Source organism: Bacillus sp. FJAT-27225, from assembly GCF_001685025.1.
GTDB lineage: Bacteria > Bacillota > Bacilli > Bacillales > Cytobacillaceae > Bacillus_D.
Genome location: NZ_MAYU01000022.1, coordinates 115344 through 173014 on the forward strand (window position 1 = coordinate 115344; position 57671 = coordinate 173014).

Sequence of the window (57671 nt, forward strand, 5' to 3'; positions counted from 1 at the left end):
GAAAGTCCCTCTTACAGCAGAGCGATTTGATTGACTTTATGTATGTATCGAAGAATGCCCAGACCATTTTTGTGGTTCTGGGCATTTTTTATAATACGTCGAATGATTTCCAGTATTTGTGGGAAATTGGCTCACACTTGTAATACGAAATAAGTTGCCATTTTCAGAAAGGTACTTTAAAGATGGGCCTGCAATGTACGCACGGCTTTTCTCCCTTTTTAACTTCCTCAATAAACACCACGCCTTAACATTTCTAAATTTCCGTTAATTATTTGACTATATCGAAATAAATATAGTATCACTAAATAAAAGGAATATTGTTCCGCCTATTCATACTAGCTCAAAAAAATATGCTGCACTTGGGGGAAGGTACATGCCACAGATTCCATCGCTGCTGAAATCGTTAAGGATTCCGGTGATTGGTTCACCACTTTTTATTATTAGTAATCCAAAGCTTGTGATTGAACAGTGCAAGGCCGGGATTGTGGGAGCAATGCCTGCCTTAAATGCAAGGCCAGCCTCACAGCTTGATGAATGGCTTGCTGAAATAACAGAAACGCTCTCCGATTATAATGCAAAAAATCCTGATCGTCCGGCAGCACCCTTTGCTATTAACCAAATCGTACACAGGTCAAATGACCGGCTTGAGCATGATATGGAGCTGTGCGTAAAGTACAAGGTACCTATTATTATCACTTCTCTGGGGGCTCGTGAAGAGGTGAATCAAGCGGCCCATAGCTATGGGGGAATCGTGTTCCATGACATCATCAATAACAAGTTTGCCCGTAAGGCGGTTGCAAAGGGAGCCGATGGTCTGATTGCCGTAGCTGCCGGTGCGGGAGGGCATGCGGGCAGCAAAAGTCCATTCGCGCTGGTTCAGGAAATCCGTCAATGGTTTGATGGCCCGTTAGTTCTGGCAGGTTCGATTGCAAATGGAAAATCAATACTGGCTGCCCAGGCGATGGGCGCGGATTTCGCTTATATCGGTTCGCCATTTATTGCTACCCATGAAGCACGGGCCGCCGAGGCATACAAGCAGGCCATTGTTGAATGCACGTCGGATGATATTATCTATAGCAATTTATTTACCGGGGTTCATGGAAACTACCTTGCTCCATCAATTCGTGCAGCAGGTCTAGATCCTGAAAATCTTCCTGAAAGTGACCCTTCCAAAATGAATTTTGGCGGTGATAAGGCAAAGGCGTGGAAAGATATTTGGGGCAGCGGCCAGGGAATCGGTGTCATTAACGATGTAACGAGCGCTGGCGAATACATTGATAAGCTCCATCAGGAATACATTGAAGCAAGAGACGGCTTAATGGCAAGCATGAAGTTTATTTAATACAAGAAAAATAGTGGTAACTCCTGGTCTTTTTCTGGCCAGGAGTTACCACTATTTATTTAAGGTCTTCTGAAGAAATACCAATCTGTATCATTTATTCTCCATAAAGTTCTGCTTCTCCAGATAGTTCAGTACAGTCTGCGAAAACTCGATGTGGGATTCTTTCGTGTATTTGGCAATCGTGTAGATTTGCGCAAGATTTTTCAACCCTAAACGTTCAGTCATTTCCTTCAGTCTCGGGTTGGCCATGTAGCGGTTCCAGCCATTTTCATTTCGATCTTTATAGATTTCGAGAATGTCTTCATCGGAATAGTCCTTATATTGTTCATAATGGACAAGTCCTTGCCTTGGCAATCGATCCCTTGGTGCAGGGTTTTCGGCGGGATACCCCAACGAATACCCGACTACCGGGACGACGTTTGGCGGAAGGTTTAGCAGTTCGCCAATTTGGTCACAATTCGCAAGAGTCGAGCCCATATAGCATATTCCGAGCCCGGCGTTCTCTGCAGCCAGCGCACAGTTTTGGGCTGCCAATGTCGCATCAATCGCACCAATCATGAAGCTCATGAAATTATCAAAATGAACAGGTGCCTCATTTAGCTCAAGCCATTTCCTCATTCGATTGAAGTCAGCGCAAAACGTTAATAAAACGGGGGCATCAACAACCATGGATTGCTCCATATGTGCGGTGTACAATTTCTTCCTTAATTCTTTGTCTCTAGTCACGATAATTGAATATGTCTGCATATTTCCGCTTGAAGATGCACGGATGCCTGCATCGAGTATTTGTTCCAGCAGCTCCTGGCTCACGTCCCTGTCCTCATATTCCCGTATCGACCTGTGTCCGTGGATAACATTGTTGAATTCCAAATCCATCACTCCTTAAAAGAACTATACCATTTTAATAGAATGTTCTGAAGAATTTTGTTATTTAACAATAACAAAAAAGCCTAATTATCTAAGCGATTAGGCTTCCTTTCAATGGCATAACTTCGATTGGTTTTTGGTCAGGGAGGAACAAAAGTAGCAGGGAATTAGTAACCGGCCTGTTAAATTAACATACATTTTGTCACTCAATTATTATTCATATAAGTCGATTTGAGCGAAAATCTGCATAAATGGCGGTTGTACCTCCGCAATTTATCTAAGATTCCTAACAGAGGGATTTTCTAAAACATATAATTTATGGACTAATGCCGTGACAAGCTTTTGGTCATTCACATATTAATAGAAGAAAGTTTAATAAAAGGAATGGTGCTTTTGAAGATATTATTTCTAGAAAGTCACCCAATGTGGATTTATGGTTTACCTAATGGTTTCAAAGAAGAAGGGCATACGGTGATGATTTCCGGGCCATTAAGTAAAAATAATATCTCAGAAATGATAGATTTGTTTAAGCCGGATTTAATCATATCTGTCGGATGGACAGCCGAACACTCTAAAGAAAAGTGGCGATGGATCCGAAAGGCTGTCAAGAATACAAAGATACCGCTCGTTTATTGGGCTACTGAAGACCCTTTACACACGGAGAATTTTACAATACCTCTTATTAATGCAATTAAACCAGATTTTGTCTTTACAGTTACACCTGCATTATGTAAAAAATATGAGGAGCTAGGTTTCAAATCGGAACATTTAGAATTTGGGTACCATCCTAATATACATTTTCCGGTACAACCTTTAAATGACTATCGTTATGACATAGCGGTAGTAGCGAATGCTTATCCTGAATATCTTAAAGAAAATCCGAATGCATTCCGTTTGGAGGCCTTAAATACACTAATAAAGCCACTTATCATGGAAGGAATTCGTGTTGATTTTTGGGGAAAGAAATGGGACAAAATGGGGGAGTATTTAGGGAGAGACATTCCAAAGGATTGGATTCATGGCTATTTAGACTACAGGGATGCATATAAAGTCTATAGTTCTGCCAAAATCGTAATTGGATTGCAAAATTCCCGATCGCAACTTACTATGCGCACTTTTGAAATTCTTGGTTCCGGTGGGGTTTTATTAACAACGGATACACCTGCAGTTCGTGAAAAATTCACACCAGGCCAAGATTTAATTGTTTCATCCAACTCTTTCGAAACAGTATTTAATATTCAATATTATTTAAATAATGATGTAGAGAGACAACAAATACGTGAAAATGGTAAAATAGCTGTCCAAGAACATTCCTATCGAAATCGGGCTAAGCAAATACTTGAAGTATTAGTAAATAGAGGGATTATAAGAGAAAACGGAGAAATTATACAGTATTTAGAGTATCTAAAAGAATTCTATGAAATTTATGAGGTTTCTCAGGAAGATACTCTTTCAAAAATTGCAAATCAATATAATGTCCCTTTGGAACAATTGATCGAACTTAATAATCTTAGTTCAGATAAAATATATGCAGGTCAAATAATTAAAATTAAGAAGAAGGATATTTAAGGCAGGTTGTTTTTCGGCTGAATTTTTACCTAAATCCAAGTGAAAAAGGCTTAGAGTTGAAAATAACTCTAAGCCTTTAAACTGTGATAAGGTGACGTCAAAATCTGTGTGATCAGGTATGGGACTTAACTTGTAGCATCTCAAAAGTAAACCCGTTAGAGATTTAGTCCCCTATTTTATTTCATTCCATGCAAGCTTACTGCCAGTTTGGTGCCAACTACCGCATTGTTTTTTACTAGTGCAATATTTGCTTCCAAACTTTTGCCTTCAGTTAATTCCTTAACCTTGCCAAGCATGAATGGTGTTACATCTTTGCCCTTGATGTTCTTTTCTTCGGCTTCTTTTAACGCTGAGTTAATAATACCGTTCATGAATTCTTCATCCATAGCATGTTCTTCCGGGATTGGATTAGCGATTACGGCACCGCCCTTTAAACCTAAATCCCATTTTACTTTTAGAGTAGAAGCAATTGTTTCTACATCGTCGGCACGCAGGTTTAACTGAAATTCACTCGTGCGTGTAAAGAAAGCAGGCAGTACATCGGTTTGGTAACCAATTACCGGTACGCCTTTTGTTTCGAGGTATTCCATTGTCAGTCCAAGATCCAGGATTGATTTGGCTCCTGCGCAAATGACTGCCACGTTTGTTTGCCCCAATTCATCAAGGTCCGCAGAGATATCCATCGTCGTTTCGGCGCCGCGGTGAACCCCGCCAATTCCGCCGGTAACAAAGATTTCAATGCCAGCCAGTTCGGCGCAAATCATGGTAGCTGCGACTGTTGTCGCACCTAATTTTTTGGTTGCAAGCAAATAAGCCAAGTCGCGGCGGGAAGCTTTTGCAACATCCGGGCTTTTTCCAAACATCTCAAGTTCTTCATCCGATAATCCCACTTTAATTTTTCCATCGATAATCGCAATTGTAGCTGGAACTGCTCCGTTATCACGGACAATTTGCTCTACTTCACGAGCGGTTTGGACGTTTTGCGGATAAGGCATGCCATGCGAAATAATCGTCGATTCCAGTGCTACGATTGGTTTACCTTGTTCCTTCGCCTGACGCACTTCTTCTGATAATGTAATATATTCTTTCATTTTCGTTCCTCCATATCTTTTTGTAGTTGCTCAGCCGATAAATCCTGGCGGACAGTGTATGCTGATTGCAGTGTTTTCGATGCATTGATGCTTCCGGCCCGGCCAATTTCGATTAAGGATTTCCCTTCAAGCCATGAGTAAATGACCGCTGAAGAGAACGCATCCCCTGCGCCGGTTACATCGACGATTTCATTTGTTTCTACAGACGGGACGTGAAAAATCCCTTCTTCTTTATTGCCAATCATTGAGCCTTTTTTTCCATTGGTCACAATCACGTTGGCAACTCCAATTGACAGCCAGCTTTCAACGGCATGTTTCCACTCATCATCACTGTTGATTTTAGTTTGAAAGTAAGTCTCCGATTCATCCCGGTTCGTAATCATCCATGTGACACCTGTTAAATCATCAGGCAGCCGCCTCATCTTTGGTGATGAAACAGGGATAATCACAAGAGGAATTTCATGGCTTTTAGCAAAACTGGACAAAAATTGAATCGTTTCCTTCGGAATGTTTAAATCAGATATGATGCATTTGCAACGGCTTAACAAGCCTTCATGTTTTAGCAGAACATCCGGTGTAATCGCATCATAAATGTCCATATCGGCAAAGGCTATCACAAGTTCCCCAGTTTCGTCCAAAGCTGCCGTATACGAGCCAGTTGATTTTTCAGGAAAACGGGTCACGGTTTCAAGGTTTATATAGGGAGTTGACGCCTCTTCGATTATCGACCAGTCCTTATCGTTCCCGCTTGCCGAGATAAGAGAAACTTCCAAACCAAGACGTCCAAGATTTTCGGCAATATTCCGGGCAACCCCGCCTGCACTTTGTGTCATATTAATTGGATTTGACGTACCGAACTGAACTTTGTCCTTGATGTGGAATTTACGGTCAATATTGGCACCGCCGATACAAATAACTTGCTCTGATTCATTTAGAATATAAGCCCTGCCTAAAATTCTTCCCTTTCGCATTAACCCCGATATCATATTGGCAATAGCAGGACGGGACAAGCCCAAGGTCTCGGCAAGCTCTTGTTGTGTAACATAAGGGTTCTTCCGGATCAAATCGAGAATCAATTGCTCTTTCTCATTCACCCTTTCAGGCAACAACCTCACCTCTTCGTCTTTACAATGGTCAACCTTATTATTTTGGACTAAATGCTGTAATTCATTACGGGTTTCCGCCCGCGGAAAATTGTAAACATTTGTTTATAAAACAAACTTATGTTTAAAGTATAGAGAGAATAGTTCTGTGGGTCAATGGTTTTGTATTGCGTGTCGACTTTTTAAGGCACAAAAAAAACTTCCCGCCATTCCAGCCAGGAAGTACCCATTCATAGTAGTAGCCAGCTTATATATGTTAGGCAACGTCATGTTCAAAACCATTTTCGTCTATTAAAGATTTGAGTAGTGGACACCTCAACATATAAAGAAACTTGATGAGTTGCTTTTGTTACTTACAGAAAGAAAAGTGCTCCTCTAATAGCTAGAAACCAAACGGATATCCATCCATTCAGTTAAACAATTGCTTCTCCTTTCGATGGGGAAGTTTATTTATTTGTTATTATTCAAAAAAAGGCGTTGCCTTGAATCCAAAGCAACGTTGACATATGGTAAATAGGTACCAATCCGGTTTATTGGCTGGCTGTCAGCTTGCCGATACCTTACCAATCGTTAAACTATTTTAATTGTGTGACCGGATCTAGCTTAAACAACCCTCTCTTTGGCTTTTCCTGTTATATAATTCTCTGTAAGCCATGCTTCCAGTTTTGACAGAGCATCCGGGTGAAGCGGGCGTTTTAAGATTTCCTTGAATCTCTTACCTGCTTTTAAAATGCTGAGTTCTTCGGTCTGAATCCGCAACCCATGTTCCATGTCTTTTATAATGGCAATTTCCGCATTCTCCTTTATGAGGGATGGCAGTTCTGATAGGACTTCCTTGTCTGCGAGGTGGTCTTTGTCGCCAATCAGTGCAAGGGCAGGGCAATTCATTGATTTCAATGCTTCACGCGTATTGAAATCGTCATGCTCCCTATACCATTTTGCCTGTGTTTTAAAGAAAAATTGAATTTTTATTATATCTTCCTTGGATTTCTGGAAATTCTCCATTGTCTTAGCTGCCTGCTTTTCACTTTTTTCTTTTACGTTTACTAACTTGAAGAGTTTCCCAAGGACAGGCTTTGCCAGCAGTTCTTTATATCCAAGTTCCCTCTGCTTCTTTAATGCCTCAGACATGTTGTCAACTCCGCCTGAAAGGAAGATTGCCCCAGCCAGCTCCATGGATGCACCCAGCGCAGTCGCAATAATCGTACCCTCACTATGCCCGGCAACAATGACCTTTTCCCTATCTACATTCGGATGGGCTTGGAGGTATTCAACTCCAGTACGGGCATCCTCCACCAAATCCCATAGCCCAGCTGCCAGCCAGTCCCCGTCCCGCTTGCCTGTTCCCCGCTTATCATAGCGAAGCGTAACAAATCCGAGCCCTGTTAAAAATTCAGCCAGATCCTTATAGAGATTTGTTGTGAGCTTGCCTTTTGAAACATTGCCATCCCGGTCCAGCGGCCCTGAACCGGCAATCAGAAGAATGGCTGGGTATACCCCTTCACCCGGCACTGATAATGTTCCATAAATCCTATTTTTCTCCCCATACACAACTTCTTTTTCCAACCAAATCCCCTCCAATTTAATTATTGATTTTCCGGAACGATGATCGTCGCAAGATTCCTCGGTTTCCGTTCATTTGACGGCTGATTCTTCATACCTTCATTAATCAACTTTCCCATTTTCCCGCCTAATTCCATGAACTCCTTGTCAGTCAGGTGCATTCTCGCTACGCGGTAGGATACACCGTCTCTTTGCAAATTGTAACCACTTGATAGATAGTCCTCGTACATTCCCATTAGATGAGCCAAAAATGTAAAAAATAACTCTAAATGCTGGTCTTTGCTTGCATTGTCTACATCTGTGATGCCTGTTTGTTTCAGGGCGTATACTTTTTCTACTGTGCCCCTGATTTGGTTCTCCTGTACCACCTCAATGAATCCGGCTTCCAGTAGTTTGTTCAGATGGCGATACAGAGTTGCCTGGGGCACATCCTTGATAAAGTCAAGGAGTTCATAAGCTGTTCGATGCCCTCCATTCACCAGTGATTGAATTATTTTCATACGGACTGGATGCATGATAAGTTTGGTACGATTAGCATTCACACTGAATGACACCTCTGATGCATTTATTATCAAAAATGAGAACATTAAACTAAAAAAATAATTACATTATCAATTTTGATAATAATAAAATCCCCCTTCTTTGTCAACCTGTTTTTACCATCCTAACCGTAATTATTTTTAGACTAATTTTTTAGTAAATCAAATGAAGAAAGGGAGGATCACCTTTTTCGGCTGTTCCCCCCTTCATAGATGAAATAAAGGACGGGAAGACCACTTTTTTCTGCCTGTTCCCGCCTTCAAGTTAAACAGTATTTGCTTTCGAGATGCTATTACCAACTCGTTTATAAAAAATGATGAAGACTGGTCCTCTGTCCAAGCAGCCTTATCCTTTTGAACATACACTACTTGTACCTTGGTATAAGGAGGGGTTGAAATGAAAAAAGATAATCGGACTTATGGCAGCAGCTATCCTCAAATGGGAGGCTATCCATATATGGGAGGTTACCAACATGGTGGGGGGTATCCTTATATGGGCGGCTCTCATTACGGCGGCGGATATCCGCATATGGGCGGATCTCACTACGGCGGCGGGTATCCTCACATGGGCGGATCTCACTACGGTGGCGGGTATCCTCACATGGGCGGATCTCACTACGGCGGCGGGTATCCTCACATGGGCGGATCTCATTACGGTGGCGGGTACCCACAAATGGGCGGCTCTCACCACGGTGGCGGGTCTTCGCATATGGGCGGTTCTCACCACGGCGGCGGGTCTTCGCATATGGGCGGTTCTCACCACGGCGGCGGGTCTTCGCATATGGGTGGCTCTCACCATGGTGGCGGGTACCCTTATTCAGGTTCACAATCTGGTCAGCGCAACAAAAAATAATACCAGAACGATGAAACTCACTACTTCTCCGAATCGAGAGGTAGTGTTTTTTTGCCCAGTGGCTCCCTCCCCAACTATGTTAAAATTAAACTATTAAATTTGGACGAACTGATGAGGCGAAATCATATGGACGAGGACAATAAACCATTTAAAGAAGAATCCTTTGGTACGAAGATAATCATCATCACGGCGATAGCAGCAATGGTTATTGGAGCAGTTGGCTTCGTTTTTAAAATTTATTATTTTGGTATTTTAGGTGCTTTTAAGTTACTTGGAGTTCACTATGAGACTTTGTTTTCATTATTCTTATTTGTTGTATTCTATTTTCTTTTGGGAATTCCTGGTGAAATAGTCTATAAAGTATTTGATGTCCTTCTGTCCAAAATTTCCGCCAAAAACTTTGTTGCGGTTTTTCTAATTAATACATTAATTACCTGGTCCATTTTGGGGTTGGTCGACACTTTTATGGATTCTATTACTATCAAACCTTTGACGCTACTAATTGTGGCATCCATTATTGCGGTCATAGAAACCGTTTTGGATCAAGATTCCAATTTTTTTACACAAAAAAATGCTTGAGGCCCCAAGCAATTAAAACCCGCTCAATTAAAATATATGTTTATAAATAAAAAATTCGTACTATTTTTAACATCGCAAGTCCCGGTTATTCAAACAGGATTTTCCTGCATTACACCAGGCATCTAATTCTTATAGCCAAAGGTTAAGCAATCCTTCATTGAACCCTAAATTATACATGTAGAATATACCAAAAGCTGTACTTATCACACCTGTTATTAATCCGAATGTCCTGCTAACTGTCCTGCGTTTTTCGCTTAATACAAAAGGTATACCGATGATGGTAGTGAAAAAAAACATGCCAATAACAGTTCCTGCACCAAATATGGAAATATAGATTGCTGCTTCACCGGCACTTTTTACAGTGCTCATCGTCAAAAGAATCATAGCACCGCTTCCTGCTAGTCCATGGACCAAACCGATAAACACGGATCCCAAATATGTAGTGTTATGATGCTTGTGTTTATGATCATGTTCCCCACTGCTTTGGTGGGAATGGATATGTGGGTGATCTTCGCCATCATACCCATGTTTATGGATATGGATATGGATATTTTTGAAAGATAGAATTGTTCGAACTCCAAGATAGACCAGCATGATTCCTACTAAAAATTCCAAAGACATAGCCAACTTCTCCGGTATTTCATTCTTCATAAGGATGACAACAAGGCCAACTATAACTAGTGTTACAGTGTGTCCAATTCCCCAAAACACTCCCGCCAATGAAGCATGCCAAAGCTTTTTACTTTGGCTAGCGATTGTAGAAACTGCAATGACATGATCCGGTTCAATCGCATGCCGTATGCCTAAGATGAAACCAACAGCCAACACCGACAAAAAAGTGATTTCCATTCAATTCCCCTCCATTGCTTGTTAAAACCCAGCAATTTTATTAATTGCTGGGTTATCACATTAATATTTTCTTAGAAAACTCGGTGTTTTGTTAAACAATTCTTGACTAATTATATGGTGGAAATCAGAAAATATTCTTTCAATCATTTGGGTAGTATTGGCTAGCACCCGAATCGTAAATCCTGTAACCTGCAAAGAAGACATTCCCACTTTGTAATCCTTTGAATTGGTATCAATTGACTGATATAAACGGTCAAGGAGATTCTTGTCGGCTTTTTCGTCAATTACAATCATTGATCCCAAATGTGAATAGCCTTCCATGAGGCCCAACTCCTCCATATTCTGTAAAACCGGATTAAGTTTAATATGATCATAAACGACTAATTCGTTTTCCATATATATCTCATTGAATAGCTGGAGCATATCATAACTAAACCGTTCCCCATCTGGAGACCAACCCGGGGTAATAATATCTGAATAGAGAAGTTTGGCTCCTTTCTCCATATAGATTACATTCTTTTGTTTATATCGCGCATTCCGATAACCAATTAGCGGATCGGGGATATATTCAAGGTAGCTGCCCTCTTTAAGGTTGATTTCTGTTTCCTGGTAGGCATGGGTGTTTGGCGTCTTGTATATTTTTGTTGCCGACTGCGTTGTTAAAGTGAGCCTCGCTTGTTTGTCTAACGAGATCTTGATTTGATAGCGGTCCCCATCCAAATAGCCGCCGCCTGGATTTAAAATATAGTAACAGGCTTGTCCGGATTCATCATGATAGATGGGACGCATGACTTTATACGCCCCCTGAAAATATACTTTTTTTGCGACTGTCTTACCCTTTCTATCTTCCGCATCCAAATGCAAAACCCCTGTCCAGTTCTGCATGTTTTAAGCCAATCCTTTTAAAAGGGCATTCTTTTTAATCCAGTCGATGACATCGTTAAGGCCATCATTTGTTTTTAAATTTGTAAAATAAAACGGTTTGTCGCCGCGGAACACTTTTGTATCCGATGCCATAATATCCAGGTTGGCGCCGACTAAAGGAGCCAGGTCTGTTTTATTGATAATAAACAGGTCAGACTTAATCATTCCTTGTCCGCCCTTACGCGGAATTTTTTCTCCTTGGGCCACATCGATAATATAAACGGAAAAATCGACAAGTTCCGGGCTGAATGTAGCAGCAAGATTGTCCCCGCCGCTTTCGACGAAAATCAGTTCAACATCGGGATGTCTCTTAATCAATTCTTCAATCGCCGCCGAATTCATGGATGTATCCTCCCGAATAGCAGTATGTGGACATCCGCCTGTCTCAACACCAATAATACGGTCCTCCGGCAGGACACCGTGCTTCATCAGAAATTTGGCATCTTCTTTTGTATAGATGTCATTTGTGATAGCAGCCATGCTGATTTCATCCTGCAAATGGCGGGTTAATTTTTCAACCAAGGCGGTCTTTCCTGCTCCTACAGGTCCTCCAACACCGATTTTTATAGGTTCCATATGTAAACACTTCCTTTCATCTATTAATCATTAATCAAGACATGAAAATCCGGATATTCACACGTTCATGCTGCATTTGCGAGAGTTCCAGGCCGGGGGAGACAATGCCAAAGTCGTCTTCATCCATTGCCTCGACCTTGTCCGTGGCTTCTGTTAATACTCTTTGAAACTCCTGAATCGTTTTCTGGCCTGCTGTTTGGCCTAACGGTATGGCCCGGACTGCATTTTGCACAAGGCTTGAAACAGTCGAATATAAATAATACAAAATAGTCGTCGATGATGGCACACCGAGATGGTGGCCCACAATCGTAAATACAATCGCTGGATGACCAAAAGATACGTTATGTTTGATTCGCTCTGCATAATCAGTTAAAACTGGAATGTCATAAAGAGATTTTACGAGAAGTACCATTCGGTCTCCCACCCTTTGGGTGCCATCTCTCGTTTCCCGCGGCAAATTTTGCACAGTCAGCATCCGGTCCAGTTTCCATATTTTTTGGGGATCATTCTTTTCCAGTGCTTCGTAAACTAAGCGGCAGGCTAGTCCATCAGAATAAACGAGCTGTTCATTTACATAGGCACGAAGCCAGCGGGTAAATGATTGCTGATCATGCACTTTGTCGGATTGAATATAAGTCTCCAGTCCATATGAATGACTAAATGCCCCTGTCGGAAAGTTAGAGTCGCAAAGCTGGAATAAGCAGAGCAGACTTTTATCCATGGCTGTGCCCAATATGGCGGAAGGCCTTTTTCACCTTCCGCTTTTCACGTTCATAAGGAATCTGAAGGTCTTGCAGTAATTCCTCTACAAGATAATCATACTGAACAAGCATTTCATTCTCTTCAAATTGGGCGGGGAGATGGCGATTCCCTAACTGGTGGGCAATCGTCCCCATCTCCTTCAAGCTGCGCGGTTTAATGACGATTAAATCATCAGACAAAACATCGATCATGATTAAATTCTTCTCGTCCATATATAGAACATCACCGGCGATAAAGTCACGTGGTTCCTTTAAGCGAATACCGATTTCCTTGCCATGGTCGGTCGTTACCCTCTGGATCCGTTTCATTAAATGGGCACTTTCAAGGTATACCTTTTCAATATGACGTTTTTCAATTTCTTCTTTATCCATCTTGTCAACATTCGTTACAATTTTTTCTACTATCACTGTCTTCACCTCAGAATAGGAAATATCGTTGCCCCATCGGTACCACGTCAACCGGATCACATGTTATTAATTCTCCGTTAACTCTTACTTCATAGGTTTGCGGATCAACCGTGATTTCAGGAGTTTCAGAATTCAGCTTCATATCTTTCTTCGTTAGTTTCCGAATTCCGCGTACCGGGAGGATCAGTTTTTGCAATCCAAGCTTCTCATGGACTTTCTCATCGAAGGCAGCTTGGGAAATAAACGTGATCGACGATTTGGATAAAGCTTTTCCGTATTGCGCATACATCGGACGATAAATAACGGGCTGCGGTGTTGGGATAGACGCATTCGCATCCCCCATCAAGCCTTCGACAACAAATCCATTTTTGAGAATCATCTCAGGTTTCACACCAAAGAAGGCCGGATTCCAAATTACAAGATCGGCGATTTTACCGACTTCAACCGAACCAACATACTCGGAAATACCATGAGTGATGGCAGGGTTAATCGTATATTTAGCAACATAACGCTTCGCGCGGTTATTATCAGAAAGCTCGCTGTCGCCTTCCATTGTTCCTCGCTGTTTTTTCATTTTGTCAGCCACTTGCCATGTGCGTAAAATCACTTCGGCAATCCGGCCCATCGCCTGTGCATCCGAGCTGGTCATACTGAATACACCCATATCCTGGAGAATATCCTCGGCAGCAATGGTTTCCCGTCTAATACGTGAATCGGCAAATGCAAGGTCCTCCGGTATAGATGGATTTAAGTGGTGGCATACCATCAGCATGTCCAAATGCTCATCCACTGTGTTCACGGTATAAGGCAGGGTTGGATTTGTTGATGATGGGAGAATATTCATATAACTGGCTGATTTAATTAAATCTGGCGCATGTCCGCCTCCCGCACCTTCTGTATGATACATATGAAGAACACGGTCTTTAATCGCAGCCATCGTATTTTCCATAAAACCACTTTCATTCAACGTGTCCGCATGAAGGGCAACCTGGATATCATATTTATCAGCCACCCTTAGTGCATGATCGAGGGCAGAAGGCGTTGCTCCCCAGTCTTCATGAACTTTCAAACCGATAGCACCGGCACGGACTTGCTCTGCCAGCGGCTCTTCGGAAGCCGCATGTCCCTTCGAAGTAAATCCAACATTTATCGGCAATCCTTCCGCTGCTTCAAGCATACGGTGCAAATGCCATTCACCTGGAGTGACGGTTGTCGCTTTTGATCCCGCTGCCGGACCTGTCCCTCCCCCAATCAATGTTGTAAGGCCCGCAGCTAATGCCGTCCTTATCTGTGTCGGATTAATAAAATGAACGTGAGTATCTATTCCGCCGGCAGTAACAATCATTCCTTCACCGGCAATGATTTCTGTTCCAGCCCCGATCACGATATCAACCTTATCCATGATCAACGGGTTGCCGGCTTTTCCGATGGCAGCGATTTTCCCGTCCCGGATGCCGATATCCGCTTTATAAATACCGGTATAGTCCAATATGACAGTATTGGTAATGACCAAATCCGCAATTCCGTCACCCCGTGTTACGAGAGGGTGTTGTCCCATTCCGTCACGGATTACCTTCCCGCCGCCGAAAACCACTTCATCGCCATAAGTCGTATGGTCATTTTCAATTTGAATGATAATATTTGTATCCGCCAGCCGAATAGAATCTCCTGTTGTCGGTCCGTACATTTGGGCATATTGCTTTCTCGACATCTTGAAGCTCATTTGTTAGACCCCTTTTCTATTGGACCGTCCACTTTATTATTGAAACCATAGACACGGTCTTCTCCGGCATAATCAACCAGCTCGATTTCTTTTTCATCCCCTGGTTCAAAACGTACAGCTGCCCCCGCTGGAATGTTCAGGCGCATTCCCAGTGCTTTATCTCTATCAAATCGAAGAGCTTCATTGATTTCATAAAAGTGGAAATGTGACCCCACCTGAACAGGGCGGTCCCCAGTATTTGTCACAGTCAGTTTGGATGTTGCCCTTCCGGCATTACAAACAATGTCTTCTTCTTTTAAAAATAATTGGCCCGGCTGCATTTCAATTGCCTCCTGTCACTATTATTTAATTGGACTATGTACCGTTACTAGTTTTGTACCATCTGGAAACGTCGCTTCTACTTGAATGTCATCAAGCATTTCTGGGATGCCATCCATTACATCATCACTTGTCAAAATTGTGGCTCCATATTCCATCAATTCGGCAACTGTTTTTCCATCCCGGGCACCCTCTAATACTTCGAAGGTGAGAAGTGCAACCGCTTCGGGATAATTTAATTTCAATCCTCTTTCTCTCCGTCGCCTAGCCAGGTCGGCGGCAACTACAATCAGGAGCTTGTCAATCTCCCGCGGTGATAATTGCATGCTATACCCTCCACTTTCAACTTTATTTTGCTACAAAGAAATGGAAAAACCTTTAGCATGTTCCCCTGCTTTTCCATAATTTATACAAGCCTCTTTTTTTCAAAAGATTCTTATTTTCAACAAATTTTTACTTGAAGTTTGTAAGGTCGAAGGATTAGTCCCCATTAAAAACAGTATGTATTTTTGTTTTAACTTCTTGACAATATGGAAGGCTAACAACTAACGAAAAAAAGAGAAGCTTTACGATGAAAAAGCTCCTCGGGCAAATCAATATGCAATATGGATTCGAAAGGGTGATTATCATGCAAACAGCCAATCAAAAATCATCGAAAGAAAGAAGTTTATTTTCTTTTCTGACTGCATCTCTTAAAGGTATTTCTCAAGTTATGCTCATTGAAAATGCCCTTTCTGGACTTATCATGCTCCTGGCCATCACAACCTTCTCTTATTCTTTAGGAATCATTGCTTTCATTTCAGGCTTAATTGGAACCCTTATCGGCAAGATTGGAGGAGTGGATGAACAAACAATCAATCAAGGTCTGTTTGGTTACAATTCCGTATTGACGGGGATGGCGCTCGCCATATTCCTGACAGGGCCAAATCGCTGGATCATTGCTCTTGTTGGTGCTGGGATTGCAGCGGTTTTGACAGCCGCATTGATGCGGGTAATGAAGGACATGGGAATTCCTGTGCTTACATTTCCTTTTATCATTTTGACATGGTTCACTTTGCTAAGTTCTTACCGTTTAAACGTTTTTCACTTAACGATAGATATGGTTCCCCAGGATATTTCCCGGTGGGAATTGGATATATCCGGAACAATCGATTGGCCGGAAGCGATATTTAACGGAATTGGACAGATTTTTTTCGTTCATAGCACTTTATCAGGAATACTGCTTTTTGTTGCAGTTTTTTTAGCCGGATGGAAACTCGGCCTTTATGCTGTATTAGGAAACGCGTTCGCTTTGTTGACATCGTTTTTTCTTGGAGGAGAGTACAATCCAATTTATATGGGCCTATATGGTTATAATGCTATATTGGCAATTTTAGCTGTGTCTGTCATATATAAGACGGATGAAAATCGCTTTTCATCTATCACCGGTATTGTCGCAGCTTGTTTAACCGTTCCGTCCATCGCCAGTTTAACTACTTGGCTTCAGCCATTCGGACTTCCTGCTTTGACAATGCCTTTCGTCCTTAGTACATGGCTCTTCCTGGGGGCCAGAAAATTCATGCCGAACCTATAAACACAAATACACTACATTCTTTAGATTAAAGGTTATATGAACTTTTTAAGCGAAATCCTGATTTACTGCTCATGAACGAGTTTGTAAAGACGTAAAGAAGAACCTTCATGTAATAATTGGAACTAGACAGGTGAATCAAATATAGGTAAGGTAATGCTTTACTAAGCATACAATTTGAAAACGCCATCTCGGTTAGGGAAAATTCAAAAAAGCTACTCAGGAGGAAATCTTTATGTTTAAAAACTTCAAAATAAGGCCAATGTTTAAGGATCAAGTTCATGAGCGTAATCAGTTTAAATTGAATGTTGAGGGAAAAGACTATCAAGGACTTTTCCACAATGGAGAAATTCATTGGTTTAATCCACATCCCAACCGTACTTTCGAAGAAAGCCATGTTGAGGCTATTGAATCCCAAGTCCACGGTTTGATGGCAGACCACTTGAAATAATAGTTTGATAATATAGCAATTTATTAATTTACCAACAGTGAGTATTAAATTGTAAATGTAACATTTGGTTTTACATGGTGTGGGGAAAGCGGAATTTGAGTGCACCATCTTTTTTAGGTGAGACATCTTTATAGCTGCTAAACTCATTTGGGAACTAGATAGATAATTAACCTTTTTTTACCGGCCTTTGCAGCCTTTAGATGGTCCTTTTTCCGCAAATCCTTCCCTCACACCAGGGTGATGCTTTCAGTGAACAGCGTACAGATTTAAATTTCGGTCCTGCACGATATTATTGATGATTGTTTTAATCACCGTACGCCTTATGCCAAAATGAGCAGGAGTGTTTTAGCAGGAATAGTCGTCAAAGGGATGCAAACAACTAGACCATAGCTAAAACTGATCGGTCATCCCCCTAACTTTTAAGCCCTCTTCTTTAAGGTTTTGGATTGTGCGTGAAATCCGGTTTACAGACATATTCTAGACATTCACACCAATCTCGACACTGATGTCTTGTTTAACAGCAGAAGCTAGTGCATCCTCATTGAATCCTTTCGAGATGAGCCAAACAGCCAAAATCATTTCATTTGCTACTACTGGCACTGCCAATATGCCACCCAAAACTGAAATTTGATCGATGACACCGAACATGACTAGCAGGGCGCATATAAAAACTGATGCTGCATCTGTTATACCGAGGATGGAAATAGGCCTCGGAACTAGCTTTGTTTTATAAAAAATATAACTGTACATGAGTGCGTTAATTCCTAGCATGAAAAGGGAGCCAAGCATGAAGGTCCAGTCGCGGATAGCTTTTTAAAGAATTCCTGAACTTTGATAAGATGAAATATCCGGGGCTGCCGCCGCTACGAATTCCCGGATCAAGGTTAGAAGGGAAAGGATACTAATTACTCTAACAGTAATCTATATGACTCTTAGAACTATCTTCCCCTTTGTACGTCCACTTTCAATGTGATGGTGTGCCTCTACAATTTGTTCTAAAGGATAACATTTTTCAATAATAGGTCTTAATTTTTCTTGCTCTACAAGACCCCTTAGGAAATCCAAATCTCTATCATTTGGTTTAGTAAGATGAATCTTTGCTTTCTTGCGACCTATTAATGAACCTACCATCAATTGAAATGGATGGTATTTAGGGAAAAATAGGTGTTCCGTAATATATAGGCCTTCCTCAGTTAAAGAGTGCAAACAACTGAAAAAGGTTCGTTTCCCAACTGCATCAAGTATAATATCATATTTATTTCCATTATCCGTGAAATCTTCCTTGGTATAATCAATAACATTTTGTGCCCCAAGTTCCTTAACCCAATTTAAATTGGAGGTACTACAAACAGCTGTTACCTCAGCCCCAAAATAACTTGCAAGTTGAACAGCAAAATGCCCTACTCCTCCAGAAGCTCCATATATTAAGACCTTTTGACCTTCCTTTACCTGTGCTACATCTCGCAATGCTTGTAACGCAGTTTGAGCAGCACACGGTATAGCAGACGCTTCCTCAAAAGTTATGTTTTTCGGCATATGACTTAGGAAATTCTCACGTGGAGAGACATATTCAGAATGAGATCCGAAGCAACTCCCGAAAACGCGATCACCCACCTTAAATTTGCGTACATTTTCACCGACAGCCTCAATAGTCCCCGCAACATCTATGCCTAGTATCGGATTTTTGGGTTTTGTTAGTCCATTATCCAACCTTGTTGGTAAATACCCCTTTCTATACAAGTAGTCTAATGTATTGACGGATGCACTGTGTACACGAATCAACACCCTATCTTGTTCCTTGATGGATGGCTGTTCGACATCCTTTATATCCATAACTTCAGGGGGACCATAGGTACTATAAATCGCTGCTCTCACCTGCAATACCTCCAAAACGATTCTATTTTAAAACCTTTAATCAATTGAAACCTCTTTACATTGCCCGCATAGCAATTAGCATACGAATGAGAGCACTGACGATAACTTTGGTCAAAACAGAACTTGTAACTTGTTTTCGCCTTGCGTTTTCTTTCACCATACTAGACATTTGTACCTATCATGCCCCTCTGTGTCTGGTTAGTTACGGAAGCAATCGCATCTTCATTAAATCCTTTCAAAATGAGCCATACAGCCAATATCATTTCATTCGCTGCTACAGGCACTGCCAATATGCCACCCCAAACTGAAAGTTGTTCAATGACACCGAACATAACTAACAAGGCACACAGAAAGACAGATGTTGCACCCGCCATGCCCAGGATGGATAGAGCTCTTGGAACGAGTCTTGTTTTATAAAATATATAACTGTACATGATTGTGTTGATTCCCAGCATGAAAAGGGGGCCAAGCATGAAGGTCCAGTCGTGGATAGCTTTTAATAGAATTCCTGAAGATTGATAGGATTCGATGTCGGGAGTTCCTGCCGCTACAAATTCACGGCTCAGGGTTAGAAGGGAAAGCACACTAATTACCCCAACAGTAATAACAATCGCTTCAAGGAATCGGAAGCAAACATGCCAGAGCGCGATCGTTTCATTATATTTTCTTAAAATCGGGAACATCGTTGTCGCGGTTCCAATCGCTGAAACGACTAACAGTAATTCCATTACCGCACCAAGTACGATCTGGTTGGCATGTTCAGCGCCTTTCACCAGGTAGTCTGGCCCTATCAGGATTGGATCGTACAATTTCAAGCCAATAACCGCCGTAACGAATGCGAGAATAAACCATACCCCTACAAGCCTCGCCGCTTTCCTATTTGAATTCATTTCCATCCCTACTCTCTAATAAATTCAACACGGTAACTCATTTATTGCTTTGGTTCATCCCCATAAAAGAATACTTCTTCTAATGGCAGGTTAAAGGCGTGTGCAATGCGGAAAGCGAGTTCCAGAGATGGGGAGTAATTTCCTTTTTCAAGAGCGACGATTGTTTGCCTTGTAACACCCACCTTGTCAGCCAATTGCTGCTGAGTCATTTCGTCATGATTGAATCGTAATTTTCGTATGTGATTGCCGACAAGTTTTTTACTCACGGTTATACTCCTTTCCTATAGTGATACAGTCTCGTAACGGAACCAGTTAGATCCGAGAGAAATCCCGAAGCGATTAGGATTATAAACATCATTTGCGACGGCTGAGTAAAGACGAGCGTTGCCATTGCAGTTAAAAAACCTAGGACAAAAACAAAGAAAGAATTCCGGAACGCTTTTAGTCCAATCATTTTATCCAGTTCGTCTTCAAATTTTGGTTCCTTTTCATTGGTCGTTATTCTAAACAGGATGTTAAAAATGATGCTGATAACAATATGGGCAATAATTGAGAAGAAAGTCAGGTTGAGGACGAAGAAACCCCAGTAGCGGAATGTTTCCATTGATTCCAGCCCCACACCCGGGTGCCGCGGAATCATGTAAAGGCAATAGGCTGCAAAAATGAGAATGGTGCTGATCAATGAAACGATTCCTTTCTTTTCTTGATAAGTCATCTATACACCTCCTGAAAATTAGTAAAGTATTGTATACTTAATGTAAAATAAACTATACATAAAGTCAACTTTATTTTACAATAATTTCTAGAAAAAATCCGCTTTCCCCACATGGTAAGCGGATTTTTTAATTTAGTTTAAAATCTTCATCAATTCCTGCTCAAACACCGCAGGTTCATTGGCATAGTTATAAATTCCGAGAAACTTCTTAATTAAGGATGGATTACTGCTGATCAGTTTATTTACAGCATCCTGCTGTTCGGTTACGGGTTCATTTTTTGAAAGTTCGCATCCCATATAGAAACGGGCCATGAATTCTGCTTCCATTGCTTGCTGGTACTCTTCTCCAATCCGATCCCAGCAGCCTCTGTTTCTTATTAACACACCGGCCAGTATTTGGGCGCCGCGAATGGCATCATGGATTCCCTGGGCCATGGCGGGGTCCTTGAAGCAGATGGCATCCCCAACGAGCGCCCAGCCATTGCCCATCCCCTTGTACCAGTAATTTTCATATCCTAACAGCCCCTTGATAGGCTCCACCAGGCTGGCAGCTTTCAAGCGTTCTCCAATAGTTGTGTTTGGGAAGTGTTCCGTTAACAGCCTCCGAAGCGAATGTTCAGGGTTTCGTTTAAACTTAGCCATCAGTCTTCTGTTGGTTAATGGGAAATTGGCGGTAACGACATAGTTGCCATCGTTTGTTGGAAAAAGGATGGCCATGTTATCTCCTCTTTTATAAACCTCAAATTTAGGAATGCCATCATGCTCGAAGTCGGAAAAGTACCCAAAGTAGAACGCCATGATTGAGGGGCTGCTCATTTTCTGATCGCTCTCCACAAGCTTCCGGACTACCGAGTTTCTTCCATCCGCTCCAACAATGAGCGTGGCCCGGAACTCTCTGTCCTCACCTGATGCCTCTCTCCCTTTTATTCCAACAACACTGCCTTCGTCAATAATTAGACTGTTTACACGGAACCCTTCCATTACGGTGACATTATCATATGATTCAGCCTTTCGCAGCAGGATGTTATCCAGATACGTCCTTCTGATACAGTAGGCTGTTTCCTCTCCGTCCACTTCTGGAACCGGCCCTTCTATGACGGTGTCCTCAAATTGAAATTTGACCGCCCTGACCGGGGTCAGATTGGTTTTCATCACTTCTTCCATCACACCAAGATCCCGCAGCAAGGCGACTGTATTGTTAAACACTGTGTTCGTCGATAGCGTGTCACTTGGGAATGTAGCCTTGTCCACGAGCAGCACTTTCAATCCTTCCCTGGCTAGATAAATAGCCAGCGCCGAACCTGCACATCTTGCTCCTGCCACGATCACATCAAAGTTCCTCTCCACTTTACCACTCCCTTTTCTGTTTCTATTTAAAAATATGGCGGGATGGACAAATTATTCTTCTTGCCTACTGAGGCGGTACAATTGGATGTGTTCAATGGTATGAAGATGTGGCATTTCCAAAAATAAATTTACGTTTCTCTCTCCTAGTAGTAGCTATTATTAATGACTCTGTCACACAATTTTTCTCTGCAAAGTCACTTAGAGCCTTTATTAATGACTTTGTCACATGTTTTTTCCCTGTAAAGTCACTTATAGTCTTCCTAAGGGACTTTGAGGGTTGAATTTTCAGGATAAAGTCACTTACAGCTTTTTAAGTGTGATTCGAATATATCCATCAGGTAGGAAGTTGTTCTGATCTCGGTTTGACCCTTGTCGCCCCATCGGAAAATGCGAACATTCTCTTTGGTTTGTTTAGGTATTAGTTCCTAATTTTGTAAAAATAGTCTGCTATTAATTGAAGGTTAAACACTATTTCTCTATTATAAAAGGGATGTAAGACGAAGGGGTGGAAGGAATGAACTGGAGAATACTTGCGATTGGTTTACTGGCTGTGGCGTCTTTGACAGCTTGCGGCTTAGTAGACAATACAGCGGGGGCGGATACGTATAAAGAGCCGAAGATTGAGGCTGTCGAGGTATCGAAGGAAGCCTATCCAAAGAAGATTGGTGAGCTTCACCAAAAGTTGAATGATGGCTTCAAAGGCATGCAGTTGATTGGGGATGAGAAGGATACAGAGGATCGGAACAAGAAGATTGCCGATCAGATCCAAACGATTCAGGATACTGTAAATGGCTACAAAGCGATTAAAGCACCTGCAGAGTATACGGAAATACATAGTTTGTATCTTGAAGCGGCCAAAGGTTATGACGAGGGATTAAGCTATCTCCGGAAAGGTCTTGCAGAGCAGGACAATGAAACGTGGCGAAAAGCTGATACACATTTTGCTGAAGCGTCAGCAATGTGGACCGAAGCTTTCACAAAACTATCTGACATGGCTCCAGTTCCATTGGGCGACGGCACCATTACAACCGAAGATCTGAAGGATCTTGATAAGTCGGCAGGAATCGACCGGGATGCTGTCCGCAAAAATATTTCCGAGGATGGGAAGGAACTTGTCGGCAAGTGGGGCTTTAAGGATTCAAAGCCTTCGATTGTTCTCTATGAAGATGGCCGTTACGAAGGTTATGGAAATGATACTTATCCTTCCAAGGACAACGCGTTTATCGGGAAATGGGAATGGGATTACGCCCGGAAGGTAATTGTGTTTACGAATGAAAAGCTCTTTAAGGATGGCAAGGAAACGAAAATGAATCGCCCCACGATGACGATGGAAGTGCTGAACTTTGGCGATGAGCAGTTGTTCATGAGAGATATTGATACTTGGGGTGAATTCAAGTACGAAAAGAAGGAATAAGGAGCATCGTGCTCGGGACCAAGAACTTTTAAAAATTGCACACAGTAAGAGCAACAATTTCCGTTTCCGGCGAGAAAAGGAAATAGTGCACTCCGGAAGAGTAAACAATTTTCTGCATGGATATTAGTCACTATTAGTTTCGTATTTTATAAGGTTGTATCCTTTCCACAAAAGCATGTTATTTCTTGATTAATATGAAAAAACAATGCTGCCTATTTCAAGACAGCATTGTTTTTATTTTTCATAAATCATTAACTATAGCTATGTTAGTACACCATTATTGAAACTTTTTGAAATGCAGATTCCAAGTTTTTTATAAGCTTACCCTTTACCTCGTCATCACAAATAAAGTCGTAAGCCAGCTCATTAACTAATAATTCGTAAGCTCCGTTTAAATTGTCTGATTGGCATGTGTCATTACATTGATTTTCAAGAACATTTTTTAATTCCAGTTCAAAATACTCTTTTGTACCGAATAATACAGTCAAACTAATCGTCCTTCCAATTGTTCATAACTAAAGGGTTCATTTCTAATCCCAGTCTACATGATAATACTGAGTTATAATTTATTCAACAAGAAAACATTCGGTAATTATTAACATACGAGCACTTTTAAGAATGAAATTTCTTTAATTCATTTATCTGCCAATGTTCTATCAGCAGTTCTGATTGTACTCTCTACAATCATCCGGCTCCAATACCATGGTAAATTGCCGATCTTTACGCCCTTTATGGGATAACAATCGTTGGAACTTAATTTTTCTGTTTTAGAGCGCCAGTTTTTTCCTTCTATTAAACAAAAAGGTGCACTACATTTTTTATGCAATGCACACTTTAAAAAGTTTAATTTTTATTTCTTAAGTGTTTAATGACAACCCCAAATGAGTCGTCTCTCCAAATTTTAAAATAAACAATATCATTGGGTTGAAGAATTTTGTCCAATAAAGATTTAATATCCTCTATATCCGTATAATGGTGGATGTCCCGCTTAGCCATGCCTGCTAAAAGAGCAGCTTTCGCAATTTCTTTTCCAATAAAACCCTTGGTAATAAGTTTATTTACCCCTATTTCAACCAGTAAGCGACCCACATTTTTATATTTTTCATCTGCGTATTGTCCCAGGGGTCCCATTCTTCCCAGGACAGCAATTTTCCGTTGAGGCGGGACTGAAATTCCCCCCAGTAAACGTAGTCCATTTTCTAAGGAAGGAGGGTTTGACTTCCATGTATCATCTATTATTGTGATTTGATTAGCGATTTGGATTATTTCAAAGTGAGATCTTAGATGTTTAAATGAAGCAAGCCTTTCTTTGGAGGCCGTGATATCTATACCCGCCTCTACCGCTCCCGCGATCGCAGCCACTGCATTGTATACATTGTGTTCACCTATTCCCGGTATAAATGCGATGTATTCTTTCTTTTGATAGTTCAGGGTAAACTCCATACCAGACTTATGAAAATGACTCTCCTTTATTTGAAAAGTTGCACCTCTACTTTTGCCATAGGTGACAATTTTCCCTTTAAAATTCGAGAAATCCATAGAAGAAATATGGGGATCATCTATATTGATAATCATTGTTCCTTTATCATCAAGTCCATGGATTAACTTCTCTTTTTCAGCAACATAGTCCTCGAAGGACGGGAACTCATCCGTATGATCTGTATCTATCATTGTCATGATCCCGATAGTTGGAAAAAAATAATTACATGCTTCTATCATGTCACCTGGCTCTGCTACCCCTGTTTCAATGACTGCAATATCGGTTTTTTCTGTAATACCCATCAGATAAGGGAGATTAAAGTAGCTGCTGTTTCTATTTCCAATCGTAGCCTGGACAGAAAAATTTGTTTGCAGAATATGTTTCAGCATTTCCTTCGTTGTTGTTTTCCCGCAAGTACCTGTAATTGCAACAACAGGGATGTTAAACATATGACGATAGTAGGAAGTAAACATGTAGAACGTGTTCATTACATCCTCTACCATGAGGATTTGCTCAGACTTCATTTTTTCCATATTGGCAAATGGAGAGTCAGTCACGATATAAAGGTGATGATATTTTTTCAGCTTTTCCCCATCCAGGATATCCTTTTTCCTGATATGAAAATATAATGCATGATTTTTAGCATGTTTCGAATCATGAATGACATTTACTATAGAAACTCCATAATGGACTTTTTTCGGTTTCATTCCTATAGCAGTTATGATATCCTCTAACATCAGCGTTTTCATTTGTTCTCACCTGCCCTATTTTGTTTTGCTAAATAGACAGCATATTCTATTGCTCTTTTTGCTATATCCATTTCTAAATAGAACAGAACAGGTGCACCCGGGCGCCAGTTGACCTCATATAACCAAATTTTTTGGTTCTCATCTATTCCTATGTCAATTCCTAATTCATCTAACGGCTCATCATATAGACTGTCAAAGTGGGTGGAAAATTGTATAGCAAAGTTTTCTAAATAACGTTTAACATTGTAAAATTCTTCATCAAACTGCTTTCTTAAAAATCCATCTAAAATACTTGTATAGCCTCCATAGCTGATGTTAGAAACGACACCTTTATCAGCAATACGAGGATATATAGCTGTATTCACCCATTTTCCTTGACCGTCCTTTTGTACATGGAGGCGGAAATCAAACGCTAATCCTCTTTTTGTCTCAGAACGGATAAACGGCTGTACCAAGTATTCTTCATCCCGGATGAGCAGTTCAGCAATCCAATCATCAAATTCTTCCTTTGAAAAATTATGTTCAATACCATCTGCTTTTAAGGAGTAATTCTCCTCCTTCTTCTCTACAAATATGATTCCTTCTCCTTTAGCCCCGGAAACAGGCTTGATAATAATTGAGTTATAATTATCCAGGTACAAAAAAATAGTTTGTATCCTTTCAACCTCTTCTGAAGGAATTAAATACTGACTAAATTTCCCGCTTTTTTTTATCCGATAATAGACGCTCATTTTATCTCCGATGGCATGGCTAGTAAACGGAATTTCTTTTTCTAGTGCATCGACAATTTCATCCTGCTTGGATGTAAGCGTACCTCCTGCATTGAATATGACATCAGGATAGCCTACTTCTCGTTCAACCCACCTGCCATTTTCATAAAAAAGTCCTACAATCTGCTTTTTGTCCAAGTTAACTTTACCGGGTGTAAAGTAAAAAAAGTTAACACCTTCCATTTTCGCTGCAGCTGCATATGCATAAACTTTATTAACCTTCTCTGGTTCTTTACGGTAATGTAGCATTCCAATTGTGATCATAAGTGTTTTTTCCTCCAAGCAGTTGTTAGTTCAAGTGGAATTTAATTTCCCGAGCTGCTGCTTTTGCTATTTTTCTAGCTTCTTCCTTGCCAGAAGCAGTTGCCATTACATAAGCGTAACGGTGTCCCATTGATAGAGGGCGCTGCAAATAAGCTCCTTTCCTAGGCTTTATATACACGTCCACTACACCTTTATGTTTTAGAGCTTTTTCTTTCCCAGTTACCTTCTGAAGGGTTCCTTTTGAAGATATCGTAATATACTGTGTAAACACGAAACGTTCATGTTTATGCTTCAGGGAAGGTTCCTCCCCGAGCCAAACCTTTAAAATTTGTTCGACGTAGCTAAAACCGTAAGCAACTTCAATCATCTTATTTATTGCTCCTCCAGAAATCCGGGGGTTAATCTCAATAACCTTCCACTGGTTTTCATGGCGGCGTAATTCAAAGTGACATGAGCCATTCGTAAATTTCAATGTATTAATAATTGAACTGACTGTATTATATAGACTGTCATATAACTCCTTATGCAGCTGGCTCAGCAAAGAATATCCCGTGATAATAAATCGTTCCCCCTGGGTGATTTCTTGTTCAATCACTGCGACAATGTGAACTTGATTATTGTGAACAATCACTTCAACAACATATTGTGGCCCCTCGATATATTCCTCAAACAAAATAGGCGTATCGGCAAATTTTTTTCTCATTTTCGTTACATAACGTTCCAGCTCTGTTTCATCTTCAGCTTTAAATACATCTTTTGAACCTGTTGACCCAGGAGATTTTATAATAACTGGATATTCAAACGTATGTTTTTCCATAAAAGCACCTAGGTCTTCCTGTTTGTCATAGATGGCATGTTTGATACCAAATTCCGTATGCTGCAATGCTCTTCTTGTTGCTATTTTATTCTCCATTTTATTAATGGCCTTAGTTGAAATTTTTTTACTGCATAATTGTTCACAAAGATCAGCAGCGGTACTTACATAGGGATCAATGAAACTTACTATAGTATCAATCACAAGCCCTAATGTTTGTAGGTGTTTAACTTTCTCCCTGATAACTTTTATATCTTTTAGATCAACGAATATCATTCTATGAACATCTGGAAATTCATTTCTCTGAGATAAATGTTTCATTTGATTTGTAAAAACCACAGTATAAAAACCAAGCTTCTCAGCCGCTCGGACCGCTTCCCGGCACGAGCCAGATTTTTTTAAACCTATAAATACAACTGTCCTCATAGAGTTATAGCTCCTTTAAAAAATTCCATCAATTTTCCGTGTGCTTTGTGAGAATGTGAATTCTTACAATGAAGAGGCGTTGCCAGCATTCATCAAACAATATTGAAACTAGGGTCCTAGAGAACGACTGGTGGATCCGCATCTATTCCCTAGCACACTCTCCCTCGATCTGTTCGGATTTACACAATACTCTGCCATGCTTAACCTAAAACGTGGCCAGGACATATTTCCAGGTAAGCATTTTAGTTTGTAAGTGACATCTTCATGATTTGTTAAAACATTTTATTAAAACAAAACTAGGAGAAATTTATTATGAAAAATACTGGAATAATTACGATGATTATGGGATGAGAGTTCAGGGGTTCGCATTTAGCACTGTACAGATAAAGAGTATCCATATGAAAACTTTGATTAAAGTGGGGTCTTTCTGATCTAAATTTTGTCCTAACTTCGCAAGGAAATAGAATACATGTGGAGATGACGTTCAAATTGTTGAGGGATATCCCCCAAAAAGCTCCTTAGCGGTAATACCTATCAATAACTGATCATTTAGGCTATTTACATTTAGGTTCAGGTATGGGTAAATATCTATTGATTAGTTCAGGCGGTAATGGGATAATCCCACATAAACAATCCACATTCATTGTAATATGGTCCTTTGTAAAAAGGAGTGAATACAGGTCCGAGCCTATTTCAACGGGACATCCCTCCATGTCTACCGGTATTAAAACATTTAAAACAAGGCATCCACTTTCTCTATCCAGTTCTTTCATTGTAAAAACAGGTGAGTATACAGTGCCAAAACGGCCATTAACTGATACTGTATTAAATAAGTTGCCATTTGGTGTTATAAGACAGAAGGGTATGACCTCCTTTTTTTCTCTTATCATTTCAAGAATAGTGTACAGCGAGCTTTGCGGTTTATTAATATAATTAACCACTCCATTAATCCCTCCCTCTTGTTTATTTTAGGAAATAGGAATCATATCAAAAGTGATTTTTTCTGAAGCACGAATTGCATTAGCCTTCGCTTCATCACATGAGTTTCCTTTTGCTATCACAATGCCATATCGATGCCCCATTGAAAGGGGGGGAGACAAAACTTGACCCTCTTTAGCAGTTATTAAGACCTCAATTATGCCCGGTAAATTCTTGGCCTGCTCAATACCTGATACGGATAGAAGTTTTCCAATTGAATTTACTGTAATATAATGTGCATAAATACAAAGACTATATTTCCTTTCTATTGATGGCTGCTCTCCTCTATATAGCTTTAAAATCTGTTCAGCATAGTCAAACCCATAGGTTTCATAAAGTAACCTATTCATTGCTCCACCAGACATACGTGGATTTATTTCCACAATTCTCCACACACCATCTACCAAACGCAATTCTAAATGGCAATTCCCATTCTTTATTCCTAAATCATTGAGAACATGTTTTGTAAATAAAGTAATACTCGAGTGTATCTTTTCTTCGGCTTCAGAGACTATACTATAACCTGTCACGATAAATTTAGTATTATGGGTGATGGTTTGTTCAATTACTGCAACTATTTGAGTATTTCCTTCATATACAATGGCTTCTACTATAAATTGGGGCCCCATAAGATATTCTTCAATGATCAAATCTTCATTTGGATTTCTGTTTCTAAGAAAATGTATTCGGTTTTTCATTTGTTTTTCGTTGTTTACCAAGTAAACATCTTTTGACCCTGAAGAGGAAGGGGATTTTAGTATTAGAGGATAATTTTGTTTAATCTTATACATCACTTTATTGATTGGGTCTTCTTTTTTAATAATAGTAAAGTAAGGGGAATATGACTTAGATTGAAAGAACTCCCTGGTTAATACTTTGTTTTGCATTATTTTTATGACATCGTGTGAAATGTTCTGAATACAGAAGACATTGTGTAATTTAGCTGCCAGGTACACATACGAATCAACAAAGCTAATAATGATTTTGATATCATACACTTTCCTAATTTTATCAATTTGCAAAATTAAATAATCCTCTTTAAGTTCTTTTATAATATGAACATGATCCACATCTGGAAGATCCCGTAATGACCTGCGGTTTGAAATTAAATGGATAGAATATCCTAACTTTTTTCCTGCCTTCATTGCATCTTTACTGGGTCCAAAATAAGTTGAGTCTATAAACACTATGGCCTCCATTTAGATAAACGACGCCTTTCCCTTTGACCTTTTCCTATTTTGCATACTATGCCCGATTGATTTGAATAGCATAGGCTATAGACCCACTTATACATATAAAAGGGAGCCATTACCTCTTGCCAAGGTAATGGCTCCCTTTTTTTAACTGAAAAACTTTTTATACCATACCGCAGCTGCTTCAACTTCTGATGAAGTCAGCTGATGCCCGCGGTTTTCCCAATGCAGCTCGACTTTAGCATTCGACTTTTCCAATAAAGCCAGGAGTTCAGACGATTCCAGTGGAGAACAGATTGGATCGTTTGTTCCGGCTGCGATAAACACGGACTTACCTGACAAATCAGGCAGTTCTATGCCCCTCCGTGGTACCATAGGATGATGCAGGATTGCTCCTTTTAACGCATGTTGGTGGTGGAACAATAGACTAGCGGCTATGTTCGCCCCATTTGAGTAGCCGATCGCAACAATATTGTCCCGGTCAAAGCCATATTTTTCTGCAGCTTCATCAAGAAATGCATTTAACTCATTCGTGCGGAAAACAAGATCTTCTTCATCAAAAACACCTTCCGCCAGTCTTTGGAAAAATCGCGGCATCCCGTTTTCGAGGACATTTCCGCGGACACTTAAGACAGAAGATGTGTCATTAATTCTACCTGCTAATGGCAGAAGGTCCAGTTCATTACCCCCAGTTCCATGCAGCAATAGTAATGTCGGTGCATCAGGATTTTGCCCTTTGTTAAAAATATGTTTCATTTTTTATCCCCCTCCAATACCCTTACCTTCACGGGAGGCAAGAGTGCTTCCAGTTCGTCTCTTTGCGGCTCCAGCCAAGGTGGGAGCATCAATGCTTCCCCAAGAGAGGAAAGATCTTCATCGACTGTAAACCCTGGTGGATCGGTTGCGATTTCGAAAAGGATTCCTCCCTCTTCATGAAAGTACACCGCTTTAAAGTAATTTCGTTCACGGATTTCCGTCGGATTGTATCCTTTATCCTGAAGGATTTCTCTCCATTTCAGGAGTTGTTCCTCGTCTTTGGCGCTCCAGGCGAGATGATGGACGATTCCAGCTCCCATTAGACCCCGTACGGAAGGATTCAACTGAATATCGATGGTATTACCCAGTTCCCCCTCAGAAAAAAATCTCAGGTAATCATTCTCCTGGCCGATACATGTTAGGCCGAGGATGTTCTCAAGGACATCGGTGGTTTTATGCGGCTGTCTGGATAAAAGGACCGCGCCATCAAACCCCTTAATCGCATTTTCGGGCTCGACTCCTCCATGACTCCACTCATTTCTTGGTCCCTCATCTCGTTCTGTCAATTCAAGACGAAGTCCATCCGGGTCACTAAATTGCAAATACCGTTCCCCGAACCGGATGCTTGTCGTTGCTTCCACTCCAAACTGATTTAAACGATTTTCCCAGAATAGAAGGGAACCTACTGGAACCCTATATGTAGTACTCCCAACCTGGCCAGACCCAACTCGGCCTTTCAACTGCTTTTCCCAAGGAAAAAAGGTGATGATCGTCCCTGGGTTGCCCAATTCATTTCCAAAATAAAGATGGTACACTTCCGGGCGGTCGAAGTTGATCGTTTTTTTAACTAGTCGTAATCCAAGGACACCTGCATAAAAGTCGATTGTTCTTTGTGCATCATTTACCATTGAAGAAATGTGGTGAATTCCGGTTGTTTTATTCAATCTTCCCCCCTCCTCACGGTGAGACTATTTTGGCCGCTCAATCGAGAACATTTCTCCTATTTTGGCATAATTCGTCCCGGCTAATCGGCTGACCGCAGCCAACCCATTCGGATCGATTCTGCCTTTTTCATAAATGTCATGTTCAATGTGGAATTGAACGACTTTCCCTATTATGAAATCACACCCTGGTGAATCCGCACCGCCCAGCTCCAGATGTTGTTCAAGTACACATTCCATTCGGATTTTCGCTTCCTTTACTCCTGAAACAGAAAGCTTTTCACTTTTAACTGGAGTCAGGTTGGCCAGCTTTACTTCACTTTCACCAGGAGGAAGGCTTGCCGCTGTCTGATTGATTTTCTCAACATTCTGGTCATCGACAATATGGACGACAAATTCTTTCGATTCAAGGATGTTCCTAGCCGTATCCTTTTGCCTGCCGCCCTGTCTTTGAATCGATAACGATATCATTGGAGGATTGGAAGAAACAATGTTGAAATAGCTGAAGGGTGCGCCGTTTAGTACACCGTCCTTGGAAGCTGTTGTAACGAACGCAATTGGCCTCGGAATAATGCTTCCTATCAGGAACTTGTAATTTTCTCTTTCCGTCATCACAGATGGATCAATCGAAAGCAATCAAATCATTCCTTTCAGTCTATTTTCCTTACCTCAAATGGAATCAATTGGCCTTCAAGCCGCTTTCGGTATTTCTCATACTGTGAAGGCAGCATCAATTTTTCACCCATTGTTTCTTGTGATTCATCATGGGCGAACCCTGGAGGATCTGTCGCAATTTCAAACAAAATTTCACCATGTTCCCTGAAATAGATGGCATTGAAATAATTCCTGTCCTGTACAGGGGTTACATGGTATCCGTTTGACGCGACATAGTTTTGCCAGTCCAATTGATCCTCATCATCAATTGCCCGCCAGGCAATGTGGTGAACAGTCCCTACACCCATTTGCCCGCGGCCAGTATCGGTCGTGGTTGCCTTCAGGTCAATAATGTTCCCTATATCAGCTGTTGAACGGAAACGGATAAAGTCTCCTTCCCTTCCAACCAACTCCAGTCCCATTACATGTTCTAAAAGATGGGCTGTTTTATCCGGCTGGGAAGAAAACAGGATAGCTCCTCCAAATCCTTTAATCGCTACTTCCGGCGTAACTTCGCCAAAAGTCCAGTTGTTGGTTTCACCTTGCCCTCTTCCAACAATTTCGAGTCGCAGACCATGAGTATCCTCGAATTGCAGGTACTTCTCCCCGAATCGCTCTGTTTTAGTAAAAGGGATATTGAATTTTTCTAGCCGCTTTTCCCAGAAATCCATTGCCCCGGCAGGAACAACATATGACGTTACACCTACCTGGCCATCGCCGATCTTCCCCTGGTATGCCCCAGCCCACGGAAAGAAGGTGATGATTGTACCCGGCTTGCCGCCTTCATCGCCAAAATAAAGATGATATGTGCCTGGATCGTCAAAGTTAACGGTTTGCTTTACGAGGCGCAGTCCTAATACACCTGCATAAAAATCGACGTTTTCCTGGGGATGGCCGACAATCGCTGTAATATGGTGAATTCCCATCGTTTTCTTACTCATTTTTCTCCAGCTCCTTTTTGAATAGCTTTAGTATTCTACTTCTTCACTAAAAACTTTTATTGCCTTTGTTTGAAGTATCTCTAAGTTGAGATTCCAAAAAATAAAAAGGTGTCCTATCATAAGTGAGATTACTCTCACCCGCAAATGCGCATTTGAGAACTTCAACTTTTATTGTTAATTAAATTATCTTTAATTCGAGATAATAATACCACGAGAATTTTTAGGTGTCAACACTCATACTAAAAAATGGCTGTATGTTGTCACCGTAAATTCTCCCTTGTTTGTTCTTCAATCAAATTTTTCAATGAAATACGTTAAAACTGGCAATGCAATCATTACCAGTATGCTTTGAAAAAAAGTAAATGTAATATCCCTTTTCCATGTATTCCTTTTTGGATAACGATTTGCCAGCCTTTGATAAATAAGCAGCGCGATCCACCAAAAAAGCAAGGTTAATAGGACTGACTGAACATTTTCGTAAAACATCGTGCTCCTCCTTTATGCGTCAATCCTTCTCATAATCATTATAAAACCAATCTGGACACCATACTGCTATATCATCACCCGGGCATGCAACGATTAGCCACGTCTCATCTTCTTGCAAGATTACACCCAATTCCCATGATTCATACTGTTCATGATGACCAAAGACAAAAATCAATGCCAGCCATACAACTAAAAAGGCAAATCAGTCAAAATAGACAGGTTCTGCAGGATTATGTAAATGTTTAAATGCTAAATGAATTTGGGATTCTGTATTTCTAGCTACCGATAAAGGCGGCAATTCATTTTCTGCGAAAAAGTCCACTGCCTCAGTTTCAATGCCCTCTTTTGGTTGCCCGCCAATGATTTCACATTGGATGAATATTTTATAAATGTGATAGGGAGAAGGCGGATGTGGGTGGCTATTCCTGTCCAGTACAGCGATTAATTTTCTCGCTTTTACTTCAAACCCTGATTCTTCTTTCACTTCCTTGACTGCCACTTCACTTGGAGTTAAACCAATATCACCCCAACCCCCTGGCAGCGACCAACCTCCATCATCGTTTTCTTTCACCATTAATATTTTATCGTCCCTAAATACTACGGCCCTTATATCAACTTTTGGGGTTGCATACCCAGTCTCATTTGCAAATAGGTCTTTTATCATTTTACTGTCCATATTTGTATGCTGTGACAAAATTTCCACACTGATATTCCTTATGGATTCAAATCTCTCCAAGTCATACACATCTTTCGAATATGTCAGCCCTGCTTGGGCAATGGATTGAAGCTGTTTTGCCCATTCCAGCCATTTAGGTTCCACTCGCTATTCACCACCGTTTCTTCTTCATTCAAAATTACTTTGCTTTAATTAAACATATCGGAAACCACAAATTCTCCTCTCCTCTTGGAACTTGTTTAGCTTATCTTTCTCCTTGGAAAAATAAAGCAGGCAGCAACCAAACAGATCATACTGAACGCCCACACGACTCCGGAAATGCCGATAAGAAGGGAAATCTCTTCCGATGCCATCGGATGATTGTAGTCAAAAGCCAGGCCCTTTAATGCAAAATAGACTGAAACAGAGACTAGCAAAAGGTGCATGACTATCCAGAAATGTCCCTTACTTTTCTCTTTTATCAAAAGGTACAAAACCGCTATCATTGCAATCCCCATAACGATTGTAAATCCACCAATTAATAGACCCATTACTTCTTGTTCTAAAGGCATAAAAATTACCACCCCTTAATTTGGTGTTTTAATCCTGATATATTCTTTGAATCCCAGATTTATATGTGAATCCGTATAAATATCCAGCAAATATAGTCATCCATAAACTTATAAATAAAAGTCTATATACCCTGACCTCTTAATTTTCTTTCCTTCTTCCCCTACATAAAAATCCACAGATAGTTTACTATTATGGATATCGTATATGCTATGCCACAAGGTACGTGAAGGTAAGCTGGATTCTCTTAAGATGCTCGTATCATTAAAAGCGACACCTTTATGGAGTTCTTTAATAGTATCCAAATGATAGGGCCTATTGTTTGCTGCTAAACTCTCAGTTAGGTGGCAAAAACGGTTATACATTGAAAGGCGTTCCCCGGATAATGGCAGCTCAAATGAAGGCTGGTACCGGTATAGCGGAAAGTTTGTGAGAACCTGCGGTATATTTTCATTTCCGTCAAAAATAAATTCCCTGTTTCGCCCATGTGACATCTCCCAAATAAATGAGTTCCCATATCTATCGGCAATTAAGTAATGTAAAGGATATAAGGCATAATATTGTTTTGAAGAATATAATGCCCGCTTTGCTTCTTCCACATTGGAGCACGTATCCAATAGCATCCTTAAGGTTTGCAATTCATTAAGCCCTACCTGTGAAGTATAAGATGGATCGATTGGGAAACTTGCAATCGCTTCATCATCAGCCAGCATTGTCACAACTAAACCCTCGGAATTAATGCCATCTATTACCCCACTGAGCAGATCAAAGCTTGATAAATATAAAGAAGAATAGCCCTCATCAGGATGAGTTTCTATTATATAAGGTTGGGAGAGTGCAGGTTTTTCACTGCCATTTGGAACCTTTCCTGAAACCGTCCCGGTTGTAAAATCAAAGTTCCTGCTGACAATCGGGCTTCGATTATATGTAGCAGCTGGTGGATAAAAAACAACAGAACATCCGAATAAACCAGATGAATACATTAGGGTTGAGTGGTCTAAGTTCTCTTTGGTAGTTGCCAAGCTTTCCACACCAATTATCCGGTTATATAGAATCGGATAATGTTCTTTATAATAACTCATTTGATAGATGTATCTGGGTTCCGCTGGATTAAATTTAACTCCATGCCTTTCAATCCCTATACGGGCCAATTCCCTTCCTATTTCAAAATTTGTACCTTTTATTTTTAGGTAGCGGACTTCCATAAAATCATCTTGACTTCCAGCAACAATCTTTTCCTCAAGAATCAAACAACCATCCCCCTAGTTACCATTCTGGTTTAATCCATCGAAGTATCCGCATCCAGTAAATGACAGTTCCCATCTAACATTCTACATTTTTCTCGTCAATTCCTTCTTTCACCCCAATTTTTAATAAGGCGAACATAGGAGAAATTAAGACTGTGATAAATTTATCCTGAATCAATATGGGAATGGCTTTATTAGTGAAAAGTTTTACCCTGGTAAGTTCTAAATTTGTCCTGATTCCTTTTCGTACATCTAGACGGACAACTTGAAACACATCTACATACTCTCCAATCACCGAAAATATTTGTTCAAAAACGAAAGAAAAAATCGAAGGGGAATCCCCCTTCGATCTATTGTACCTGGCGTTGTGGTTCTATTTTCATACCCTTCCCGGAATCTCCTTGGAAGAACTTTTGGTAAACATATACCAATACCATTAGCACAAAGCCGATAATCGATGTTGTCAATTCAGGTATAACGAGCATGATGCCTCCTGCTACCAAAAGGAGCCTCAGTAAAATGTTCAATGGTTTTACCCAATACCCAATCATTCCCGCGCCGACCCCTATCATCCCAATTGTTGAGCTAATCATGATCATAGCCGCTCCCGTCCACTCAGTATCAATGAGCAGCATTTGCGGCTGGAACACGAAAATATACGGGATGATAAATGCTGCAATGGCCAGGCGGGTTGATTCAATTCCTGTCTTCAGCGGGTCACTCTTCCCAATTCCCGATGCCGCAAATGCAGCCAGAGCTACCGGCGGGGTAATGTCAGCGAGAATGCCAAAATAGAATACAAACATGTGCGCTGCCAAGAGCGGAAATCCAAGCTCAACCAAGACAGGCGCTGCAATCGTCGATGTAATAACATAGTTTGCCGTTGTCGGAACACCCATCCCTAGAATCAGGCTGGCTACCATTGTCAACATTAATGTAAGGAACAAGTTCCCTCCAGCAAGGCCGATCAGCCCATTTGCAAACTTAAGGCCGATGCCGGTTAAAACAATAACACCGACAATCATTCCAGCGGCAGCACAGGCAATCCCTACGCCAAGGGCGGCCCGGGCACCCGTTTCAAGTGCTTCAATTAACCCTTTGATTGTCAGCCTTTTTTCACCCGGCTGGATGAATCCAGTGACAATGGCAATAAACAGGCCATATAGCGCCGCGCGCATCGGGCTCATATTTGCACTCAGGAAGTAAATAATGGCGATAATTGGCACAAGCAAATAAATCTTGGATAGAACGTATTTTACGGAAGGCAATTCTTCCTTTGTCAGTCCCCGCAGGCCAAGCCGCTTCGCTTCATAATGGGTCATGATCCAGATTCCGACAAAGTACAGAATCGCGGGGATTGCTGCCGCCTTCACAATTGTCCAATAAGGGATGCCTGTAAATTCAGCCATCAGGAAGGCCGCTGCCCCCATTACCGGCGGCATGATTTGTCCACCAGTAGATGAAGAGGCTTCAACACCACCAGCAAATTCCTTACGGTAACCAAGTCTTTTCATCAGCGGGATCGTATACACGCCTGATGTAACAACATTCGCAACCGAGCTTCCGCTAATTGTTCCCTGAAGTGCACTGGAAAAGATCGTTACTTTTGCAGGTCCTCCGCTCGCCCTTCCGGCAACGACAAGAGCAAGGTCATTGAAATAGTCCCCTACTCCTGTTTTATCAAGAACAGCCCCAAATAGGACAAACAGAAAAATAAAAGTCGCGGATACTGCCAAAGGCGTCCCCAAAATTCCTTCGGTTGTAAAATACATATGCGAAAATAACCGTTCAAAGGAAATTCCGCCATGCCTTAAGAAGGAAGGTAAATATGGACCGAACAAAGAATACAAAAGAAATACCGATACAATAATTGTAATTGGCAAGCCGACAACTCTCCGGCATCCTTCCAACACCAGGACAATTGCCAGTGCCCCGACGGTAAGGTCAAGAGGAGTCAGCATTCCGACTCGGCTGACAATATCATCGAAAAACAAAAGCCAATAAAGACCGACAAAAATCCCGATTGCCGCAAGGACTATGTCATAAATAGGTATTTTAGATTCACCGATTTTCTTTTTCGTATAAGGATATAAAAGGAATATTAAGCCAAGGACAAACGCCAAGTGGATGGAGCGCTGAAGCTGGGAGTTAAGCCCTCCAATGTATGCAGTATAAATATGGAAGATTGAAAATGAAACTGCCATCAGCACGACAAGTTTATCCGTAATCCCTTGCAGCCTTCTTGTCCCTGATTCCGGGTCATATTCTGCCAACAGGTCCTGCAGGTCTTTTTCGGTTAGAGTATCTTGGTCCTGTACCCCTTTATTCAAATTGCACCAACCTCCTAAAAAATGACTGTACTCGGCTTTTGTTTGTAACAGAGAAGCGCAGCGAGGTTCCAGGTTCACTCAAATCTTTCAAGGGAATCTCTTCTCCCTTAATTATCAACGTATGATTGGCAATAACCTGTCCGATAAACAGGTCCATGACAGGAATCTCCCGATTGATATTCTCAATGATCACCTTTCCGTCTTCCATCCTCATCTTTTGTTCTCCCTCAATGTCAAAGGGTAATCCGGCACCGAACGATTCATAAATGGTTGAATCGATTACTAGATTGCCATCTCCAATCCGGATGACTTCATCCACTTCGGTTCTTTCCACGGAGTGGGTAAACCTGATCGTAAACCGGTCACCAACTTCGACAGGCATGGTCCACAAAATTTTGTTTGTTTTATTTGATGTGATGGTAAGCTCCGGTGTATGCTTCTCTGCTCCAAACCAGAAGAAGAGCGGTATAAACATGAGGAATGCGGCAACCTTCTTCATAAAAGCCGCAAGGGAGCCTGAACAGCTCCCTTGCGTGTTCCCCCCTAACTTAATGCCCCTTACTTGATGCCCTTCTCATCGAAGTACTTCTTCGCACCAGGGTGCAAAGGAATTGTCAGCCCTTCAAGGGCAGCTTCCGCTTTGATTTCCTTTCCTTTCGCATGCTTGGCACCCAATTTATCCAGGTTTTCATAAATTGCTTTCGTCATTTTATAAACAAAGTCTTCACTCAAATCGCTGCTGACTGTTAAAGCAGCCAAAACAGCAACGGTTTTTGCATCTTTGTCCTGGCCTTCGTAGGCACCTGCCGGAACAACTTCATCAATAAAGAATGGATAATCCGCTTTCAATTTGGAAATGACATCATCGCCAAGGCTGATTACACGGACCTTTTTTGATACAGCAATGTCCGAAACGGAAGCGTTTGGAACGCCTGACGTTACAAACATGGCGTCGATCAAACCATCTTTAAAGCTGTCCGCTGAATCCGCATACGACTTCAGCTCTTCATTAATATCGTCATAACTTAAGCCCGCAGCCTTAAGTATTTGTTTACTGTTTGCTTCATTTCCGCTCCCTGGTGCCCCAACGGAAACTTTCTTGCCTTTTAGGTCTTGAATGGTCTGAATATCACTATCAGCCGCCACAACAAGCTGGATAATTTCCGGATAAAGAGTAGAGATAGCACTTACACCTTTCAACTTGTCTTTAAAAACCTCTTTTCCGTTCACTGCGTAATCGGCGATATCATTCTGTGTGAAGGCTACCTGGACTTCCCCTTTTGATAAAAGCTGCATGTTTTCTACAGAAGCTCCAGTTACCTGGGCAGTTGCTGTAATACCAAGATCTTTGTCTTTTTCCAAAATCTCGGCTATCCCGCCACCAAGCGGAAAATAAACCCCGCCTGTTCCCCCTGTAGCAATTGTGACTGCCTTCGGATCTGCATCCCCTCCCCCTCCTGACGAGGTCGAAGAACATCCTGCGATAATAAGGAAAAATACTGACAGTAATGCAAACAATCCTTTTTTCATTTTTCCATCCCCCTTGTGACTATTCTAAATATTCCAATCATTAATAGTTTAACCGTGGTATAAGTTAGGTGTCAAACCAGATGTAGGGTTTATTTTGTAGATATAGCAATTTTTATTCATTTTAAGGAAAATATCCTCCCAGTCTCATAAGAACCAAGATAATATCCACTCCTGCTTCTTTGGATTTATAGGTTAACATTCGAAAAATAAGTTGAATCCCTGTATAATAAAAACTTGTGAATCTATAGTCCAAAAAAGAAGGAGGTATGATTGATGGAATGGACATTGGCCGGATTATTTGTCATATCCGTATTAATCCTGATTTACTCTATTCTGAAATCAACCCGGGCAGCTAAGGCTCAACACAACGAAATCGATCAGATTCATATTTCTCTAATGGAAGAAATCAACGCTCTTCAAAATTCAATTCGAAACATAGAGCTTGACCAGGAAGTGTTCATTAAGGCAGCTGGAATTCGACTGTCATCTGAGGAACTGCTCTTAATGCGGGAAGTTCTGGACTTGTACTATCGTAATTATTCAATTGATAGTATTGCAGAAATGAAAAAGGTCACTCCTAGTAAGATAGTAGAAATACTGGCTCCTTTTCAGAATGTGAATGATGAAGGGAGAAAAGTTGCTAATGAAGGTTAATAAATTGAGCAGCTTTGCTGCGGGAATGTTAGTCACAACAGCAATTTGTACAGCTGTTTACTTCACTGCTGACACACCGAAGGCGGTTTCCAAAACAGAAAAAGTTGAACTTTCTGATGAAGAAATGAAGAGTAATCTTGAAACGAAGGGCTTTGTCGTGCAAACGCAAGAGGAATTCGACAAGGCTATAGAGAACGCAGAAGCTCCAGCACCAGAACAAACGAAGCCTGAAGAAAACACGGCAGATGCCAAACCTGTAACTAAGGTTTTCATAAATGTTTCGGATGGCATGACCAGTATCAATGTAGGACGAGCTCTTGAACAAGCTGGTATAGTCAAGGATGCCTTTGCTTTTTCAAAGGATATTGAGAAAAAAGGGCTGATGAACAAGCTCCGTCCTGGTGTATATATGGTTGACAGCAACATGAGTTACGACCAGGTCGTATCAACCATATTCAAATAAGCTTTAACAAATACTGCAGCGGCTGTCTGCAGTATTTTTTTATTATTACGAAGTACCTGACTAAAGTACCTATCCTATTTGAATAATCTTCAAAAATTAAACAACACTAAATGGAAGGATTATCTTTTTCACAGACAAGCCATTAAGGATGGGTACAATGACAAAAAGAAAAATTAAGTTAATTCACATTTTACTGCTCTTATTTGTTATCGCGGTTTTTATATGGTCAATGATCAAGCCAGTTGGAGGTTATGGCTTATTGGCTCTTGAGACTGGTCCTGCGGTTATTGGAGTATTAATTGCCATCTTTACTTACAAACGCTTTCGGCTTACTACCCTGTCCTATTTAATCATTGCAGTTTTGGCCATCCTTACGTTCATCGGCGGCCATTACACTTATTCAAGAGTTCCTCTTTTTAATTGGATCAAAGACGTATTTGATTTACATCGAAATCATTATGATCGCTTTGGCCATTTGTTAAAGGGTTTATTTTCAATCGTGATAAGGGAAATTTTATTGCGAAAAACTCCATTAATGAGAGGGCCTTGGTTAATTGCGATCATTCTAAGTATTTCCCTGGCAATCGGTGCCTTTTATGAAATAATCGAGTGGTTGGCTTCGCTAATTGGACATGGAGGAAAAGTATCCAGGAATTTTTTAGGTACACAGGGCAGCAAGTGGGATGCAGAATGGGATATGCTGTTGAACCTAATTGGTTCTGTCCTTGCACTTCTATTCTTGTCCAAACTTCATAATAAACAGCTTAACAAGGTAAAAAGTAAAGATGAATCATAGCTTTTCTGCTTTCAGGAGTCGTTTATACCTTTCTTTTCTTTCTTTTTCCAGCTTCATCCGTTCCATTTTCCCTAATCTTTTTAATCTATCCAAAGAAGTGTGGCCAGTGATTTCAAGGATATCTACTTCTACTTGAAAGAACCAATTATTCACATTACAATCGTCCGGATGCTCAATCTCCCCAATATCCTGTTCTGCATCCACTTGAATATATGTACCATCTTTCAGGAAAAATTTGTAACTTAAGCCAATTGTATAGATTCCTAGCAGCTCACCGAGTTCATGATGTGTAATCTTTACAATTTTCCCAACCACTTCCCTATCGTCAGGGGACACCATATTTTCTGCAAATTTAGGGTTATCTTTTTCAAGATAGAAAAAATCTTTATCTCCAACAATTATAGTTTGGTCCAGCTCGTACCAATTCGGTTCCCACATGATTTTCATCTTTACACCTCAAGCGCATCATTTTTTTCTACTATCTAAAAAAGAATTCAACAAAAATAGTGTGATTCCTCCCTTGCCCTTCTTATCCTTCACTGACGATTGACTTATGCCATTGCCCCTTTTTCTTTGTTTAAAATTTCGGAAAACAATATACTAACGATAAAGACATACGAAAAGGAAGGGTGATGAATGTGACAGCCGCTAAGGTTGCTTCTCTTTGGCGATATCCAGTTAAGTCCATGATGGGAGAAGAGTTGAATGCTTGCGAGGTTACGGAAAAGGGATTATTAGGTGACAGAGCGTATGGTATCATCGACAATGAAACTGGCAAACTTGCAAATGCAAAAAATCCAAAAAAATGGCCAACCATGTTTCAGTACCGGGCAAAGTTTATTGACCCGCCCCAGAAGGATGCCGCAACTCCTCCAGTAAGAATTACACTTCCCGACGGCAGCTGGATTGATAGCACGGATGAGGAAAAAGATAAATGGCTATCAGAAAGTTTTAATCGGAATGTTCATTTGTCTACTCCATCAGCATTGGATGTCCAGTTTGAAGGATATATTCCAGAAGAAATTGAGGAACTGGACAACAAAGGCACGATCTTCACAAGAACTTCGCCTGAAAATACCTTCTTTGACATTGATTTCGTACACATCATTACCACTTCGACAATTAATTATGTGAGGAAACTCGCGCCAGAAAGCCGATTTGAACCTCGCCGCTTCAGGCCAAACATAATCATTGAAGTTCCGGATGTTGAAGGCTTTGTGGAAAATGATTGGGTAGGCAGGACCTTAACAATCGGCGATGTACAACTTAAAATTTCCCAAGAGACAAAGCGCTGTGTCATGACGACATTGGCACAGGGTGATCTTCCAAAGGATTCTGATGTACTAAGGACGATTGCCAGAAATAACGCTGGGAGCTTCGGAGTTTATGCTTCAGTTGTAAAACCCGGCAGTATAAAAATTGGGGACACTATTGAATTTAAATAGTGCCAATCATACATCAGAAGTGGGTTTCTATGATGGACTGCTATTATTGCAGTCTTTTTTATTTTGTCATGAAAAAAAGTCCTTTCTCCATTCTTCACCCCAAAAGAGCATGATTACACCCGTTCTCATCATATTCTATAAAAAGCGAATATGAAGGAGGGTCATAGTAGTGAAAAACGTGAAGGTTCGTTTACGTCCGATTATCAGTGGTATTAATCTGCCCACAGTTGTGAAAACAACTGTACTTCCAGGTGATTCTATCGAACGATTATTTATTGCAACCCAGACGGGAGAAATCATTCACATAGGTAACGGAAGTGCCAAAACCTTTTTGGATATTCGCTCGCGAATTATAAAACTGGGTGCAGCCGGTGGCTATGATGAACGGGGATTGCTTGGGATGGCGTTTCATCCCCATTTTTATTCGAACGGATTGTTTTATCTTCATTATTCAGTAGCTGGAACACAAGGCCCGGGTGCCCTATCAGAATCCTATACTCCTAATCCGTGTGATCCAAGGTCTTTAAACCTTAAGTGGGAAAATAGAGAAGCTCGCTATGACCATATTGATACAGTTGAAGAATGGAGTTTACAATCAAATGGCCAGCCTCAAAGGCGAAGGACAATACTAAATGTAAGACGGCCTTTTTTTAATCATAACGGGGTAAATAGCTTGAGCTTTTCACCTGAAACAGGAAGGCTTGTTTTAACAACCGGAGATGGCGGTTCCGGCTATGATCCCTTTAATCTAGCCCAGGATGACATGGAAATCGCCGGAAAAATACTTGAAATAGATGTTAGTAAAAATACATTCATCCCTAATCCGCCAGTCGCCACACGTTTTCATGAACTTCCCGCTGCCACCCAGGAAACACTTACGGTTATTGTTAAAGGGGTTCGCAATATACCAGGCATTTCTTTTCAAAGGCTTTACAATCAAACTATTAAATATGTAGGAAATGTAGGCCAGGATTTCGCAGAGTCGATTTTTTCATTTATTCGCTATAAACCGCTACCGGTTACTCAGCTTGTGCAGGAGTATTTAATGAAAACTGCTCTAAATCAAGAAGGAGTTATCAACCTGGGATGGCGAGGCTGGGAAGGTGCGTTCCCTACACCAGTTAGTCGGGGCTGCCAATCAAATCCATCTTTGGATGAAAAAACAATCGCTTTTTTCAATGATGCAGCGGCTGTCTTAACAAGGCGTCTGCCTCCTATAACAACCTATTTTCATAAAGATTCCCGGCCTGGTAAGTTTGGAGGAACTGCACTTACAGGAGTGCAAAGCTATATCGGAAATGCACTCCCAGATCTAACGGGGAGTGTTGTGTTTACTGACCTTGCCATGAGGCAAGCTTCCCAATCCCCGGCCAGAGGGGTTTTGGCTTATACGAGGGCGAGAATGGATGGGAAGCTGAATGATTATGGCATCATTGAAACTGATTATAACTTTGGATCCCAATCAGCAAATTATGTTAGTTTGGGAGCCAACCAGGATCAATCCAGACTGTTTTTAGGAGTCCATGGCTCTACGAGAGTTACTGATTATAACCAGGGAACTGTCTTTGAGATTATTGCAGATTTTTAAAATTGATAGACCTTCGTCATCAGCCGACGAGGGTCTTTGCTTTGAAAAAACAGTCATTTTTTCTTCTTATTAATCCCATGTCTTTTATCAGCAGCACTTACTATAAATAAGGTAGCAATAAACCAAATAGGAACCCCCACAACCATCTGAGTCCATGGACCAATATTGAAGAAAAGAGATAATAAATATAACAATAATGAACTTACCAGGATTAACGTTATCCCTATCGCAAATCCTATCCTTTCAGGAATTGCATTCAATTTATCCCGCAACCTATCTTCCTCCCCATTCTTTAAAACTATCATACCAGACTAATCAAATAGTTTTTGTAAAGACTTCAAAATAAAAAAAACAAAAGGTGCGTTAATCCTTTTTGGGTCAGCGCACCTAGAGTGATATCTTTTATTTAAGCTCCCACTGGTCTACATAAAAAGGAATAAAGGCGACATCTTTACGGCCATTAAGTTGATTATAGTCAATTACTTTGTAGCCTAAGCCTATATAGACTTTCGTTCCCCCATCTTTATAAACATCTTTTAGCATGGAAAACTCCGGCGGCTTATCCGCCTTAGCGAGAAAGTAGTCCCTTCCTCCCATCATTACGGCCGCCACTATTAAAAGCGAACCGAGTACCCCCCTATACCGTCTCATCTACTCCCACCTCTACGCTCTAACCTTACCTTATTACTTTCTGGAAACCAGGGGAAAATCCTGCTCTAAAGTTTAAATACCATATGAGGTTAAACCGATATACTGATTTTATCCTAAGCAGCGACAACGGCTTAAATCAAATGACAGACTTGTCAGGAAGGTGTGAAGTAATAAAAAAAGGCTATATGTCCATGTGCTGGACATATAGCCTTTTTGGTAGTATTATCAGCGCTCACACGCAAAATTGTCTTTGTCGCGGTCCATTTTTGCCTGGTAGGCTGGATGGGTGGACGGGACTCCATTCGGGTAGACTTTTCTAAGTTCGGTACAGTTTGCGAAATTTTCCTGGCCACCTGTGGCAGGTGCTGGCTGCTTGGCAGGTGCTGGCTGCTTTGAAGCTGCCGGTTTGCTGGAAGACGATTGTTTTGAGTCAAGGTCGCCTTTAGTCGTGCCTTCCGATCCATATGCCCATAAGCCTTTCCCGGCCTGGCGCGCTTCCCGTGCAAATTTCACAAAAAACTCACTGTACTTCACATCCGGCGGATACGTCGATGGCTCAGCATATCCGTTCAACACTAAATCTGCGTTGAACATTTTAGCGCGGATTTCCTTTTCGTTCATATCATTTGAAGGTACTCCAAGCCAAATTATACGCAAGTAACGGCCATAGCGATCAGTGTCGCTCACATCTTTTTGGATGTAGACGGTTTTTCCGCTAAGTTTTGACTTCGTGTAATTGCTAGCTTCTTTTCCGTATGTTTCATGCCGGTTCGTTGATTCAGGCGTATTGACGCCGACAAGGCGAATTTTTCTTCCGTCTGTAAGTTCTACTGTATCACCGTCAACTACGCGGCCAATGGTGACCTTTTCAAGGGCCATTGCGGCCATTGCGGCTTTGCTTGCCTCTTCCGCAGCTTTTGCTTTGGCCTCGGCTTCAGCCTTTGCCTTCGCTTCTGCCTCTGCTTTGGCTTTGGCTTCCGCCTCAGCTTTAGCCTTGTCTTCTGCTTCGGCTTTTGCTTTTGCCTCCGCTTCAGCTTTTTCTGCTTCTGCTTGCGCCTTTTCTTCAGCTTCTTTTTCCGCCTCGGCAGCAGAAAGCTTTTCTTCGTCTCTATCTGCTTTCTTTTCTTCTACTTTCGGTTTGGCAGCTGCTTCTTCTGGCGCTGGTCCCCCTGAGCAGCCTACTAAAATAAAGGTCAGCAGCAAACCCGTGCTAATCAGGAGCCCTGGCCGTTTAAAATAGGCCTTCCCTTTCCCCTTTTGGATGCTGAACCATGTACCAGCAGCATATATCAAGACACCGATGAAAGCCACTAGCACAACAAATGCCATCAGTAACAAGATTGTTTTCAAATCCTTACTCCCCCTCAATAATTTACCATTATAATTATATCAACTATAAAAAAAGTATAAAGAGGGAAAATTCCTCATGGGAGGAATAAAAAGGAATTATTATTGGGTAGGTAAGGTAAAAACGATCTTGCATGGGATGGGAGCAGATGTATGACTATTAAGGGATTAAATCATTTTCTTTTTTCAGTAAGCGATTTAGAACAGTCAATTACATTTTACCAAGATGTATTTTGTGCTCGGCTGCTGGTCAAAGGAAGGAGCACAGCATACTTCGATTTGGCAGGGATGTGGCTGGGATTGAATGTGGAGAAGGATATTCCGAGGAATGAGATCCGGGAATCGTATACACATATAGCGTTCTCGGTAGATGAAGCCGATTTTGAAGAGTTGATTGAAAGGCTGAAGCTGCTCGGAGTCGAAATCCTGCCGGGACGCGAGCGTGATGAGCGGGATAAGCGCTCCGTTTATTTTGCAGATCCCGACGGCCATAAATTTGAATTTCATACTGGGACGCTTGATGATCGGTTGGAGTATTATAGAAAAGAAAAGGGTCATATGGAGTTTTATGAATGAATTATTGATTATTAGTTAATTTAGTTTTTTGATACATGGGGATGTAGCAGCAGATTAGATTGGTAACGTTTTGAGTTCTAAAAACATACAAAATGTAACCAATAGACTGTATTGGTAACGTTTTGGGCACTGGAACCATTTGAAATGTGCCCAATAAACTGATTAGACACGCTTTCCTGTTAGCTAAATAGTCGAAAGCTCTTTAACCCAATAAAAAGAGGGGATATCTCCCCTCTTTTTACATGTTCGTCCTCGTGTATTCTTCCTAACTTACCTTGGAATTTTCTTTAAGTAATTGATATTGATAAATGTAATAGTCCAATTCCTGGCTGATTTCAAGGGATTGGTTACTCTTTATTCCATAGTCTTGGCTTGCGGTGATCATTTCTTTCCTCAAGTATTCTATATAGGTATGGAGTTCTGAAGGAGTGAAAATGCGGGATGTTTTCATGATATATCCCCTACTTTCAGCAGTTGTTTCTATTATTATAACAGTTAGAACTGAGGAAAATACCGCCTTTATTTGAAGACTTTATGGCATATTCAGTGACCAATCCTCCCCATTCATCTCATCAATCCCTTTAAGGAAGGATTTAAGAATGAGCCTCAAACTAAGATCCGTATCCAATACCATTCCAAATCCGCCCTTTTGTTCAAGAGAAGAAAATCCATGCAAGATGCTTCGCAGCCCTCGTACAGCATGTAAAACACTTTCTCCTTCCAGGCCATAGGCCGTAAGAACACGTTTTGTCAGGTCGACGATTTTATCTCCAATCTTGTGGAACTCTTCATTATTGATATTTCTTGGAGACAATGTAGCTTCATATAAACCTGGATGTTTCCGGGCGAATTCAATATACGCTTTTGCAAGGCTCATCACAGCCTCTTCTCCAGCAAGGCCGACTGCCTCACTTGCCAGAGATTCATATAAACGTTTGATTCCATACAGAGCCAAATTTTCCTGCAGCCCTGACAAGCCATCAAAATGATTATATAAAGAGGGGGGCCGTATATTCAGTTCTTTCGCGAGATTTGCAAGAGTAACCTCTGCGACTCCGGCTTCATCCGCAATCTTTACCGCAGTCTCTAAAATTGTTGTTAAATCTAGCGCTTGTTTTGGTCTAGGTGACATACTTTCGCTCCTACATTATCATTTTTTCAAATCTTCGAATAACCTCTTCCATATGTCCTACAGGATTCTTGAGCAATTCGCCATGCCCCGTGGCAAGGAGGGACGGTTCTAGTTTGCATAGTTTTCTCGCGCTTTTCAAGGCCGATGACCTGCTCCATGTCCCGAATGCAGGAAAAGGAAACAGCAGTCTTTTGTCACCTGCAACGGCCAGACCGGCTCTTGTTTGGAATGCATCTCCTGAAATCAAAGCTTGGCTGCGGGTATCAAAAAAAGACATTGAGCCGGGGGTATGCCCTGGTGTCTCCACAGCGAGGAGTGAACCAACCCGGTCTCCTTCTTTTAACAGCAAATCCGCCCTTGTTTTCACACTTTTAGGTATGCCACCCTTGATTGGTGTTTGCTCTTCCTGTGGATCGAGTGACCGGTCTCCATTCAGTATTCTTGAATCTCTCTCCGAAATATACACAAGAGCATCTGGAAAAGAAGCTTTGATGATGTCGAGTGCCCCTACATGGTCTTCATGGGCATGAGTAAGAACAATGCTGGTTATTGGTTTGCCAATTGACCCTGCCGCTTTCAAAATTCCTTTTGCAGAGAATGGCATGGCTGCATCCACCAGCGTCAAACCAGCTTCCTCTTCTATAAGATAACAATTTACTGGAAAAAGCCTCGGAAGGGTTGTTAACTGAATTAAATTTCCTTCTTGGATCACTCTCATTTTATCCCGCCCCTTTAAAACTAATATGATTAGTTTTATTTTAACTAATCATATTAGTTTTTGCAATATGTAAATCTAGAATTTTTTAACAAAAAAACACTCTAAAAAATCAGAGTGTTTTTGTACCGACCCATAATTCCTCTTTATTTTTCGATTCAACCTGCTAAACCAGTTACACCCGTTTCTTAATGGCGTCCTTAAATTTGTTGGCAGTCCTGATTTCGACGGTCAAAGCGCCTTTTTTCATAACAGTCTTCACGAGGAACGGGGCGCCGCTTGTATTTAAGAAACGGAAATCAAGTCCCCCATAGGAAACCGTTGCGTCCCTTCCCTGTGGAACGTAGCCGACGTTAAGGGAGTGATGGTGCCACTCAACATAATCGACTCCAAGTTGGTCCACTGCATTGAAAAGAGTGGAAGATGTTTGGCAAATGCCACCGCCGATCCCCATGACCAGCTTTTTGTTTACGATTTCCTTGGCAGGCTGATAGCCATGGGCTTCGTCACTAGGGCCGACCTCAGTATTGAACGAAAAATGATCTCCGACTCCAACGATCAGATTATTAATTGCCTTGGCGGACAATTCAATATTTTTGGTTCTGCCGGCAACACTGCTATCAAAATAGGTCGTATACGAGGCGACAAGAACTTCATTCAATTGGGCTGCATCTTCGGCAGCATAGCTATTGGCGTTCGTGATAACTGGTAAAACGACATCCCCGCCGGTTGCCGAGGCCTTCAGCACACTCTCGACCAATTCGGCTTCTTCCAGGATGACTCGCTGCTCTCCCTTAATGATTTGTCCATCGGGGCCTATCCGGTCAAGCGTTCCGCGTTTGTCATAGCCAGGCTTACCCTCTGTCCCCGCAGCAAGCTCCCTTGCCCATTTTTCAAGATTCTTTTTGTATTCATCGTTGTTTTTTCCATAACCCATTTCTTCAGGAATAAAGGCATGGATGGCATAGCTCTTTGCTGGATCCTTTATATAAATGACTGTTGGTTGTTTAACGGGTTCTTTTACAGGTGCTTCCGGCTTTTGTTCAGCCTTCCTGTCTACTGCGTTCACTTTCTTCGGCTGCTTGCTCACTTCCACTCCATCCGTACATCCGGCCAAGCCTATGAAACTACAAATCAACAACACAGATACTCCTTTTGTTAGCTTCAACATAATCCCCCATACTCTTTTTTCTATGCTCTTTTGCATGCGCAAAAAAGCTACCTACGTATTATATTCTGTTCTTGATAAAAGATTTCCTCTTTCTTTATATGAAACAAATTCCGACAAAAAATGTTTTTTTCAACCGATTTTTACATTTTAAATTTAATTGGGCCACTATGTTTCTGTGAATTCTATTCTCCGATAGGAACCTCTTGTTCTATTAGGAGTGGGAAATGCAAAATAAAACTAGTTCCCTGCCCTGGTTTGCTTTCAACAAAAACCTTCCCATTCATAGAGTGTACAATACTATAAACAACCATCATTCCAAGACCCGTTCCGTTTTTTCCCTTTAAAGAAAAATATGGTTCTCCCAGTCTCTCGATTTGTTTACGTTCCATCCCCACACCCGTATCAGAAATGCGGATCTCACCAATATTGCCCTTCACTTGGGATTGTACGGTTAATGTACCGCCATTTTCCTCCATTGCTTCTATTGCATTTTTTACGATATTTAAAATACATTGATGAAACAATTGGCGTTCACCTTTTACCTTCATTTCCTGGTTAAGGCTCGTATGCACGAGTACTGAATTCATATTTGCAAGAGGATGAATGACCTCAATAATATGCAGTATTTCTCTACTTACATCCAACACTTCCATTTTATTCGAGGCCGGTTTAGCGAACGTCAGATAATCAGTAATGATTCTTTCGGCACGTTCAAGTTCAGTTTTCGCCAATGAGATAAATTCCCTCTTTTTATCAACAGGATAATCGTCGTTCTCCAGTATTTGAAGGAATCCTTTCGTTACTGTTAAAGGATTGCGGATTTCATGAGAGATGGAAGCAGCGAGGTGGCTTACAATTTCAAGTTTTTCAGAACGTTGAATTCTTTTTTTGATGGCAATCGAATTGCGTACCCATTCCAGGGCGTATATTAAAATCAGGATGCTTGCCCCATAGAAGGAAACAATTAAAAAATCATAGCCTGTTGTATAATTAAAGATGTACTGTATAAGTTTCATCCCGGAATAACCTACTAAAATGACGGCGCAGCTTGTCATTGCTAATTTCTTGCGAAGCCGCCATTTATGGTAGTGTTTGGATAAAATATAAATGACAATGCTTTCAATCATGACCATGATTGTATTTGCCATCGCTTCGTCCGGTGAATAGACCATGATATAACCAATCGCAAATGCCGATAATATCGGCAAGGTCAAACTTCCCCCATATAACCCTCCGATCAGAATTACGGTATGGCGCAAATCCATCATAAACATCCCATTTATTTGGACAGTAAAGATAAAATTGACGAATAATGCCAATGCAAAAGACACCGTATAAACCAAACTCCTGCTCTGCTTAGAATATTCCTTGGTATCCAGCAGCATCTCCGTAAAGACTGTAATCAGCAGAATCAATAGTAGGTCAATCATTAGCATTTCAAATGTATTGAACATGAATAAGTCCCCTACTAGAAAATAGTTTCTCTTTTCATTATATTTCCTATTTAGTTATCCAGATAGTGGTAGGGGAAACATTTTTAAATAATTTATCGAATTCTGTATGCTTCACGAGCGACTGAGAGTTAGAGCAATACACCTCTCCGGCAATAGAATTTGCCACGTGAGGAAGCTAGTCCTTCAACTTTGAAATCTTCTTCGTGATTTCATTAATTTCCTTCTCGACCTCGTAGAGATTTTTCTGTATTCGATCCCTTCTAGCTGTTAGTACACTCAGCTGCTCTTTAAGTTCCTCTTTATTTTCAGCCATTTAACTTTCCTCCATTGATGGTCTTTTGTTAGAAATCCTTCTTTATTTTGTATATCATCGTCTATTTATATGACGAATTGCTCGTTTTTTTAAATAAAAAAATGCGTTATTCATGTCCTTGAATAACGCATCAGCTTTAATTTTAATGAATATCCCGCTTTCGGAAGTTTCCACCCTTTACTTCTGCCACATCATAAACAGTAATGAACGCCTGTGGATCGATTTCATTAATAATATCCTTCATTTTGCTATCCTCAAGACGGTTGATAACACATGTGATTTCCTTGAATCTCTCGTTGGAATATCCGCCTTCAACCATTTTCAATGTCGAACCTCGCCCCAGCCGGTCACGGATCGTCTCAACCATTTCCTCGGGTTTATTGGTAATAATTTTAAAGGTTTTCGCACCACTTAACCCTTCTTCAACAATATGGATAACTTTGGATGCAATAAAATAGGCAATACCGGACAAAAATGCCCCCTTCAGGCCGAATACGGTCGAAACGACAATAAAGACAAACATGTTGAGGAATAAAATGAAATCGCTCGTCCCAAATGGGAGTCTCCGGGAAAGGAGGACAGCTAGCATATCAATTCCGTCGAGGGCACCGCCATTCCTAAGTGCCAAACCCATCCCAAAGCCAATGATGATTCCGCCCACTACCGTTATTAATAGCGTATCTCCTTGGATAATCGTCGGAATATGGTGCATGATGCTTGTCCCGACTGCAAGTGACGAAATCCCAATGACCGAGTTTAGCGCAAAGCTCCTGCCGATTTGTTTATAACCCAAGTAGACGAACGGTATATTTAACAGTGCAATCAATACTCCAAGTTGAATCCCCATTAACTGTGAACCAACAATGCTGAGGCCGGTCACTCCGCCATCCGATACGCTATTAGGGATTAAGACGGCTTCGAGTCCGTACGCTGTGATAAATCCGCCAATAATAATCATCAATACCCGTGCTATTTTTATCAATTTTCTTGGTTGGTGCTTCGTTTCTGAGTTCAAACTATTTCCCCCTGCCCAATGCCTTACCATACTTTTTTTGTAAAAATTTATCTCTTAAAAGACTATCAATAATATGGCCTTCATTCAATAGTGAGTTTTGGAGTATTAATCCAGATTACTGTGTGGGTATGTAGACCCAGTGGATTAGTTTAATACTTTTGCAGAATTTTCTCGAAATAGTTTTAGTTTCAAGTATTAAGGGTAATTGTCACTATTATTCGACAATCTTCCCGGCAAAATAGGAAAGTTGGGAACTATACATATGTTAAAAGGTGGGATTCTGTGGAGGAATTAGTTACATGGCTGAATGGGTACATTTGGAGTCCTTGGTTGGTTTTTGGATTTTTAGGTATAGGACTGATGTATACGATCCTGACCCGTTTTGTCCAAATTCGTTTTTTAAAGGATATGATTAAGCTAACCTTTGATGGAGACGGTTCAAAAGCCGGCGTTTCATCCTTCCAGGCATTGGCGATGTCCTTGGGAAGCAGGGTTGGTACTGGGAATATAGCGGGTGTAGCAACCGCAATCGCATTCGGCGGACCTGGGGCTGTCTTTTGGATGTGGGTGGCTGCGCTATTGGGAAGTGCTACTTCGTTTATTGAAATCACTCTAACACAGGTTTATAAAAGGAAAATCGATGGCCAATATCGTGGAGGAACTCCTTTTTACATAGAAAAAGGCTTAAAGATGAAGTGGTTCGCAGGTGTCTCAGCGGTCTTGATCTTAATTGTCATGAGTCTTTTGTGGCCAGGGATTCAAGCAAATACGATAGCGTTGACTATGGATAACACATTTGGAATACCACCTGCAGTCACAGGGGCTGTAGTTGTTTTGTTACTCGGGATAATTATTTTTGGCGGTGTAAAGCGAATCGCCAAGTCGGCTGAGGTCATGGTGCCGTTCATGGCGATTGGCTATATCGTCATGTCTCTCATTATTATTGGCATGAATTATTCACAAATTCCTGACGTGCTCTCATTAATTTTCACAAGTGCCTTTAACTTGAATTCGACATTTGGAGGATTGATGGGTTCTGCGATTGCCTGGGGTGTTCAAAGAGGAGTTTACTCGAATGGAGCCGGCTTAGGCAGTGAAACATTTGAAGCGGGTGCCGCAGAAGTTTCCCACCCTGCAAAACAGGGACTCGTACAGGCATTCTCAGTTTACATAGACACTCTTATTATCTGCCCTGCAACAGCATTCATGATTCTGATTACCGGTATGTATGATGTAAAGCCAGAAGGAATGGCTCCAATCACAAATAAACTAGGAAATACAGACCCTGCTATCTATACACAGCTTGCTGTCGACTCGGTTCTGCCACGTTTCGGTTTGGCCTTCCTTGCTATTTCATTGTTCTTCTTCTGTTTTACAACTCTTTTATCTTATTATTATAAAGCAGAGACAAACCTCGCATTCCTTTTAAGCAGTAAAAAGATAAAAGCAAATTGGCCAACTCACCTCTTGAAAATCGTCCTGATGGCAGCTGCCTTCTATGGAAGTATTAAATCCGCATCTGCCGTTTGGGCAATTGGTGATTTAGGAATGGGAACAATGGCGTGGGTAAACCTCACTGTGATTTTGCTCTTAACCAAACCTGCTTTGAAAGTCCTTAAAGACTATGTAAGGCAAAGAAAAGCCGGGAAAGACCCAGTTTTCAAACCTGAGAAGGTCGGTATTGAAGGCGCGGATTTTTGGGAGGAAAAGTATAAAGAGCCGAAACGCACTAAAATTAATCAAAGAAAAACGATTTCAGTCTAATAATTTCGTATACACAATGAGCTCAGAGCCTTTTGATGGCCTGAGCTTTTGTATTGTCTCTTACCATTGAAGATATTTAAGAATTGGTTGAAACCATTTCAAGAAAACCAAACAAAAGAGGCCCGGTGCTTTCGAGAAGCATCGGGCCATTTACGTTTATGGATGCAGGGATAAATCCTCTGCTTTATTTTTTCGTTTCAATAATACGGACCAACTGTTCAATAATGTCGTTGAGCTTCATGCTGCTAGTGTTTCTGCCCAAAATCGTTGACGTCTTTTCAATTAAAACTTTCTCTTGCTCAGTCATGGTACCCTCCAAAAATAAAGCTTTCTTACAACTAGATTTTCTCATAAAAAATCAATTCTGCATAGGGACTTTTGTCGGTTTTTGTAAAAAAATCATCATTTTTTGGTTTAACCAAGGTTTAAGTGGGTAAAAGGTCCAGTTATTGTCTCTTCATTTCTTTCCACTTAGCAGGAAATTTTCAACAAGAAAAGGAATTTCTGCTAGCGTATTGTTGCTGCCATTCAGCTTCATTTCGTCTAGTTCATTTTTTTCCTTAACCAGTTTAATTTCTTCATTAATTCTTTGCATTTTCTGGTCCAGCATGCTGGCCGCTGTTGCTGCTTCTTTCAGTTCCTGGAGCAGATCGTCTGGAACGTCCTTGTTGTACTTGTAGAAAATCTTGTGTTCCAGGCTTGCCCAGAAGTCCATTGCAATCGTCCTTATTTGGATTTCAACGGGGACGTGCTCTACCCGGTCGGACATAAAAATCGGTATTTCAATGATCAGATGCAAGCTGCGATAGCCATTGGGCTTTGGATTTTGGATATAATCCTTGGTTTCCACTACTGTAATATCCTTTTGCTTTTGCAGCATTTCGCTGACTTTGTAGATATCAGGAACAAAGGAACAGGTAATTCTGATTCCCGCAATGTCACGGATATGCTCCTTGATGGATGGCAGGCTTAACTCAAGTTTTTTTCGCATCACCTTTTTAATAATGCGTTCTGGCGATTTGACTCTCGATGTTACATGTTCAATTGGACTATAGTCGTGGATGAATTGAAATTCTTCCCTCAGGATATTGATTTTTGTTTCCACTTCATCGACCGCGAACTTATATGCCATCATGAACCTGGTCAAATCTGTTTTTAAGTTTTTTAAATCATGTAGATTCATTTTTTACACTCCAAGATTCTTAGTTCGAATTGTATTATTTAGATTGAAATTAACATGTTCAAAATAGGTCTGTTGATTTCCGTTCCACAAAGGGAAGCTTCTTAGAATTTTCATCGCAGGGACAGGCGTCCTTTGCCTGTCACGAGGCGCTTCGCTTTCCGCGGGGCGTGCGGTGAGCCTCCTCGCCGCCGATGGCGTCTGTGGGGTCACACCTGTCACGCTGCTCCCGCAGGAGTCTTCGCGCCTTCCTCTTCAATCAACAGGACTACAATAAATAATTTTTCAAGTTCAAAATATATAATTCCAAATCGCAAAATTAACGTTCAATGTCGCTGAATTATTGAGTCAATCAGGATGCTTCCTCAAACTGACTGTTGTAAAAAAGCCAGACATACTACCTATCCTTGGATTGAGTTGATGGAAAAAACAGAATATCGAATGACTCGGTCATAACCATACCGTCCGTCTCCATTTTTTCTTTAACTGCATTGACAAATAAACGCATTCCTTGCTCTACAGTATCCTGCTCATCTGGTGATAATAGGCTTAACGCATCACTTACAGCCCGTTTGACCGGCTTTGTTGAACTCTCTTTAATCCCCTTTAGGATTCTTTCGCTTACAGAAATGTTCACGGAGCGTTTGTCGGCCGGATTGGGAGTTTTCAATAAAATCCCCTTGGCTGACAAGCGTTCCACTATATCCGAAACAGTGCTTTGGGTCATCCGTAAATTTTGGGTCAGCTGTTTAATTGTTATGGACTGATTTACGAGCACTTCAGCTATGACTTTTAACTGGGGAGCTGTAAGGCCGTGCTCCTCGGCATGCCTTTGGATGCTCTTCATTAAATAGCGATGCAAAAAATCAATTGATTCACGAATAAATTCTTCTCTGTTTACCATTATAAAGTCCCCTTCCAAAACGCCGGACAAGATATATCGTGTCCGATACATCCCATGCGATTTATCATATAACCATGGTTCGCTCTTGTCAATGGGTTGAGTGTTAAAGTGAGAGTTGGATCCGCAAACATAATGATGCATGAGAAGAGGCTGGTCCGTTTCAGCTAACCCGCGAAAGGATTTATCGACCCGGACATCTTTTTATGGAATCAGGACACATTTTTTGTTTTTCGAGACACATTTTTCGTTTTTCAGGACAAACCGAATTACACAGAAACAAGATATTCTCATAGTGAATCAGGACAACGTCTCAATAAAATAGTTCAAACGTTATTCATGCTAAACTGATTGAACATAATCGCCTCGGTTTCATAAAATAAACAAAAACTCTG

64 protein-coding genes are annotated in these 57671 nt (G+C 41.1%); 14 read left to right on the top strand and 50 right to left on the bottom strand.

Annotated elements, in window-relative coordinates:
* Positions 1 to 373 precede the first annotated feature (373 nt).
* Positions 374 to 1342, top strand: coding sequence for an NAD(P)H-dependent flavin oxidoreductase (locus A8F94_RS16645; protein ID WP_066202770.1), 969 nt, complete (start codon positions 374 to 376; stop codon positions 1340 to 1342).
* Between the two features lie 90 nt (positions 1343 to 1432).
* Here A8F94_RS16645 and A8F94_RS16650 read toward each other — a convergent pair whose 3' ends face one another.
* Positions 1433 to 2212, bottom strand: a complete 780-nt coding sequence (locus A8F94_RS16650) for a nitroreductase family protein (protein ID WP_077247783.1) — start codon at positions 2210 to 2212, stop codon at positions 1433 to 1435.
* Positions 2213 to 2602: 390 nt separating this feature from the next.
* On the opposite strand from A8F94_RS16650, the gene A8F94_RS16655 reads away from it, so the two are divergent.
* Positions 2603 to 3778 (top strand): glycosyltransferase family protein, encoded by a 1176-nt coding sequence (locus tag A8F94_RS16655; protein WP_066202774.1) that lies wholly within the window; start codon positions 2603 to 2605, stop codon positions 3776 to 3778.
* A 176-nt stretch (positions 3779 to 3954) separates the two neighbouring features.
* Here A8F94_RS16655 and A8F94_RS16660 read toward each other — a convergent pair whose 3' ends face one another.
* The 4 genes from A8F94_RS16660 to A8F94_RS16675 all read right to left on the bottom strand — a co-directional run bounded on the left by A8F94_RS16660 (position 3955) and on the right by A8F94_RS16675 (position 8077).
* Positions 3955 to 4869, bottom strand: a complete 915-nt coding sequence (locus A8F94_RS16660; protein WP_066202777.1) for a pseudouridine-5'-phosphate glycosidase — start codon at positions 4867 to 4869, stop codon at positions 3955 to 3957.
* Positions 4866 to 5984: a carbohydrate kinase gene (locus A8F94_RS16665; protein ID WP_066202780.1), complete on the bottom strand. Its 1119-nt coding sequence runs from the start codon at positions 5982 to 5984 to the stop codon at positions 4866 to 4868. Before A8F94_RS16665 ends, A8F94_RS16660 begins: the two co-directional genes overlap by 4 nt.
* Before the next feature lie 591 nt (positions 5985 to 6575).
* Complete coding sequence (locus A8F94_RS16670) at positions 6576 to 7538, bottom strand: alpha/beta hydrolase family protein (protein ID WP_175384451.1); 963 nt, start codon at positions 7536 to 7538, stop codon at positions 6576 to 6578.
* 20 nt (positions 7539 to 7558) lie between these two features.
* On the bottom strand, positions 7559 to 8077 hold the full coding sequence (locus A8F94_RS16675) for a helix-turn-helix domain-containing protein (protein ID WP_139070124.1): 519 nt from the start codon (positions 8075 to 8077) through the stop codon (positions 7559 to 7561).
* 470 nt (positions 8078 to 8547) lie between these two features.
* Here A8F94_RS16675 and A8F94_RS16680 point away from each other — a divergent pair, with 470 nt between their 5' ends.
* A complete protein-coding gene (locus A8F94_RS16680) occupies positions 8548 to 9024 on the top strand; it encodes a hypothetical protein (RefSeq protein ID WP_139070125.1) in 477 nt (158 codons plus the stop codon).
* Between the two features lie 29 nt (positions 9025 to 9053).
* Entirely contained in the window at positions 9054 to 9506 is a 453-nt protein-coding gene (locus A8F94_RS16685; protein WP_066202786.1) for a YrvL family regulatory protein, read from the top strand.
* A 129-nt stretch (positions 9507 to 9635) separates the two neighbouring features.
* Here the strand turns inward: A8F94_RS16685 and A8F94_RS16690 are convergent, their stop codons facing one another.
* Genes A8F94_RS16690 through A8F94_RS16725 form a run of 8 tightly spaced genes read right to left on the bottom strand, consistent with a single transcriptional unit; the run spans position 9636 to position 15391 of the window.
* Entirely contained in the window at positions 9636 to 10355 is a 720-nt protein-coding gene (locus A8F94_RS16690; RefSeq protein ID WP_066202789.1) for a HoxN/HupN/NixA family nickel/cobalt transporter, read from the bottom strand.
* A 60-nt stretch (positions 10356 to 10415) separates the two neighbouring features.
* Positions 10416 to 11240, bottom strand: a complete 825-nt coding sequence (locus tag A8F94_RS16695) for an urease accessory protein UreD (RefSeq protein WP_066202791.1) — start codon at positions 11238 to 11240, stop codon at positions 10416 to 10418.
* Between the two features lie 3 nt (positions 11241 to 11243).
* On the bottom strand, positions 11244 to 11855 hold the full coding sequence (gene ureG, locus A8F94_RS16700; protein WP_066202793.1) for an urease accessory protein UreG: 612 nt from the start codon (positions 11853 to 11855) through the stop codon (positions 11244 to 11246).
* A 34-nt stretch (positions 11856 to 11889) separates the two neighbouring features.
* Positions 11890 to 12576 (bottom strand): urease accessory protein UreF, encoded by a 687-nt coding sequence (locus tag A8F94_RS16705; RefSeq protein WP_066202795.1) that lies wholly within the window; start codon positions 12574 to 12576, stop codon positions 11890 to 11892.
* Positions 12569 to 13024, bottom strand: a complete 456-nt coding sequence (gene ureE, locus A8F94_RS16710; RefSeq protein ID WP_066202797.1) for an urease accessory protein UreE — start codon at positions 13022 to 13024, stop codon at positions 12569 to 12571. Before ureE ends, A8F94_RS16705 begins: the two co-directional genes overlap by 8 nt.
* A gap of 10 nt (positions 13025 to 13034) precedes the next feature.
* Positions 13035 to 14747, bottom strand: a complete 1713-nt coding sequence (gene ureC / locus A8F94_RS16715; protein WP_066202800.1) for an urease subunit alpha — start codon at positions 14745 to 14747, stop codon at positions 13035 to 13037.
* A complete protein-coding gene (ureB, locus tag A8F94_RS16720; RefSeq protein ID WP_066202804.1) occupies positions 14744 to 15067 on the bottom strand; it encodes an urease subunit beta in 324 nt (107 codons plus the stop codon). The genes ureC and ureB overlap by 4 nt, the downstream gene beginning before the upstream one ends.
* A 21-nt stretch (positions 15068 to 15088) precedes the next feature.
* Positions 15089 to 15391, bottom strand: coding sequence for an urease subunit gamma (locus A8F94_RS16725; protein ID WP_066202806.1), 303 nt, complete (start codon positions 15389 to 15391; stop codon positions 15089 to 15091).
* 245 nt (positions 15392 to 15636) lie between these two features.
* Between A8F94_RS16725 and A8F94_RS16730 the strand changes: the two genes are divergently transcribed.
* Positions 15637 to 16638, top strand: a complete 1002-nt coding sequence (locus tag A8F94_RS16730) for an urea transporter (protein WP_254660883.1) — start codon at positions 15637 to 15639, stop codon at positions 16636 to 16638.
* A gap of 232 nt (positions 16639 to 16870) precedes the next feature.
* Positions 16871 to 17086 (top strand): DUF5342 family protein, encoded by a 216-nt coding sequence (locus A8F94_RS16735; RefSeq protein WP_066202809.1) that lies wholly within the window; start codon positions 16871 to 16873, stop codon positions 17084 to 17086.
* 477 nt (positions 17087 to 17563) lie between these two features.
* On the opposite strand, the gene A8F94_RS26230 is transcribed toward A8F94_RS16735, so the two are convergent.
* From A8F94_RS26230 to A8F94_RS16765, 6 genes are all read right to left on the bottom strand, one after another.
* Complete coding sequence (locus A8F94_RS26230) at positions 17564 to 17893, bottom strand: DUF4386 domain-containing protein (RefSeq protein WP_302621321.1); 330 nt, start codon at positions 17891 to 17893, stop codon at positions 17564 to 17566.
* A 114-nt stretch (positions 17894 to 18007) separates the two neighbouring features.
* Positions 18008 to 18961: an NAD(P)-dependent alcohol dehydrogenase gene (locus A8F94_RS16745; protein ID WP_066202815.1), complete on the bottom strand. Its 954-nt coding sequence runs from the start codon at positions 18959 to 18961 to the stop codon at positions 18008 to 18010.
* Between the two features lie 161 nt (positions 18962 to 19122).
* On the bottom strand, positions 19123 to 19851 hold the full coding sequence (locus A8F94_RS16750) for a DUF4386 domain-containing protein (protein WP_066204025.1): 729 nt from the start codon (positions 19849 to 19851) through the stop codon (positions 19123 to 19125).
* A 41-nt stretch (positions 19852 to 19892) separates the two neighbouring features.
* A complete protein-coding gene (locus A8F94_RS16755; protein WP_066202818.1) occupies positions 19893 to 20117 on the bottom strand; it encodes a helix-turn-helix transcriptional regulator in 225 nt (74 codons plus the stop codon).
* Positions 20118 to 20119: 2 nt separating this feature from the next.
* Positions 20120 to 20566, bottom strand: a complete 447-nt coding sequence (locus tag A8F94_RS16760) for a hypothetical protein (protein WP_066202821.1) — start codon at positions 20564 to 20566, stop codon at positions 20120 to 20122.
* 132 nt (positions 20567 to 20698) lie between these two features.
* Complete coding sequence (locus A8F94_RS16765; protein WP_066202823.1) at positions 20699 to 21913, bottom strand: NAD(P)/FAD-dependent oxidoreductase; 1215 nt, start codon at positions 21911 to 21913, stop codon at positions 20699 to 20701.
* A 514-nt stretch (positions 21914 to 22427) separates the two neighbouring features.
* Between A8F94_RS16765 and A8F94_RS16770 the strand changes: the two genes are divergently transcribed.
* Positions 22428 to 23327 (top strand): DUF3994 domain-containing protein, encoded by a 900-nt coding sequence (locus A8F94_RS16770; RefSeq protein WP_066202825.1) that lies wholly within the window; start codon positions 22428 to 22430, stop codon positions 23325 to 23327.
* Between the two features lie 266 nt (positions 23328 to 23593).
* Here the strand turns inward: A8F94_RS16770 and A8F94_RS16775 are convergent, their stop codons facing one another.
* The 17 genes from A8F94_RS16775 to A8F94_RS16860 all read right to left on the bottom strand — a co-directional run bounded on the left by A8F94_RS16775 (position 23594) and on the right by A8F94_RS16860 (position 40111).
* Complete coding sequence (locus A8F94_RS16775) at positions 23594 to 23815, bottom strand: hypothetical protein (protein ID WP_066202827.1); 222 nt, start codon at positions 23813 to 23815, stop codon at positions 23594 to 23596.
* Positions 23816 to 24170: 355 nt separating this feature from the next.
* Positions 24171 to 25556 (bottom strand): Mur ligase family protein, encoded by a 1386-nt coding sequence (locus A8F94_RS16780; protein WP_066202829.1) that lies wholly within the window; start codon positions 25554 to 25556, stop codon positions 24171 to 24173.
* Complete coding sequence (locus A8F94_RS16785) at positions 25553 to 26590, bottom strand: YheC/YheD family endospore coat-associated protein (RefSeq protein ID WP_066202832.1); 1038 nt, start codon at positions 26588 to 26590, stop codon at positions 25553 to 25555. The genes A8F94_RS16780 and A8F94_RS16785 overlap by 4 nt, the downstream gene beginning before the upstream one ends.
* 25 nt (positions 26591 to 26615) lie before the next feature.
* Positions 26616 to 27830: an ATP-grasp domain-containing protein gene (locus tag A8F94_RS16790; protein ID WP_066202835.1), complete on the bottom strand. Its 1215-nt coding sequence runs from the start codon at positions 27828 to 27830 to the stop codon at positions 26616 to 26618.
* A 554-nt stretch (positions 27831 to 28384) separates the two neighbouring features.
* On the bottom strand, positions 28385 to 28771 hold the full coding sequence (locus A8F94_RS16795; protein WP_066202838.1) for a CotY/CotZ family spore coat protein: 387 nt from the start codon (positions 28769 to 28771) through the stop codon (positions 28385 to 28387).
* A gap of 27 nt (positions 28772 to 28798) precedes the next feature.
* The gene (locus A8F94_RS16800; RefSeq protein ID WP_175384452.1) at positions 28799 to 29995 is read right to left on the bottom strand and encodes an ATP-grasp domain-containing protein; all 1197 of its coding nucleotides are present in this window, start codon (positions 29993 to 29995) and stop codon (positions 28799 to 28801) included.
* Between the two features lie 153 nt (positions 29996 to 30148).
* Positions 30149 to 30757 (bottom strand): alpha/beta hydrolase, encoded by a 609-nt coding sequence (locus A8F94_RS16805; protein ID WP_066202846.1) that lies wholly within the window; start codon positions 30755 to 30757, stop codon positions 30149 to 30151.
* A complete protein-coding gene (locus tag A8F94_RS16810) occupies positions 30754 to 31701 on the bottom strand; it encodes a ring-cleaving dioxygenase (RefSeq protein ID WP_066202848.1) in 948 nt (315 codons plus the stop codon). Before A8F94_RS16810 ends, A8F94_RS16805 begins: the two co-directional genes overlap by 4 nt.
* A gap of 24 nt (positions 31702 to 31725) precedes the next feature.
* Complete coding sequence (locus A8F94_RS16815) at positions 31726 to 32334, bottom strand: flavin reductase family protein (RefSeq protein WP_066202850.1); 609 nt, start codon at positions 32332 to 32334, stop codon at positions 31726 to 31728.
* A 14-nt stretch (positions 32335 to 32348) separates the two neighbouring features.
* Positions 32349 to 33293, bottom strand: coding sequence for a ring-cleaving dioxygenase (locus A8F94_RS16820; RefSeq protein WP_066202851.1), 945 nt, complete (start codon positions 33291 to 33293; stop codon positions 32349 to 32351).
* Between the two features lie 288 nt (positions 33294 to 33581).
* A complete protein-coding gene (locus tag A8F94_RS16825; protein WP_066202855.1) occupies positions 33582 to 33779 on the bottom strand; it encodes a hypothetical protein in 198 nt (65 codons plus the stop codon).
* Between the two features lie 202 nt (positions 33780 to 33981).
* Positions 33982 to 34599 (bottom strand): NUDIX hydrolase, encoded by a 618-nt coding sequence (locus A8F94_RS16830; RefSeq protein WP_066202858.1) that lies wholly within the window; start codon positions 34597 to 34599, stop codon positions 33982 to 33984.
* A gap of 95 nt (positions 34600 to 34694) precedes the next feature.
* Positions 34695 to 35006, bottom strand: a complete 312-nt coding sequence (locus tag A8F94_RS16835) for a hypothetical protein (protein ID WP_066202861.1) — start codon at positions 35004 to 35006, stop codon at positions 34695 to 34697.
* Positions 35007 to 35114: 108 nt separating this feature from the next.
* Complete coding sequence (locus A8F94_RS16840; protein ID WP_066202863.1) at positions 35115 to 36254, bottom strand: carcinine hydrolase/isopenicillin-N N-acyltransferase family protein; 1140 nt, start codon at positions 36252 to 36254, stop codon at positions 35115 to 35117.
* Positions 36255 to 36601: 347 nt separating this feature from the next.
* Positions 36602 to 38581, bottom strand: coding sequence for a TRAP transporter permease (locus A8F94_RS16850; RefSeq protein ID WP_066202869.1), 1980 nt, complete (start codon positions 38579 to 38581; stop codon positions 36602 to 36604).
* Complete coding sequence (locus A8F94_RS16855) at positions 38574 to 39080, bottom strand: DUF1850 domain-containing protein (RefSeq protein WP_066202872.1); 507 nt, start codon at positions 39078 to 39080, stop codon at positions 38574 to 38576. The genes A8F94_RS16850 and A8F94_RS16855 overlap by 8 nt, the downstream gene beginning before the upstream one ends.
* Positions 39081 to 39139: 59 nt before the next feature.
* Positions 39140 to 40111 carry a TAXI family TRAP transporter solute-binding subunit gene (locus A8F94_RS16860; protein WP_066202875.1) on the bottom strand — a complete coding sequence of 324 codons (972 nt, stop codon included), beginning with the start codon at positions 40109 to 40111 and terminating at the stop codon, positions 39140 to 39142.
* Positions 40112 to 40384: 273 nt separating this feature from the next.
* Between A8F94_RS16860 and A8F94_RS16865 the strand changes: the two genes are divergently transcribed.
* The 3 genes from A8F94_RS16865 to A8F94_RS16875 all read left to right on the top strand — a co-directional run bounded on the left by A8F94_RS16865 (position 40385) and on the right by A8F94_RS16875 (position 42024).
* On the top strand, positions 40385 to 40765 hold the full coding sequence (locus A8F94_RS16865; RefSeq protein WP_066202878.1) for a hypothetical protein: 381 nt from the start codon (positions 40385 to 40387) through the stop codon (positions 40763 to 40765).
* The gene (locus tag A8F94_RS16870; protein WP_066202881.1) at positions 40755 to 41228 is read left to right on the top strand and encodes an aminodeoxychorismate lyase; all 474 of its coding nucleotides are present in this window, start codon (positions 40755 to 40757) and stop codon (positions 41226 to 41228) included. The genes A8F94_RS16865 and A8F94_RS16870 overlap by 11 nt, the downstream gene beginning before the upstream one ends.
* 157 nt (positions 41229 to 41385) lie before the next feature.
* On the top strand, positions 41386 to 42024 hold the full coding sequence (locus A8F94_RS16875; protein WP_066202884.1) for a DUF2238 domain-containing protein: 639 nt from the start codon (positions 41386 to 41388) through the stop codon (positions 42022 to 42024).
* Here the strand turns inward: A8F94_RS16875 and A8F94_RS16880 are convergent.
* Positions 42019 to 42471 (bottom strand): hypothetical protein, encoded by a 453-nt coding sequence (locus A8F94_RS16880; protein WP_066202891.1) that lies wholly within the window; start codon positions 42469 to 42471, stop codon positions 42019 to 42021. The genes A8F94_RS16875 and A8F94_RS16880 overlap by 6 nt on opposite strands.
* Before the next feature lie 185 nt (positions 42472 to 42656).
* Between A8F94_RS16880 and A8F94_RS16885 the strand changes: the two genes are divergently transcribed.
* Both A8F94_RS16885 and A8F94_RS16890 read left to right on the top strand, forming a co-directional pair.
* The gene (locus A8F94_RS16885; RefSeq protein WP_066202894.1) at positions 42657 to 43469 is read left to right on the top strand and encodes an MOSC domain-containing protein; all 813 of its coding nucleotides are present in this window, start codon (positions 42657 to 42659) and stop codon (positions 43467 to 43469) included.
* A 169-nt stretch (positions 43470 to 43638) separates the two neighbouring features.
* Positions 43639 to 45057: a PQQ-dependent sugar dehydrogenase gene (locus tag A8F94_RS16890; protein ID WP_066202896.1), complete on the top strand. Its 1419-nt coding sequence runs from the start codon at positions 43639 to 43641 to the stop codon at positions 45055 to 45057.
* 53 nt (positions 45058 to 45110) lie between these two features.
* On the opposite strand, the gene A8F94_RS16895 is transcribed toward A8F94_RS16890, so the two are convergent.
* From A8F94_RS16895 to A8F94_RS16905, 3 genes are all read right to left on the bottom strand, one after another.
* Positions 45111 to 45329: a hypothetical protein gene (locus tag A8F94_RS16895; RefSeq protein WP_066202899.1), complete on the bottom strand. Its 219-nt coding sequence runs from the start codon at positions 45327 to 45329 to the stop codon at positions 45111 to 45113.
* A 130-nt stretch (positions 45330 to 45459) separates the two neighbouring features.
* Positions 45460 to 45708, bottom strand: a complete 249-nt coding sequence (locus A8F94_RS16900) for a hypothetical protein (protein WP_066202902.1) — start codon at positions 45706 to 45708, stop codon at positions 45460 to 45462.
* A 225-nt stretch (positions 45709 to 45933) separates the two neighbouring features.
* On the bottom strand, positions 45934 to 47058 hold the full coding sequence (locus A8F94_RS16905; RefSeq protein WP_254660885.1) for a thermonuclease family protein: 1125 nt from the start codon (positions 47056 to 47058) through the stop codon (positions 45934 to 45936).
* Between the two features lie 150 nt (positions 47059 to 47208).
* Here A8F94_RS16905 and fosB point away from each other — a divergent pair, with 150 nt between their 5' ends.
* Positions 47209 to 47631 carry a metallothiol transferase FosB gene (gene fosB, locus A8F94_RS16910; RefSeq protein ID WP_066202907.1) on the top strand — a complete coding sequence of 141 codons (423 nt, stop codon included), beginning with the start codon at positions 47209 to 47211 and terminating at the stop codon, positions 47629 to 47631.
* A 265-nt stretch (positions 47632 to 47896) separates the two neighbouring features.
* On the opposite strand, the gene A8F94_RS16915 is transcribed toward fosB, so the two are convergent.
* The 7 genes from A8F94_RS16915 to A8F94_RS16940 form a co-directional block, all read right to left on the bottom strand.
* The gene (locus tag A8F94_RS16915) at positions 47897 to 48082 is read right to left on the bottom strand and encodes an aspartyl-phosphate phosphatase Spo0E family protein (RefSeq protein ID WP_066202909.1); all 186 of its coding nucleotides are present in this window, start codon (positions 48080 to 48082) and stop codon (positions 47897 to 47899) included.
* Positions 48083 to 48163: 81 nt separating this feature from the next.
* Positions 48164 to 48763 carry a TetR/AcrR family transcriptional regulator gene (locus A8F94_RS16920; protein ID WP_066202912.1) on the bottom strand — a complete coding sequence of 200 codons (600 nt, stop codon included), beginning with the start codon at positions 48761 to 48763 and terminating at the stop codon, positions 48164 to 48166.
* Between the two features lie 10 nt (positions 48764 to 48773).
* On the bottom strand, positions 48774 to 49481 hold the full coding sequence (locus A8F94_RS16925; RefSeq protein WP_066202915.1) for an MBL fold metallo-hydrolase: 708 nt from the start codon (positions 49479 to 49481) through the stop codon (positions 48774 to 48776).
* 172 nt (positions 49482 to 49653) lie between these two features.
* Positions 49654 to 50649, bottom strand: coding sequence for a VanW family protein (locus A8F94_RS16930; protein WP_077247788.1), 996 nt, complete (start codon positions 50647 to 50649; stop codon positions 49654 to 49656).
* Between the two features lie 182 nt (positions 50650 to 50831).
* Entirely contained in the window at positions 50832 to 52103 is a 1272-nt protein-coding gene (locus A8F94_RS16935; protein WP_066202921.1) for a sensor histidine kinase, read from the bottom strand.
* Between the two features lie 175 nt (positions 52104 to 52278).
* Positions 52279 to 52416 carry a hypothetical protein gene (locus A8F94_RS25845; RefSeq protein ID WP_175384453.1) on the bottom strand — a complete coding sequence of 46 codons (138 nt, stop codon included), beginning with the start codon at positions 52414 to 52416 and terminating at the stop codon, positions 52279 to 52281.
* 142 nt (positions 52417 to 52558) lie between these two features.
* The gene (locus A8F94_RS16940; protein ID WP_441294205.1) at positions 52559 to 53374 is read right to left on the bottom strand and encodes a YitT family protein; all 816 of its coding nucleotides are present in this window, start codon (positions 53372 to 53374) and stop codon (positions 52559 to 52561) included.
* A 339-nt stretch (positions 53375 to 53713) separates the two neighbouring features.
* Here A8F94_RS16940 and A8F94_RS16945 point away from each other — a divergent pair, with 339 nt between their 5' ends.
* Positions 53714 to 55195 (top strand): alanine/glycine:cation symporter family protein, encoded by a 1482-nt coding sequence (locus A8F94_RS16945; RefSeq protein WP_066202927.1) that lies wholly within the window; start codon positions 53714 to 53716, stop codon positions 55193 to 55195.
* A 184-nt stretch (positions 55196 to 55379) separates the two neighbouring features.
* Here the strand turns inward: A8F94_RS16945 and A8F94_RS26400 are convergent, their stop codons facing one another.
* The 3 genes from A8F94_RS26400 to A8F94_RS16955 all read right to left on the bottom strand — a co-directional run bounded on the left by A8F94_RS26400 (position 55380) and on the right by A8F94_RS16955 (position 57279).
* Entirely contained in the window at positions 55380 to 55502 is a 123-nt protein-coding gene (locus tag A8F94_RS26400; RefSeq protein ID WP_302621318.1) for a hypothetical protein, read from the bottom strand.
* Positions 55503 to 55652: 150 nt separating this feature from the next.
* Complete coding sequence (locus tag A8F94_RS16950) at positions 55653 to 56378, bottom strand: GTP pyrophosphokinase (protein WP_066202931.1); 726 nt, start codon at positions 56376 to 56378, stop codon at positions 55653 to 55655.
* Positions 56379 to 56772: 394 nt separating this feature from the next.
* Entirely contained in the window at positions 56773 to 57279 is a 507-nt protein-coding gene (locus A8F94_RS16955) for a MarR family winged helix-turn-helix transcriptional regulator (RefSeq protein ID WP_066202933.1), read from the bottom strand.
* Positions 57280 to 57671 lie beyond the last annotated feature (392 nt).

Coding starts and splice junctions, on each gene's coding strand:
- A8F94_RS16645 (WP_066202770.1), top strand. CDS start 374: ATGCCACAGATTCCATCGCTGCTGAAATCGTTAAGGATTCCGGTGATT.
- A8F94_RS16660 (WP_066202777.1), bottom strand. CDS start 4,869: ATGAAAGAATATATTACATTATCAGAAGAAGTGCGTCAGGCGAAGGAA.
- A8F94_RS16680 (WP_139070125.1), top strand. CDS start 8,548: ATGGTGGGGGGTATCCTTATATGGGCGGCTCTCATTACGGCGGCGGAT.
- A8F94_RS16685 (WP_066202786.1), top strand. CDS start 9,054: ATGGACGAGGACAATAAACCATTTAAAGAAGAATCCTTTGGTACGAAG.
- A8F94_RS16690 (WP_066202789.1), bottom strand. CDS start 10,355: ATGGAAATCACTTTTTTGTCGGTGTTGGCTGTTGGTTTCATCTTAGGC.
- A8F94_RS16695 (WP_066202791.1), bottom strand. CDS start 11,240: ATGCAGAACTGGACAGGGGTTTTGCATTTGGATGCGGAAGATAGAAAG.
- ureG (WP_066202793.1), bottom strand. CDS start 11,855: ATGGAACCTATAAAAATCGGTGTTGGAGGACCTGTAGGAGCAGGAAAG.
- A8F94_RS16705 (WP_066202795.1), bottom strand. CDS start 12,576: ATGGATAAAAGTCTGCTCTGCTTATTCCAGCTTTGCGACTCTAACTTT.
- ureC (WP_066202800.1), bottom strand. CDS start 14,747: ATGAGCTTCAAGATGTCGAGAAAGCAATATGCCCAAATGTACGGACCG.
- ureB (WP_066202804.1), bottom strand. CDS start 15,067: ATGCAGCCGGGCCAATTATTTTTAAAAGAAGAAGACATTGTTTGTAAT.
- A8F94_RS16725 (WP_066202806.1), bottom strand. CDS start 15,391: ATGCAATTATCACCGCGGGAGATTGACAAGCTCCTGATTGTAGTTGCC.
- A8F94_RS16730 (WP_254660883.1), top strand. CDS start 15,637: ATGAAAAAGCTCCTCGGGCAAATCAATATGCAATATGGATTCGAAAGG.
- A8F94_RS16735 (WP_066202809.1), top strand. CDS start 16,871: ATGTTTAAAAACTTCAAAATAAGGCCAATGTTTAAGGATCAAGTTCAT.
- A8F94_RS16750 (WP_066204025.1), bottom strand. CDS start 19,851: ATGAATTCAAATAGGAAAGCGGCGAGGCTTGTAGGGGTATGGTTTATT.
- A8F94_RS16760 (WP_066202821.1), bottom strand. CDS start 20,566: ATGACTTATCAAGAAAAGAAAGGAATCGTTTCATTGATCAGCACCATT.
- A8F94_RS16770 (WP_066202825.1), top strand. CDS start 22,428: ATGAACTGGAGAATACTTGCGATTGGTTTACTGGCTGTGGCGTCTTTG.
- A8F94_RS16780 (WP_066202829.1), bottom strand. CDS start 25,556: ATGAAAACGCTGATGTTAGAGGATATCATAACTGCTATAGGAATGAAA.
- A8F94_RS16785 (WP_066202832.1), bottom strand. CDS start 26,590: ATGATCACAATTGGAATGCTACATTACCGTAAAGAACCAGAGAAGGTT.
- A8F94_RS16790 (WP_066202835.1), bottom strand. CDS start 27,830: ATGAGGACAGTTGTATTTATAGGTTTAAAAAAATCTGGCTCGTGCCGG.
- A8F94_RS16805 (WP_066202846.1), bottom strand. CDS start 30,757: ATGAAACATATTTTTAACAAAGGGCAAAATCCTGATGCACCGACATTA.
- A8F94_RS16820 (WP_066202851.1), bottom strand. CDS start 33,293: ATGAGTAAGAAAACGATGGGAATTCACCATATTACAGCGATTGTCGGC.
- A8F94_RS16825 (WP_066202855.1), bottom strand. CDS start 33,779: ATGTTTTACGAAAATGTTCAGTCAGTCCTATTAACCTTGCTTTTTTGG.
- A8F94_RS16835 (WP_066202861.1), bottom strand. CDS start 35,006: ATGCCTTTAGAACAAGAAGTAATGGGTCTATTAATTGGTGGATTTACA.
- A8F94_RS16855 (WP_066202872.1), bottom strand. CDS start 39,080: ATGAAGAAGGTTGCCGCATTCCTCATGTTTATACCGCTCTTCTTCTGG.
- A8F94_RS16860 (WP_066202875.1), bottom strand. CDS start 40,111: ATGAAAAAAGGATTGTTTGCATTACTGTCAGTATTTTTCCTTATTATC.
- A8F94_RS16865 (WP_066202878.1), top strand. CDS start 40,385: ATGGAATGGACATTGGCCGGATTATTTGTCATATCCGTATTAATCCTG.
- A8F94_RS16870 (WP_066202881.1), top strand. CDS start 40,755: ATGAAGGTTAATAAATTGAGCAGCTTTGCTGCGGGAATGTTAGTCACA.
- A8F94_RS16875 (WP_066202884.1), top strand. CDS start 41,386: ATGACAAAAAGAAAAATTAAGTTAATTCACATTTTACTGCTCTTATTT.
- A8F94_RS16880 (WP_066202891.1), bottom strand. CDS start 42,471: ATGAAAATCATGTGGGAACCGAATTGGTACGAGCTGGACCAAACTATA.
- A8F94_RS16885 (WP_066202894.1), top strand. CDS start 42,657: ATGAATGTGACAGCCGCTAAGGTTGCTTCTCTTTGGCGATATCCAGTT.
- A8F94_RS16900 (WP_066202902.1), bottom strand. CDS start 45,708: ATGAGACGGTATAGGGGGGTACTCGGTTCGCTTTTAATAGTGGCGGCC.
- fosB (WP_066202907.1), top strand. CDS start 47,209: ATGACTATTAAGGGATTAAATCATTTTCTTTTTTCAGTAAGCGATTTA.
- A8F94_RS16915 (WP_066202909.1), bottom strand. CDS start 48,082: ATGAAAACATCCCGCATTTTCACTCCTTCAGAACTCCATACCTATATA.
- A8F94_RS16920 (WP_066202912.1), bottom strand. CDS start 48,763: ATGTCACCTAGACCAAAACAAGCGCTAGATTTAACAACAATTTTAGAG.
- A8F94_RS16925 (WP_066202915.1), bottom strand. CDS start 49,481: ATGAGAGTGATCCAAGAAGGAAATTTAATTCAGTTAACAACCCTTCCG.
- A8F94_RS16930 (WP_077247788.1), bottom strand. CDS start 50,649: ATGTTGAAGCTAACAAAAGGAGTATCTGTGTTGTTGATTTGTAGTTTC.
- A8F94_RS16935 (WP_066202921.1), bottom strand. CDS start 52,103: ATGTTCAATACATTTGAAATGCTAATGATTGACCTACTATTGATTCTG.
- A8F94_RS25845 (WP_175384453.1), bottom strand. CDS start 52,416: ATGGCTGAAAATAAAGAGGAACTTAAAGAGCAGCTGAGTGTACTAACA.
- A8F94_RS16940 (WP_441294205.1), bottom strand. CDS start 53,374: ATGATTATTATTGGCGGATTTATCACAGCGTACGGACTCGAAGCCGTC.
- A8F94_RS26400 (WP_302621318.1), bottom strand. CDS start 55,502: ATGACTGAGCAAGAGAAAGTTTTAATTGAAAAGACGTCAACGATTTTG.
- A8F94_RS16950 (WP_066202931.1), bottom strand. CDS start 56,378: ATGAATCTACATGATTTAAAAAACTTAAAAACAGATTTGACCAGGTTC.
- A8F94_RS16955 (WP_066202933.1), bottom strand. CDS start 57,279: ATGGTAAACAGAGAAGAATTTATTCGTGAATCAATTGATTTTTTGCAT.